Origin of the sequence: Salegentibacter salinarum (genome assembly GCF_900168115.1) — a bacterium.
In the GTDB taxonomy this organism is placed as follows: Bacteria; Bacteroidota; Bacteroidia; order Flavobacteriales; family Flavobacteriaceae; genus Salegentibacter; species Salegentibacter salinarum.
Genome location: NZ_FUZC01000009.1, coordinates 115,343 through 173,013, shown reverse-complemented (window position 1 = coordinate 173,013; position 57,671 = coordinate 115,343). Strand labels below are relative to the sequence as shown.

General features: G+C 37.9%; 47 protein-coding genes and 5 tRNA genes (1 of these 52 cut by a window edge). 11 read left to right on the top strand and 41 right to left on the bottom strand.

All coding sequences use genetic code 11. The annotated features are described in order from the left end of the window. Positions 1 to 472 precede the first annotated feature (472 nt). Complete coding sequence (locus B5X53_RS12430) at positions 473 to 4,084, top strand: SNF2-related protein (protein ID WP_159447905.1); 3,612 nt, start codon at positions 473 to 475, stop codon at positions 4,082 to 4,084. A 213-nt stretch (positions 4,085 to 4,297) separates the two neighbouring features. On the opposite strand, the gene rpoC is transcribed toward B5X53_RS12430, so the two are convergent. The 22 genes from rpoC to B5X53_RS12320 form a co-directional block, all read right to left on the bottom strand. Beyond that, entirely contained in the window at positions 4,298 to 8,599 is a 4,302-nt protein-coding gene (gene rpoC, locus B5X53_RS12425) for a DNA-directed RNA polymerase subunit beta' (protein ID WP_079713542.1), read from the bottom strand. Positions 8,600 to 8,673: 74 nt separating this feature from the next. After that, positions 8,674 to 12,486, bottom strand: a complete 3,813-nt coding sequence (gene rpoB, locus B5X53_RS12420; RefSeq protein ID WP_079713541.1) for a DNA-directed RNA polymerase subunit beta — start codon at positions 12,484 to 12,486, stop codon at positions 8,674 to 8,676. A gap of 130 nt (positions 12,487 to 12,616) precedes the next feature. Continuing rightward, positions 12,617 to 12,994, bottom strand: a complete 378-nt coding sequence (rplL, locus tag B5X53_RS12415; RefSeq protein ID WP_079713540.1) for a 50S ribosomal protein L7/L12 — start codon at positions 12,992 to 12,994, stop codon at positions 12,617 to 12,619. 57 nt (positions 12,995 to 13,051) lie between these two features. Then, positions 13,052 to 13,573 carry a 50S ribosomal protein L10 gene (gene rplJ / locus B5X53_RS12410; protein ID WP_075326000.1) on the bottom strand — a complete coding sequence of 174 codons (522 nt, stop codon included), beginning with the start codon at positions 13,571 to 13,573 and terminating at the stop codon, positions 13,052 to 13,054. An 11-nt stretch (positions 13,574 to 13,584) separates the two neighbouring features. Then, complete coding sequence (gene rplA / locus B5X53_RS12405; protein WP_075325999.1) at positions 13,585 to 14,283, bottom strand: 50S ribosomal protein L1; 699 nt, start codon at positions 14,281 to 14,283, stop codon at positions 13,585 to 13,587. A gap of 18 nt (positions 14,284 to 14,301) precedes the next feature. Next, positions 14,302 to 14,739: a 50S ribosomal protein L11 gene (gene rplK / locus B5X53_RS12400; protein WP_057482053.1), complete on the bottom strand. Its 438-nt coding sequence runs from the start codon at positions 14,737 to 14,739 to the stop codon at positions 14,302 to 14,304. A gap of 76 nt (positions 14,740 to 14,815) precedes the next feature. After that, the gene (gene nusG / locus B5X53_RS12395; RefSeq protein ID WP_079713539.1) at positions 14,816 to 15,367 is read right to left on the bottom strand and encodes a transcription termination/antitermination protein NusG; all 552 of its coding nucleotides are present in this window, start codon (positions 15,365 to 15,367) and stop codon (positions 14,816 to 14,818) included. Positions 15,368 to 15,377: 10 nt separating this feature from the next. Next, positions 15,378 to 15,575 (bottom strand): preprotein translocase subunit SecE, encoded by a 198-nt coding sequence (secE, locus tag B5X53_RS12390; protein WP_075325997.1) that lies wholly within the window; start codon positions 15,573 to 15,575, stop codon positions 15,378 to 15,380. Positions 15,576 to 15,594: 19 nt separating this feature from the next. Continuing rightward, positions 15,595 to 15,667 (bottom strand) — tRNA-Trp (locus B5X53_RS12385). A gap of 62 nt (positions 15,668 to 15,729) precedes the next feature. Continuing rightward, the gene (gene tuf / locus B5X53_RS12380; RefSeq protein ID WP_075325996.1) at positions 15,730 to 16,917 is read right to left on the bottom strand and encodes an elongation factor Tu; all 1,188 of its coding nucleotides are present in this window, start codon (positions 16,915 to 16,917) and stop codon (positions 15,730 to 15,732) included. Between the two features lie 56 nt (positions 16,918 to 16,973). Continuing rightward, positions 16,974 to 17,045, bottom strand: a tRNA-Thr gene (locus tag B5X53_RS12375). Positions 17,046 to 17,190: 145 nt separating this feature from the next. Continuing rightward, positions 17,191 to 17,263 (bottom strand) — tRNA-Gly (locus B5X53_RS12370). Between the two features lie 77 nt (positions 17,264 to 17,340). Continuing rightward, positions 17,341 to 17,422: transfer RNA gene (locus B5X53_RS12365), tRNA-Tyr, on the bottom strand. Positions 17,423 to 17,623: 201 nt separating this feature from the next. Next, positions 17,624 to 17,697, bottom strand: a tRNA-Thr gene (locus B5X53_RS12360). Between the two features lie 101 nt (positions 17,698 to 17,798). Beyond that, complete coding sequence (hpf, locus tag B5X53_RS12355; RefSeq protein WP_075325995.1) at positions 17,799 to 18,101, bottom strand: ribosome hibernation-promoting factor, HPF/YfiA family; 303 nt, start codon at positions 18,099 to 18,101, stop codon at positions 17,799 to 17,801. A gap of 28 nt (positions 18,102 to 18,129) precedes the next feature. Then, positions 18,130 to 19,023 (bottom strand): tyrosine-type recombinase/integrase, encoded by an 894-nt coding sequence (locus B5X53_RS12350; RefSeq protein WP_079713538.1) that lies wholly within the window; start codon positions 19,021 to 19,023, stop codon positions 18,130 to 18,132. Positions 19,024 to 19,120: 97 nt separating this feature from the next. Further along, positions 19,121 to 19,315 carry a 30S ribosomal protein S21 gene (gene rpsU / locus B5X53_RS12345; RefSeq protein WP_070055026.1) on the bottom strand — a complete coding sequence of 65 codons (195 nt, stop codon included), beginning with the start codon at positions 19,313 to 19,315 and terminating at the stop codon, positions 19,121 to 19,123. Positions 19,316 to 19,405: 90 nt separating this feature from the next. Continuing rightward, on the bottom strand, positions 19,406 to 20,575 hold the full coding sequence (locus B5X53_RS12340; RefSeq protein ID WP_079713537.1) for an acyl-CoA dehydrogenase family protein: 1,170 nt from the start codon (positions 20,573 to 20,575) through the stop codon (positions 19,406 to 19,408). Between the two features lie 497 nt (positions 20,576 to 21,072). Beyond that, positions 21,073 to 21,276 (bottom strand): hypothetical protein, encoded by a 204-nt coding sequence (locus tag B5X53_RS12335; RefSeq protein ID WP_079713536.1) that lies wholly within the window; start codon positions 21,274 to 21,276, stop codon positions 21,073 to 21,075. A 280-nt stretch (positions 21,277 to 21,556) separates the two neighbouring features. Further along, positions 21,557 to 23,635, bottom strand: coding sequence for an amino acid carrier protein (locus B5X53_RS12330; RefSeq protein WP_079713535.1), 2,079 nt, complete (start codon positions 23,633 to 23,635; stop codon positions 21,557 to 21,559). A 170-nt stretch (positions 23,636 to 23,805) separates the two neighbouring features. Then, positions 23,806 to 24,036: a PspC family transcriptional regulator gene (locus B5X53_RS12325; RefSeq protein WP_079713534.1), complete on the bottom strand. Its 231-nt coding sequence runs from the start codon at positions 24,034 to 24,036 to the stop codon at positions 23,806 to 23,808. Positions 24,037 to 24,304: 268 nt separating this feature from the next. After that, positions 24,305 to 25,009, bottom strand: coding sequence for an SGNH/GDSL hydrolase family protein (locus B5X53_RS12320; RefSeq protein WP_079713533.1), 705 nt, complete (start codon positions 25,007 to 25,009; stop codon positions 24,305 to 24,307). 68 nt (positions 25,010 to 25,077) lie between these two features. On the opposite strand from B5X53_RS12320, the gene B5X53_RS12315 reads away from it, so the two are divergent. Together B5X53_RS12315 and B5X53_RS12310 are read left to right on the top strand one after the other, a co-directional pair. After that, positions 25,078 to 25,632 carry a hypothetical protein gene (locus B5X53_RS12315; protein WP_079713532.1) on the top strand — a complete coding sequence of 185 codons (555 nt, stop codon included), beginning with the start codon at positions 25,078 to 25,080 and terminating at the stop codon, positions 25,630 to 25,632. 113 nt (positions 25,633 to 25,745) lie between these two features. Next, positions 25,746 to 25,931 (top strand): hypothetical protein, encoded by a 186-nt coding sequence (locus B5X53_RS12310; RefSeq protein ID WP_079713531.1) that lies wholly within the window; start codon positions 25,746 to 25,748, stop codon positions 25,929 to 25,931. 452 nt (positions 25,932 to 26,383) lie between these two features. Here the strand turns inward: B5X53_RS12310 and B5X53_RS12300 are convergent, their stop codons facing one another. From B5X53_RS12300 to B5X53_RS12290, 3 genes are all read right to left on the bottom strand, one after another. After that, a complete protein-coding gene (locus B5X53_RS12300; protein WP_079713529.1) occupies positions 26,384 to 28,486 on the bottom strand; it encodes an amino acid carrier protein in 2,103 nt (700 codons plus the stop codon). A gap of 138 nt (positions 28,487 to 28,624) precedes the next feature. Continuing rightward, on the bottom strand, positions 28,625 to 29,605 hold the full coding sequence (locus B5X53_RS12295) for a PLP-dependent cysteine synthase family protein (RefSeq protein ID WP_079713553.1): 981 nt from the start codon (positions 29,603 to 29,605) through the stop codon (positions 28,625 to 28,627). An 80-nt stretch (positions 29,606 to 29,685) separates the two neighbouring features. Beyond that, positions 29,686 to 30,918, bottom strand: coding sequence for an ABC transporter permease (locus B5X53_RS12290; protein WP_079713528.1), 1,233 nt, complete (start codon positions 30,916 to 30,918; stop codon positions 29,686 to 29,688). 9 nt (positions 30,919 to 30,927) lie between these two features. Between B5X53_RS12290 and B5X53_RS12285 the strand changes: the two genes are divergently transcribed. Then, on the top strand, positions 30,928 to 32,160 hold the full coding sequence (locus B5X53_RS12285) for an exo-beta-N-acetylmuramidase NamZ family protein (protein ID WP_079713527.1): 1,233 nt from the start codon (positions 30,928 to 30,930) through the stop codon (positions 32,158 to 32,160). Between the two features lie 39 nt (positions 32,161 to 32,199). Here the strand turns inward: B5X53_RS12285 and B5X53_RS12280 are convergent, their stop codons facing one another. After that, positions 32,200 to 32,694 (bottom strand): YkgJ family cysteine cluster protein, encoded by a 495-nt coding sequence (locus B5X53_RS12280; RefSeq protein WP_079713526.1) that lies wholly within the window; start codon positions 32,692 to 32,694, stop codon positions 32,200 to 32,202. A gap of 35 nt (positions 32,695 to 32,729) precedes the next feature. Here B5X53_RS12280 and B5X53_RS12275 point away from each other — a divergent pair, with 35 nt between their 5' ends. Beyond that, the gene (locus B5X53_RS12275; RefSeq protein ID WP_079713525.1) at positions 32,730 to 33,464 is read left to right on the top strand and encodes a class I SAM-dependent methyltransferase; all 735 of its coding nucleotides are present in this window, start codon (positions 32,730 to 32,732) and stop codon (positions 33,462 to 33,464) included. Positions 33,465 to 33,493: 29 nt separating this feature from the next. Beyond that, entirely contained in the window at positions 33,494 to 34,276 is a 783-nt protein-coding gene (locus B5X53_RS12270) for a hypothetical protein (RefSeq protein ID WP_079713524.1), read from the top strand. Positions 34,277 to 34,423: 147 nt separating this feature from the next. Here B5X53_RS12270 and recQ read toward each other — a convergent pair whose 3' ends face one another. Continuing rightward, positions 34,424 to 36,622 carry a DNA helicase RecQ gene (gene recQ / locus B5X53_RS12265; protein WP_079713523.1) on the bottom strand — a complete coding sequence of 733 codons (2,199 nt, stop codon included), beginning with the start codon at positions 36,620 to 36,622 and terminating at the stop codon, positions 34,424 to 34,426. A gap of 84 nt (positions 36,623 to 36,706) precedes the next feature. On the opposite strand from recQ, the gene B5X53_RS12260 reads away from it, so the two are divergent. The 4 genes from B5X53_RS12260 to lptB are packed head-to-tail and all read left to right on the top strand — an operon-like array spanning position 36,707 to position 39,638. Then, entirely contained in the window at positions 36,707 to 37,672 is a 966-nt protein-coding gene (locus B5X53_RS12260) for a KpsF/GutQ family sugar-phosphate isomerase (protein WP_079713522.1), read from the top strand. Next, positions 37,672 to 38,499 (top strand): twin-arginine translocase subunit TatC, encoded by an 828-nt coding sequence (tatC, locus tag B5X53_RS12255; RefSeq protein WP_079713521.1) that lies wholly within the window; start codon positions 37,672 to 37,674, stop codon positions 38,497 to 38,499. The genes B5X53_RS12260 and tatC overlap by 1 nt, the downstream gene beginning before the upstream one ends. A gap of 2 nt (positions 38,500 to 38,501) precedes the next feature. Beyond that, positions 38,502 to 38,852: a carboxymuconolactone decarboxylase family protein gene (locus B5X53_RS12250; protein ID WP_079713520.1), complete on the top strand. Its 351-nt coding sequence runs from the start codon at positions 38,502 to 38,504 to the stop codon at positions 38,850 to 38,852. A 45-nt stretch (positions 38,853 to 38,897) separates the two neighbouring features. After that, a complete protein-coding gene (gene lptB, locus B5X53_RS12245; protein WP_079713519.1) occupies positions 38,898 to 39,638 on the top strand; it encodes an LPS export ABC transporter ATP-binding protein in 741 nt (246 codons plus the stop codon). A 266-nt stretch (positions 39,639 to 39,904) separates the two neighbouring features. On the opposite strand, the gene B5X53_RS12240 is transcribed toward lptB, so the two are convergent. Then, positions 39,905 to 40,669: a CDP-alcohol phosphatidyltransferase family protein gene (locus B5X53_RS12240; RefSeq protein ID WP_079713518.1), complete on the bottom strand. Its 765-nt coding sequence runs from the start codon at positions 40,667 to 40,669 to the stop codon at positions 39,905 to 39,907. Between the two features lie 160 nt (positions 40,670 to 40,829). Between B5X53_RS12240 and lnt the strand changes: the two genes are divergently transcribed. After that, entirely contained in the window at positions 40,830 to 42,422 is a 1,593-nt protein-coding gene (gene lnt / locus B5X53_RS12235; RefSeq protein WP_079713517.1) for an apolipoprotein N-acyltransferase, read from the top strand. 47 nt (positions 42,423 to 42,469) lie between these two features. On the opposite strand, the gene B5X53_RS12230 is transcribed toward lnt, so the two are convergent. The 13 genes from B5X53_RS12230 to B5X53_RS12170 all read right to left on the bottom strand — a co-directional run. Further along, positions 42,470 to 43,864 (bottom strand): exopolysaccharide biosynthesis polyprenyl glycosylphosphotransferase, encoded by a 1,395-nt coding sequence (locus B5X53_RS12230; RefSeq protein WP_079713516.1) that lies wholly within the window; start codon positions 43,862 to 43,864, stop codon positions 42,470 to 42,472. 444 nt (positions 43,865 to 44,308) lie between these two features. After that, the gene (locus tag B5X53_RS12225) at positions 44,309 to 45,325 is read right to left on the bottom strand and encodes a glycosyltransferase family 4 protein (RefSeq protein ID WP_079713515.1); all 1,017 of its coding nucleotides are present in this window, start codon (positions 45,323 to 45,325) and stop codon (positions 44,309 to 44,311) included. Positions 45,326 to 45,412: 87 nt separating this feature from the next. Continuing rightward, positions 45,413 to 46,429 carry a glycosyltransferase family 4 protein gene (locus B5X53_RS12220; protein WP_079713514.1) on the bottom strand — a complete coding sequence of 339 codons (1,017 nt, stop codon included), beginning with the start codon at positions 46,427 to 46,429 and terminating at the stop codon, positions 45,413 to 45,415. Next, the gene (locus tag B5X53_RS12215) at positions 46,386 to 47,687 is read right to left on the bottom strand and encodes an O-antigen ligase family protein (RefSeq protein WP_232764042.1); all 1,302 of its coding nucleotides are present in this window, start codon (positions 47,685 to 47,687) and stop codon (positions 46,386 to 46,388) included. Before B5X53_RS12215 ends, B5X53_RS12220 begins: the two co-directional genes overlap by 44 nt. 59 nt (positions 47,688 to 47,746) lie before the next feature. After that, positions 47,747 to 48,814, bottom strand: a complete 1,068-nt coding sequence (locus B5X53_RS12210; RefSeq protein WP_079713512.1) for a glycosyltransferase — start codon at positions 48,812 to 48,814, stop codon at positions 47,747 to 47,749. Between the two features lie 84 nt (positions 48,815 to 48,898). Then, positions 48,899 to 50,143: a glycosyltransferase family 4 protein gene (locus B5X53_RS12205; RefSeq protein ID WP_079713511.1), complete on the bottom strand. Its 1,245-nt coding sequence runs from the start codon at positions 50,141 to 50,143 to the stop codon at positions 48,899 to 48,901. Next, complete coding sequence (locus tag B5X53_RS12200; RefSeq protein WP_079713510.1) at positions 50,143 to 50,952, bottom strand: class I SAM-dependent methyltransferase; 810 nt, start codon at positions 50,950 to 50,952, stop codon at positions 50,143 to 50,145. The genes B5X53_RS12205 and B5X53_RS12200 overlap by 1 nt, the downstream gene beginning before the upstream one ends. Next, positions 50,942 to 51,937: a glycosyltransferase family 2 protein gene (locus B5X53_RS12195; RefSeq protein ID WP_079713509.1), complete on the bottom strand. Its 996-nt coding sequence runs from the start codon at positions 51,935 to 51,937 to the stop codon at positions 50,942 to 50,944. Before B5X53_RS12195 ends, B5X53_RS12200 begins: the two co-directional genes overlap by 11 nt. After that, positions 51,927 to 53,792 (bottom strand): asparagine synthetase B family protein, encoded by a 1,866-nt coding sequence (locus B5X53_RS12190; protein ID WP_101023015.1) that lies wholly within the window; start codon positions 53,790 to 53,792, stop codon positions 51,927 to 51,929. The genes B5X53_RS12195 and B5X53_RS12190 overlap by 11 nt, the downstream gene beginning before the upstream one ends. After that, positions 53,789 to 55,366, bottom strand: a complete 1,578-nt coding sequence (locus B5X53_RS12185) for a glycosyltransferase family 2 protein (RefSeq protein WP_079713507.1) — start codon at positions 55,364 to 55,366, stop codon at positions 53,789 to 53,791. The genes B5X53_RS12190 and B5X53_RS12185 overlap by 4 nt, the downstream gene beginning before the upstream one ends. Positions 55,367 to 55,609: 243 nt before the next feature. Next, positions 55,610 to 56,605, bottom strand: a complete 996-nt coding sequence (locus B5X53_RS12180) for an N-acetylneuraminate synthase family protein (protein WP_079713506.1) — start codon at positions 56,603 to 56,605, stop codon at positions 55,610 to 55,612. 138 nt (positions 56,606 to 56,743) lie between these two features. Beyond that, positions 56,744 to 57,370, bottom strand: a complete 627-nt coding sequence (locus tag B5X53_RS12175) for a class I SAM-dependent methyltransferase (protein WP_079713505.1) — start codon at positions 57,368 to 57,370, stop codon at positions 56,744 to 56,746. Beyond that, a protein-coding gene (locus B5X53_RS12170; RefSeq protein WP_232764040.1) for a glycosyltransferase family 2 protein crosses the window boundary here: on the bottom strand, positions 57,367 to 57,671 show its final stretch. The gene runs 784 nt beyond the window's last position; only the last 305 of its 1,089 coding nucleotides appear in the window; its start codon lies beyond the right edge, outside the window; the stop codon is at positions 57,367 to 57,369. Before B5X53_RS12170 ends, B5X53_RS12175 begins: the two co-directional genes overlap by 4 nt.

The window sequence follows — 57,671 nt, the reverse complement described above, 5'->3', positions numbered from 1 at the left end:
CAAAAAAAACACGATGATAAATAGACAGGATCAGCTACAGAAGATCATAGATATAAGCCTGGACCCAGTCTTTGAAAAAGAATAGGCCGTAGACGATCATAGTTTGATATTTCCATCTGAACCCTAAGGTGTAAATCATAAATACCAATTGTTCCTTAGCTATTACTCAGAGTAGCGCTAAATCAGCGAAAAATATAGCTTCACATCAACTGCTTTTTCGTAGTTAAACAGTATGGTTCTGATTTTTATTATTAAACAGTAACAGGCAATTAAATTGAGAGCTGTTTTAAACAGTTTTCTGAAAGGTTATTAGATCGGTAATTTTACCAACCGGTATAGGTGTTTTTTATTTTTTTCTATGATTCCATTCGTTCCAGTTTATTAAATTTACTTTTAAAATTTCCTGCAAAGACCAGCGAACATGAAGCTATCTCATAAACCCTTTCAAACTTTTATCCAGAATAACACGACAGTGAAAACTCGAAGTCGCTATACTGATTCCTTAATCTCCAGTCTGGAAGTAAGCATTAATGATATACAAGCCGAAGTTTGGGGTTCCACTCACTACAAAGTTGCCATCGCGTTCAATAGGAAAGAAGTAATCGCCGCCCATTGCACCTGTCCTTATGACCAGGGAGGATATTGCAAGCATATTGTAAACGTCTTGGTGGAAGCCGATAGACTGGTACACCAAGAAGTGCTTTCCAGCCAAGCTCATGCAGTTAATTCCGTAGAACTCTCGGGTGTTTCATTTAAGAAAGAAGGCAACACTTTCATCCTAGAGAATCAGAATATCCTAGAATTAAAAATACCGGATCTTCAAAGCATTTCCATTACCCCAGGTAATTCCAGGTGGAACTATTTATTAAATTTAATTGAAGCTAAGATACTTCCCAATTGTCTGGTTGCTAAAATCAGCGAATCCTATACGAATTTTTTCGACCTAAAGATTATTCAGGAGGACAGGAATCTTCTTTTGAAATGTAGTTGTTCAAATAATTCGGATTTACTTTGTCCTCACCTTTACTTTGTTTTATTAAAAATACCTGAATCAGAAGGGCTCATATTATCCTTTGACGAAAAAAGTCGTTTTCAACTCATTAAACAAAAAGCAGACGCACAGGGTCTGGGAGATATAGATAATCCAGATGATTTTTACACAATTTACCAAAGATATGATAGAATCTATATAGAAGCTAAACATAGCTTTTTATCGCTTACTAAACCGGACCTAATAAATCTAAAAAAGGAATTGCTCCCGGATTTCAAACTTCCTCAATCCATTTCCGATGATAATAAAATAGAATTTATCTTAGCGGAAGACCAGCAAGGTACTCGTTTTAAGTTTCAATTAATGGAAGCTGCTTTGACGAAAAGTGGCCGCATCAAATCACCAATTCGACCGTTAAATCTACAAGACAAATTAAAAACGCTTTCGCAACCCGAAGAATTTTTATTCATTACTTCTCTTTTACAACAGGAAAATTATAACCTGGATTTTTCTGTTGACCCTCATATTCTGAAAAACCCTTTCAATTTACAATTCTATTATTTTGAACCTGATTGGCGCAAAAGGAAAATAACACCGGGAAAAATCAGGCCTGTCCGGTTCCTGATAGAAGATTTTGATACCACAGTGCAAGTAGAACAAAAAAATAATTTGTACGTTCTAAAGCTTAATTTTAAAATCAACGGACATAATTATTTATCCCATAACATTTTGCAGGTAGGAAATTATTTCGAGGTTGACCACAACTTCTATTTTATTAAAAATGAACAGGTAAATAGGCTCCTGGCATTTTTCAGGCAAAAAAAGCACGAAATATATTTAACCCAGGCTCAATTCCTAGAACTTAAAAAAGAACTTTTAGACCCGTTGGAGCAAGCTATTAAAGTAGAGTATGATTTTATAAAAAAAGTGCCAGAGAAAGTCAGAAAAGATAAATTTCTGAACCAGGTTACCGAACATATGATTTACTTATCCGAATCAGATGACTATATCATTATTACCCCGGTTATTCGTTACGGAGAAATTGAGGCGCCCATTCTTTCCAGGCGAAATGTCTATGCCGAAGATGAAAAAGGAAAAATGTACGTCGTCGAGCGAAATGAAAGCATGGAACATAGGTTTAAACGCAATATTCAAGTGCAACACCTCGATTTTGAAGATAATCCGCAAAATGAATTTTATTATTTACATAAACAAGAGTTTTTGGATAAGGGTTGGTTTATTGATGCTTTTGAAGCCTGGCGTGAATACGGCTATGCCATCCTGGGATTCAAACAGTTAAAAAACAACAACCTGAACCCGAACAAAATGAAGGTACAGGCTTCGGTAAAATCCGGTATTGACTGGTTTGACATTCATACCAATATCAGTTTTGGGGATCAAAAAGTAGGATTGAAGGAAATACGCAAATCCATAATTAATAAAAACCGCTACGTAAAATTAGGCGACGGCTCTAAAGGAATTTTGCCTGAGGAGTGGGTAGAAAAATTCAGTCGTTATTTCCGTTCCGGAGAAATTAAAGATGATGCGATTCGCACAGATAAATCTCATTTTGGACTTGTGGATGAACTTTTTGAAAAAGAAGTTTTGTCGTCTGAAGTAAAAATGGAATTAGAAAATTATCGTGAGAAATTGGCCAATTTTCATTCCATCCGAAATGTGAAAATACCGAAGAATTTAAAAGCTAGCTTACGGGATTATCAAAAAGAAGGTTTGAACTGGTTAAATTTTTTGGATGAATTTGGGTTCGGCGGTTGCCTGGCAGATGATATGGGGTTAGGTAAGACTATTCAAATTATAGCTTATTTTCTGGTTCAAATTGAGAAAGGGAACAAAAATCCGAACTTAGTGATAGTTCCCACCTCCCTTCTACACAACTGGGAAATTGAAATTAAAAAGTTTGCACCGAAACTCAAATATAAAATTATTTACGGTCTCAACCGTGAGACAAAAAATATCCCATTTGAAAAATATGAGGTACTTATCACTACCTATGGAACTATGATGAACGATGTTAAAATTTTAAAAAACATTAGTTTTAACGTGATTGTTCTTGACGAATCTCAAGCAATAAAAAACCCTGCTTCAAAACGTTATAAAGCGGCACGATTGCTCAAGGCAAGACAACGAATTGTAGCAACAGGAACACCGGTAGAAAACAATACCTTCGACCTATTCTCCCAACTTTCTTTTGCCATGCCCGGACTTTTTGGGAGTTCCAAGCAATTTGCTGCCGACTATTCAACCCCTATTGACAAATTCCAAGATGAATCCAGGGCAAAGGAACTTCAGCAAAAAGTACATCCGTTTATTTTGAGGCGAACTAAAAAAGAAGTCGCCACAGAACTACCGGAGAAAACAGAAATGATAGTTTATTGTGAAATGGGCAGGGAACAACGCCGCGTATATGATATTTATAAAAAAGAATTTCAGCAATATCTCAACAATACCACTGATGAAGAATTAAAAGCATCAAGTATGCACATTTTACAGGGGTTAACAAAAATGCGGCAAATTTGTAATTCACCTGCCCTGCTTTCCGACAAGGAATATTATGGGAACCAGTCGGCCAAATTGGACGAATTGATCACACAGGTCTTAAACCTACAAAGTGAACACAAGGTGCTGATCTTCTCGCAGTTCGTTGGAATGTTGGAGTTAATTAAGGAACGTCTGGACCAGGAAACGATAAAATATGCTTTCCTCAGCGGTAAAACCAGAAAACGTCATGAACAGGTTGAAATATTTCAGGAAGATGAGCAGACGAGGGTTTTTCTCATCAGTTTAAAAGCCGGGGGCACGGGACTCAATTTAACAGCGGCAGAATATGTTTTTATCGTGGACCCTTGGTGGAACCCAGCCGTTGAGAACCAAGCAATAGATCGTGCTTATCGGATTGGGCAAGCCAATAAGGTTGTAGCTGTGCGCATGATTACTCCTAATACCATCGAAGAGAAAATCATAGAGTTGCAAGACCGAAAAAAGAAATTAGTAGAAGAACTCATTCACACCGATTCCGGATTCTTCAAACAATTAACTAAAAATGATTTGTTGAAACTAGTCGAAGAAGATTAAAAATTCAGGATTTCATCGAGATAGTATGTTCTGAAGAAAGGTGTTGAAATAGTCTAGAACCTACTCCTATTAGCCCGGCCTTTTAAAGCCCGTTTTATATATAAAGGATAAAAAATTTTAGCTTGTATTATAAAAACAAAAATCCCGACTTTAGATCGGGATTCCTGGTTTTATAAAAAGAATAGAGCCGCGTTTGCGGCTCTTTTATAGGCATTAGTTATAATTAACTTCTTGCTTGTGTTCCATCATTTCGTCGAATTCTTCTTTAGAACCAACGATAATGCTATCGTACTCACGCATACCTGTACCTGCAGGAATTCTATGTCCTACAATTACATTTTCTTTCAATCCTTCAAGCTTATCGATCTTACCGCTTACAGCAGCCTCGTTCAATACTTTGGTAGTTTCCTGGAAGGAAGCCGCAGAAATAAACGATTTTGTTTGTAGCGATGCTCGAGTAATACCCTGAAGAACCGGTGTAGCGGTTGCAGCGGTTACGTCTCTTGCAGTTGCCAGGTTTTTATCTTCACGTCTTAACAATGAATTCTCATCCCTAAGCTCTCTTGGTGAAACGATTTGTCCTGGTTTTAAATTTTCTGAATCTCCAGCGTCTTCCACCACTTTCATTCCGAAAACTTTATCGTTCTCCTCGATGAAATCTGATTTATGAACAAGTTGGTTTTCAAGGAAAATAGTATCTCCCGGATCCTGAATTCTAACTTTACGCATCATTTGTCTTACAACAACTTCAAAGTGTTTATCATTAATCTTCACACCCTGTAATCGGTAAACTTCCTGAACTTCGTTCACAAGATACTGTTGTACCGCGTTTGGTCCTTTGATATTAAGAATATCTTCAGGAGTAACAGATCCATCAGAAAGTGGCATACCTGCACGAACATAATCGTTTTCCTGAACAAGAATCTGGTTAGATAACTTCACTAAGTATTTCTTAACCTCTCCTAATTTAGATTCTACGATAATTTCGCGGTTACCTCTTTTGATTTTTCCGAAAGAAACAACACCATCAATCTCACTAACAACTGCCGGGTTAGATGGGTTACGAGCTTCAAACAACTCGGTTACCCTTGGTAGACCACCTGTAATATCCCCTGCTTTTGAAGATTTACGTGGAATCTTAACCAAAATCTTACCAACACTTATCTTTTCTTCGTTGTCTACCATAAGGTGGGCACCAACCGGAAGGTTATAAGAACGAATTACTTCATCCTTTTTACCTAAAATATGTAAAGTTGGAATAAGCTTTTTGTTACGAGATTCAGAAATTACTTTTTCCTGGAATCCTGTTTGCTCATCTATCTCTACCTGGTAAGTTACACCCTGCTCAACATTTTCATATTTAATCTTACCGGCAAATTCTGAAATAATAACCCCGTTATAAGGATCCCACTGGCAAACTACATCACCTTTGGAAACTTCAGCACCGTTATCTATAAAGATTTGAGAACCATAAGGAATGTTATTGTTACTCAATACCACTCCGGTTTTCTTATCTTTTACTTTAAGCTCGGCAGTTCGTGAAATAACAATTTCAGACTGGCTACCATCTGGAGCTTCTCCTTTTACAACTTTAAGGTCTTCAATTTCGGCAATACCGTCAAATTTAACCTCGAGTTTGTTATCTTCTGAAATGTTACCTGCAATACCTCCCACGTGGAAAGTACGTAGTGTTAACTGTGTACCCGGCTCTCCAATAGATTGCGCGGCAACAACACCTACAGCTTCACCTCTTTGTACCAGTTTATTGGTAGAAAGGTTTCTTCCGTAACATTTTACACAAATTCCTTTTTTAGCTTCACAGGTTAATGGAGATCTTACTTCTACGCTTTCAATTGGAGCGTTTTCAATTTTTGTAACAATTTCTGAAGTAATTTCTTCGCCTGAGGCCACTAAAAGTTCGTTAGTAGAAGGATTTACAACATCGTGAAGAGAAATACGTCCTAAAATACGCTCTCCCAGAGATTCTACAATTTCTTCGTTCTTTTTAAGTGGTCTAACTTCTACTCCTCTTAAAGTTCCGCAGTCTTCTTCATTTACTATAACATCTTGCGAAACATCTACCAATCTACGGGTTAAGTAACCGGCATCGGCAGTTTTAAGTGCGGTATCGGCAAGTCCTTTACGTGCACCGTGAGTAGAGATAAAGTATTCAAGAATTGAAAGCCCTTCCTTAAAGTTAGAAAGAATTGGGTTTTCAATAATTTCACCTCCACCAGAGTTAGATTTTTTAGGCTTGGCCATAAGGCCACGCATACCGGTTAACTGGCGAATCTGTTCCTTAGATCCACGAGCACCAGAATCAAGCATCATAAACACAGAGTTGAAACCTTGCTTATCTTCACGAATACGTTTCATCGCCAATTCGGTTAAACCGGCATTGGTAGATGTCCAGATATCAATAACCTGGTTGTAACGCTCGTTGTTAGTAATAAGACCCATATTATAGTTTCCTACAATACCTTCAACCTGCTCGTTAGCTTCATCAATCATAGATTGCTTTTCTTCAGGGATAATAATATCACCTAAACTGAAGGAAAGACCCCCACGGAAAGCGTATCCATAACCCATTTCCTTAATAGCATCAAGGAATTCTCCGGTTTCAGGAACACTGGTTTTAGCCAATACATCACCAATAATATCCCTAAGGTTTTTCTTGGTTAATACTGTATTCACATAACCTACTTTTTCTGGTACAGCCTGATTAAACAGGACTCTACCTACCGTAGTTTCTATAATCTGGTAAGTTAACTCACCTACTTCATTGAAATCTTTAGCTCTAATCTTGATTTCCGCATTAAGGTCTACTCTCTTCTGATTGTAAGCGATTACCACTTCTTCATCAGAATAAAAAGTAAGCCCTTCACCTTTCACCTTAACCTCGTCTGTAGATTTTCTAGATTTGGTCATATAATAAAGACCAAGAATCATATCCTGAGACGGTACGGTAATAGGCGAACCATTTGCAGGGTTAAGGATATTATGAGAAGCTAGCATTAATAGTTGCGCTTCTAAAATAGCCTCTGGCCCAAGTGGTAAATGTACCGCCATCTGGTCACCATCAAAATCGGCATTAAATGCCGTACAGGCTAATGGGTGTAATTGTATCGCTTTACCTTCAATAAGTTTTGGCTGAAATGCCTGAATACCCAAACGGTGAAGCGTAGGAGCACGGTTAAGCAATACCGGGTGTCCTTTAAGAACATTTTCCAGGATATCCCAAACTACCGGCTCTTTCTTATCTATTATTTTCTTGGCAGATTTTACTGTTTTTACAATTCCTCTTTCAATTAGTTTTCTAATTACGAAAGGCTTGTAAAGTTCAGCCGCCATATTCTTTGGAAGACCACATTCGTGCATTTTCAACTCAGGTCCTACAACAATTACCGAACGTGCTGAATAATCTACACGTTTACCAAGTAAGTTTTGACGAAAACGCCCCTGCTTACCTTTAAGGGAATCTGAAAGCGATTTTAACGGACGGTTAGAGTCTGTTTTTACCGCTGAAGATTTTCTTGTATTATCGAACAATGAATCTACTGATTCCTGAAGCATACGTTTTTCATTACGTAAAATCACTTCAGGAGCTTTGATCTCCATTAATCTTTTAAGACGGTTGTTACGAATAATAACCCTTCTGTAAAGATCATTTAAATCGGAAGTCGCAAAACGTCCACCATCAAGAGGTACAAGCGGTCGTAATTCTGGTGGAATTACAGGAACCACTTTCATAATCATCCATTCTGGAAGATTTTCGCGATTATTGTTAGCATCACGGAAGGCTTCTACAACCTGAAGACGCTTAAGCGCTTCAGTTTTACGTTGTTTTGAAGTTTCGTTGTTTGCTTTATGTCTTAACTCGTAAGAAAGTTCGTTAAGATCTATTCTTCTTAATATTTCAATAAGACATTCGGCTCCCATTTTAGCGATAAACTTATTTGGGTCGCTGTCTTCTAAATACATATTTTCCTGCGGAAGACTATCTAAAACGTTTAGATATTCTTCTTCAGTAAGGAAATCCATTTTCTTTAATGGTTCACCTTCTTCGTTTTTAGCAATCCCTGCCTGAATTACTACATAACGCTCGTAGTAAATGATCATATCTAATTTCTTAGAGGGAAGACCAAGCAAGTATCCAATTTTGTTAGGTAAAGAACGGAAATACCAGATATGTGCTACAGGAACTACCAAATTAATGTGCCCAACACGGTCTCTACGTACTTGTTTTTCGGTTACTTCTACCCCACAACGGTCACAAACAATTCCTTTGTACCGTATTCTTTTATATTTACCGCAGGCACATTCGTAATCCTTTACAGGACCAAAAATACGCTCACAAAACAAACCGTCACGTTCGGGTTTGTGCGTACGATAATTGATAGTTTCCGGTTTAAGAACTTCACCACGGGATTCTGCGAGGATAGATTCCGGGGAAGCCAAACCGATAGAGATTTTATCAAATCTCTTTACTGTATTCTTATCATTATTTCTAGCCATAATAACTCTGCTGCTATAATTATTGTGAAAAACCTGTTATTGGGGTACCTAAGCACCCCTTTATAAACAGTATTTTATTCTTCTAATTTAATATCCAAACCAAGACCTTTCAATTCGTGCATAAGTACGTTGAAAGATTCCGGCAGGCCGGGTTCTGGCATAGGCTCTCCTTTTACGATAGACTCGTAAGTTTTAGCCCTTCCTATAACGTCATCTGACTTTACTGTTAAGATTTCACGCAATGTGGCTGAAGCTCCATAGGCCTCAAGTGCCCAAACTTCCATCTCACCAAAACGCTGTCCACCAAATTGTGCTTTACCACCAAGAGGTTGCTGTGTAATAAGCGAGTATGGTCCAATAGATCTGGCGTGCATCTTATCTTCAATCATATGTCCTAGTTTCAACATATAGATTACCCCTACTGTTGCAGGTTGGTCAAAACGATCTCCTGTTCCACCATCATATAGATAAGTGTGCCCGTATCTTGGAATTCCGGCTTCATCAGTAAGCTCGTTAATCTGGTCTATGGTAGCCCCGTCAAAAATTGGAGTTGCATATTTATTACCAAGCTTTTGTCCTGCCCATCCAAGTACAGTTTCGTAGATCTGACCAATGTTCATACGTGAAGGTACCCCAAGTGGGTTCAACACGATATCAACAGGTGTACCATCATCAAGGAATGGCATATCTTCCTGACGGACGATTCTTGCAACAATACCCTTGTTACCGTGACGTCCCGCCATTTTATCACCTACTTTTAGTTTACGCTTCTTAGCGATATAAACTTTAGCAAGTTTAAGTATTCCAGAAGGTAGCTCATCTCCAACAGAGACAGTAAACTTCTCTCTTCTTAAGTTACCCTGAAGATCATTTTCCTTAATTTTATAATTATGGATAAGATCTGCGACTAAAGTGTTCAAGTGATCGTCTGTTGTCCAGGTGCCGTGAGTTAAGTGTGTATAATCGTCTACTGCGTTAAGCATTTTCAACGTATACTTCTTACCTTTTGGCATTACTTCTTCTCCAAGATCGTTTTGAACTCCCTGAGCAGTTTTTCCACCTATAATGGTGAATAACTTATCTACAAGTTCAGCTTTTAAATTGGCGAACTTAGCATCGTATTTTTTCTCAAGTGCAGAAATATCTTCCTTGTCCTGAGCTCTCTTACGCTTATCCTTAATAGCACGGGCAAAGAGTTTTTTCTCTATAACCACACCATTTAACGAAGGAGAAGCTTTAAGAGATGCATCCTTAACATCGCCGGCTTTATCTCCAAAGATGGCACGAAGTAATTTTTCTTCAGGTGTTGGATCGCTTTCTCCTTTTGGAGTGATCTTACCAATAAGAATATCGCCAGGTTTTACCTCGGCACCAATTCTAATCATACCGTGTTCATCAAGATCTTTAGTAGCCTCTTCTGAAACGTTAGGAATATCATTGGTTAATTCTTCGTTACCTAATTTTGTGTCACGAACTTCAAGTGAGTATTCATCAATATGGATAGAAGTAAAAATATCTTCTCTAACCACTTTTTCTGAAATTACAATCGCATCCTCAAAGTTGTAACCTTTCCAGGGCATGAAGGCAACCTTCATGTTTCTACCTAAAGCAAGTTCCCCAGCTTCAGTAGCGTAACCCTGACATAAAACCTGACCTTTAGTTACTCTATCTCCCACCCTAACAATTGGCTTAAGGTTAATAGAAGAACCCTGGTTGGTTTTACGGAACTTAATAAGATCGTAGGACTTTGAATCACTATCAAAGCTCACCATACGCTCTTCTTCAGTTCTATCGTATTTTATTATAATTTTCTTAGCGTCTACATACTCTACTTCACCTTCTCCTTCAGCATTAATCAAGACACGAGAGTCTGTAGCTACCTGGCGTTCCAATCCGGTTCCAACAATTGGAGAATCGGCTTGTAACAAAGGTAATGCCTGGCGCATCATGTTAGATCCCATCAAAGCACGGTTCGCATCATCATGTTCCAGGAACGGAATTAACGAAGCAGAAATAGACGAAATCTGGTTTGGTGCAACATCGGTATAGTGAACCTCTTTAGGATCTACAACCGGGAAGTCACCTTCCATACGGGCAATTACCCTTTCTGAATCTATTGTACCATCTTCTTTAAGTGGAATGTTAGCCTGGGCAATTTTCTTGTCCTCTTCCTCTTCAGCACTTAAATAAATAGGTTCTTGTGAAAAATCTAATTTTCCATTTTCAACCTTACGGTATGGCGTTTCAATGAAGCCCATTCCGTTCACTTTAGCATACACTGAAAGTGAAGAAATAAGTCCAATGTTTGGACCCTCAGGAGTTTCAATCGGGCAAAGTCTTCCGTAGTGAGTATAGTGAACATCACGTACCTCGAACCCTGCTCTTTCTCTTGATAAACCACCTGGTCCTAATGCAGAAAGTCTACGCTTATGCGTAATTTCGGCAAGCGGGTTGGTTTGATCCATAAACTGAGACAACTGGTTGGTTCCAAAGAAAGAGTTGATCACAGAAGATAAAGTCTTCGCGTTAATCAAATCTATCGGGGTAAACACCTCGTTATCACGAACGTTCATTCTTTCACGAATGGTACGTGCCATACGAGCAAGACCAACACCAAATTGTTGTGATAATTGTTCACCTACAGTTCTAACACGACGGTTAGATAAGTGATCAATATCATCAATCTCAGCTTTAGAGTTAATTAGCTCGATTAAATATTTAATTATAGTAATGATGTCTTCTTTGGTAAGCACTTGCTTATCCATAGCAACATCAAGACCTAATTTTTTATTCATTCTGTATCGACCAACTTCTCCAAGGCTATAACGCTGATCGGAGAAAAATAATTTATCGATAATACCACGTGCAGTTTCCTCATCTGGCGGTTCTGCATTACGTAATTGACGATAAATATGTTCTACCGCTTCCTTTTCAGAGTTGGTAGGGTCTTTTTGTAATGTATTGTGAATAATAGCATAATCCCCGGTTTGATTATCTTCTTTATGAAGAAGAATAGTTTTACTTCCGGTTTCAAGAATTTCTTCTATATGCTCTTTTTCAAGTTGTGTATCACGATCTAAAACGATCTCATTACGTTCTATTGAAACTACCTCTCCTGTATCTTCATCTACAAAATCTTCATACCAGGTATTCAATACACGGGCCGCAAGTTTACGACCTAATACTTTTTTAAGTCCTGTTTTTGAAACTTTCACCTCTTCTGCAAGGTCAAAGATTTCTAAAATATCTTTATCGCGCTCAAATCCAATGGCACGGAAAAGTGTGGTAACAGGTAATTTTTTCTTTCTATCGATATACGCGTACATAACGCTGTTGATATCGGTAGCAAATTCTATCCAAGAACCTTTAAAAGGAATTACACGGGCAGAATAAAGTTTTGTTCCGTTTGCGTGGAACGATTGTCCAAAGAAAACTCCTGGTGAACGGTGAAGCTGAGAAACTACCACACGTTCTGCCCCGTTGATACAAAAAGTACCACTCGGAGTCATGTAAGGAATAGTTCCTAAGTAAACGTCCTGTACGATGGTTTCAAAATCTTCGTGTTCAGGGTCGGTACAATATAGTTTCAATCTTGCTTTAAGAGGCACACTATATGTTAAACCACGCTCTATACACTCCTGAATGGAATATCTTGGCGGGTCCACAAAATAATCTAAAAATTCTAGTACAAATTGGTTACGGGTGTCCGTAATTGGGAAGTTTTCCAGGAAGGTATTATAGAGACCTTCATTTCCCCGCTCTTCTGATTTGGTTTCTAATTGAAAGAAATCCTGAAAAGACTTGATCTGGATATCCAGGAAGTCCGGGTAATCAGGTCTGTTCTTTACAGAAGAGAAACTCACTCTTTCAGTTTGCTTTGCTAACATCAATGGACGGATTATAATTTATAAAAAAACGGGCGCGCAAGGAGTTAATCCCCTATATACGCAAAAGGGTTTAGACCTTCAGGAACGAATTCCTGAGGTCTAAACCTAAATAATATTGCTGGTGGCAAGCTTATTTAAGCTCAACCTCAGCTCCTGCTTCTTCTAGCTGTGCTTTAAGTGCTTCTGCTTCGTCTTTAGCTACTCCTTCTTTAACTGGAGCTGGTGCGCCATCTACTAATGCTTTAGCATCTTTAAGACCAAGACCTGTAAGTTCTTTTACAAGCTTAACAACTGCTAGTTTAGATCCACCTGGAGCTTTAAGAATTACATCAAACTCAGACTGCTCTTCAACTTCTTCACCACCACCAGCAGCACCGCCACCGGCAACAGCTACTGCAGCAGCAGCAGGCTCTATACCATATTCTTCTTTTAAAATATCAGCTAACTCGTTTACTTCTTTTACGGTTAAGTTAACCAATTGTTCTGCGAATTCTTTTAAATCTGCCATTTTCTATCGTTTTTAAAAAGTTCTTTAATTTATATTTGTTAAAAAGTGCGTACTAATTTATCCTTCCTTTTCAGAAAGTGTTTTAAGGATTCCAGAGATTTTACCGCCACCAGACTTAAGTGCTGAAATAACATTCTTAGCAGGTGATTGTAATAGTCCAACGATATCCCCAATAACCTCTTCTTTAGACTTGATATTTACAAGTGCGTCAAGGTATTCGTCTCCTACATAAACAGCTTCTTCAACAAAAGCTCCTTTAAGAAGTGGTTTTTCGTTTTTCTTTCTGAATTCTTTAATTACTTTGGCCGGTGCATTACCGGTTTCAGAAAACATTATGGAAGTGTTGCCTTTCAATACTGAAGGAAGGTCTCCAAATTCTTTATCTGAAGCTTCCATCGCTTTAGCAAGCAACGTATTCTTAACTACAGCCAGCTTTACGTTAGCCTTAAAACAAGCTCTACGCAAGTTTGAAGTTGTTCCGGCATCAAGGCCAGATATATCTGCTAAATAAACCACAGAATTATCTGTTAACTGGGCAGTTAAATCTTCAATTACTATTGATTTTTCTTCTCTTGTCATAATCTATACTATTATTGCTCAGTGAACCTTTTAGTATCAACCTGAACGCTCGGGCTCATTGTAGAAGACATGTGTATACTCTTAATATACACACCCTTAGATGCCTGAGGTTTCAACTTCACTAAAGTAGTTAATAATTCTCTCGCGTTTCCAGCAATTTTTTCAGCTTCAAAAGATGCTTTTCCAATTCCAGCGTGAACAATACCGGTTTTATCAACTTTAAAGTCAATTTTACCAGCTTTAACATCAGATACTGCTTTGGCAACATCCATAGTTACAGTTCCTGTTTTTGGGTTAGGCATTAATCCTCTTGGTCCAAGTACTCGTCCCAACGGTCCTAATTTTCCCATTACGCTAGGCATAGTGATAATTACATCAACATCTGTCCATCCACCTTTTATTTTGTCTAGATATTCATCAAGACCTACATAATCGGCTCCGGCTTCTTTAGCCTCTTCTTCCTTATCTGGAGTAACTAACGCAAGTACTTTTACATCTTTACCTGTACCGTGTGGAAGGGTTACAACACCTCTTACCATTTGGTTGGCTTTTCTTGGATCTACATTCAAACGAACCGCTAAATCCACAGATGCATCGAAGTTTTCGTTAGCAACTTCTTTAATTAAAGCTGAAGCTTCTGCCACCGAGTAAGCTTTATTGCTCTCGATCTTAGATTGGGCTTCTTTTTGCTTTTTAGTTAATTTTGCCATTTTCAATTTCTTTTTGGATTAAAACGGTGCATCACCTTTTACAGTTATTCCCATTGAACGAGCTGTTCCAGCAACCATTTTCATTGCAGATTCTACGGTGAAGGCATTTAAATCCTGCATCTTATCTTCTGCAATAGTTCTAACCTGATCCCAAGAAACACTTGCTATTTTCTTTCTGTTTGGTTCTCCTGAACCTTTTTTGTTCTTAGATGCTTCCAACAATTGTACTGCAGCTGGAGGGGTTTTAATCACAAAGTCAAAAGACTTATCTGAATAAACCGTAATCGCAACCGGCAATACTTTACCTTGTTTATCCTGGGTTCTACCATTGAATTGCTTACAGAATTCCATGATATTTACCCCGGCAGCACCCAAAGCAGGTCCAACTGGTGGTGATGGGTTAGCAGCACCTCCGCGAACTTGTAGTTTTACAACTTTACTTACTTCTTTTGCCATTTTCTTAATTTTTAAGGTGATAGTTTGTTAGAGTGGAAGCTTTAAAAAACCATCAAAAAATATGTAACTAAAATCTTTATACTTTTTCTACTTGCATATAGCTCAACTCTAATGGTGTTTTTCTTCCGAAAATCTTAACCATTACCTCAAGCTTACGCTTTTCTTCATTTATCTTTTCTACTGTACCATTAAAGCCGTTAAACGGACCGTCTATAACTTTTATGGTTTCTCCAATAGTAAAAGGTATTGCAATATTATCGGTTTTTACTGAAAGCTCATCTACTTTACCAAGCATTCTGTTAACTTCAGATTTTCTAAGCGGAACAGGATCTCCTCCTTTTGTTTCCCCTAAAAACCCAATAACACCATTAATATTTTTAATCACGTGTGGCATTTCACCTTCAAGACTAGCCTGAATCATTACATACCCTGGAAAATAAACACGTTCTTTGTTTACTTTCTTACCATTTCTAATTTGGATAACTTTTTCGGTAGGAACTAAAACCTGATCCAGATAATCTTCCATCCCAAGATGGTTAACCTCTTTCTCAATATAGTCTTTAACCTTGTTCTCCTGACCGCTAACGGCACGAACTACATACCACTTTTTTTCCTTTCCTTCTGCCATCCTACTATCTTTAAGATTTAATCCATTTAAAATATTCTTCGATAGCCGAGCTAAATACGGTATCTACACCCCAAATAGCCAGTGAAAAAATAATAGAAAAAACAGCTACAAGGATGGTTAGCCTCTGTGCTTCGGGCCAGCTTGTCCAGGTAACGTGGTTTTTTAATTCGTTATAAGATTCTGATATATAATTGCCAATTCCTGCCATGTGATTCTAAAGGTATTTGCACGGGTTGAGAGGCTCGAACTCCCGACACCTGGTTTTGGAGACCAGTGCTCTACCAACTGAGCTAAACCCGTAAATATAATATAAATGAAGGTTTCCCGCCCAAGCGGGAAACCTTTTTATATCTAAACTGTAATTAGTCTAAAATTTCAGTAACCTGTCCAGCACCTACAGTTCTACCACCTTCACGGATAGCGAAACGTAGACCAACATTCATTGCAATAGTCTGGATAAGCTCTACAGTAATTGTAAGGTTATCACCAGGCATTACCATCTCAACTCCATCAGGAAGGTTAATTGTTCCTGTTACGTCAGTTGTACGTACGTAGAACTGAGGACGGTAGTTGTTGTGGAATGGAGTGTGACGTCCACCTTCTTCTTTTTTAAGGATATAAACCTCTGCTTTAAACTTAGCGTGAGGAGTTACAGATCCAGGCTTGGTAATTACCATACCTCTTGAGATCTGAGACTTTTCAATACCTCTTAATAAGATACCAACGTTATCTCCAGCTTCACCTCTATCAAGGATCTTACGGAACATCTCAACACCAGTAATAGTAGAAGTAAGTTTTTCAGCTCCCATACCAATAATCTCTACAGGATCTCCAGTGTTTGCAACACCAGTCTCAATACGACCAGTTGCAACAGTACCACGACCTGTAATAGAGAATACATCTTCAATAGGCATCAAGAAAGGCTTATCTACATCACGTTCTGGTAATTCAATCCAGCTATCTACAGCTTCCATCAAATCAAGAACGGTTTTAGACCATTTCTCATCACCTTCAAGAGCTCCAAGTGCAGAACCTGAAATTACAGGACCATTATCACCATCATACTCATAGAAAGAAAGAAGATCTCTAACTTCCATTTCTACTAATTCTAAAAGCTCCTCATCATCAACAAGGTCAACTTTGTTTAAGAATACAACGATTCTTGGGATACCAACCTGGCGTCCAAGAAGGATGTGCTCACGAGTTTGTGGCATAGGCCCATCAGTTGCAGCAACTACAAGAATTGCACCGTCCATTTGAGCAGCACCAGTAACCATGTTCTTTACATAATCGGCGTGACCAGGACAGTCAACGTGAGCGTAGTGACGGTTAGCAGTTTGATACTCTACGTGAGAAGAGTTAATTGTAATACCTCTTTCTTTTTCTTCAGGAGCATTATCAATTTGATCAAAAGCACTAGCTTCTGAATATCCAGCATCAGCCATTACTTTAGTAATCGCTGCTGTTAAAGTCGTTTTTCCGTGATCTACGTGTCCAATTGTACCTATGTTAAGGTGCGGTTTGGAACGATCGTATGTTTCCTTTGCCATAATTAATACTTATTTAATCTTAGTTATATATTAGTGTTCAATTTAATACAATCTAGAGCCAACGACGAGAATTGAACTCGTGACCTCTTCCTTACCAAGGAAACGCTCTACCCCTGAGCTACGTCGGCAAGCCGAAAGTTTCCACTTTCAAGGTTCACCGGTTCAAACAAGAATAACCATAAACCAATACTGGCTTACGGATGTTTAACTTTACTTAAACCGGAAAAATAAATTTAGAAAACAAGAATATAAATTTCCTGTTTTCTAATTAAGAGCGGGAGACCGGGTTCGAACCGGCGACATTCAGCTTGGAAGGCTGACGCTCTACCAACTGAGCTACTCCCGCATTATCGACTCAGGGCTTATAAATTTAAAGTTCCAGGATTTTCACATCCCTGAATCTTGAACTTTAAACATTTGTTGTGGGGAGAGCAGGATTCGAACCTGCGAAGTTGAAAACAGCAGATTTACAGTCTGCCCTCGTTGGCCGCTTGAGTATCTCCCCAAATTTATTTTTCCACTATTTCATAGAACCGTAGCCGGCGCGCCAGCTAAGCTTTATGACGGTTTGTTTTTTAACGGCTGCAAATAAACGTAATTTTACAGCACCGTCCAAAGCATTTTTAAAAATTTTTCTATAAAATTTTTAGCCACTTAATTTTCAATAAATTAAGTTTCAAAAAACACTTTACTTCAAAATTTCAAGAGCCGATGGAGGGACTCGAACCCACGACCTGCTGATTACAAATCAGCTGCTCTAGCCAGCTGAGCTACATCGGCCTTTACGCTACTTTTTTAGCATAAAAAAGTCCGCTATTTCTAACGGACTGCAAATGTATATAAATTATTCCTTTCACAAAACAATTCTGCGAAAAAAATATTTAAACGTGAGCACTTAATTTTTCTTTACGTTTAATTAACTGTCTTTGTAGGGATGAAGCACATTCATCTACGCATTCTTCAAATTTCTTACAGGTTTTCTTTACCATAATATCACCGCCGGGAATACTTAATAAAACTTCGGTAATTTTATTATCCTTTCCACTTGTATTCTGAACTTTTAAAAAGACATCAGCGTAGATAATTTTATCGTAATAATTTTCAAGCCTATCCAATTTGCGTTGGATGAAATCAATTAATTTTTGATCGGCGTTGAAGTTAACAGACTGCACATTTACTTTCATCTTCTGTAGAATTTAATTAAACATTATTTTAATTGGTCTTTTTGTTCCTTGGGTGCGCCATTTGATGAACTTTACTAAGTTCCGAAATACTATTGTGGGTATATACCTGTGTAGCAGCTAGACTGGAATGCCCAAGTAATTCTTTTACCGCGTTCAGGTTGGCGCCCTGGTTCAATAAATGTGTAGCAAATGAGTGCCGCAATATATGCGGACTCCTTTTTATTTTGCCAGACACCTTACTAAAATAATTATTAATAATTCTATAAACAAGGCTTTCGTATAATTTAATACCTTTTTGAGTTACAAATAAATAGGGTGTCTCCCGCCCTTTCACCAAATCTGCTCGTTTACTTATATAATTTTGCAGATTAGAAATCACGCCGGGCAATAACGGAATAATTCTTTCCTTTTGTCTTTTACCAAGTACTTTAACATATTTCCCACTTAAATCTACATTCTGAAGTTTAATTTCAATCAGCTCTATACGTCTCATTCCAGTAGTGTAAAAAAGCTCTACGATTAAACGGTCGCGTAAACCTTCAAAATCTGAAGTATCAATTTGTTCTAGTACCTGGGTTATTTCAGCTTCAGAAAATGGAACCTGAATTTTAGAAGCGGTTTTTAAGGCCTTATGTTTTGCAAGAGGAGAGAATTCTATATCGCCGGTTTTTTGCAAAAAGCGATAGTACGCTTTTAAAGAAGAAATTTTTCGGTTTACACTTCTATTAGACAAACCCTGGTCTACCAAAGCAACAATCCAGTTTCTTATTTGGGAATAATGCACTCTGCTGAGATCCTTTTCCTCAAACTCAAACAAAATAAATTCTGAAAAAGATTTTAAATCTGTTTTATAAGCGGTTAGCGTATTGGGAGAATATTTTTTCTCCAACTGCAGGTAATCTAAAAACTGGGAAAAGGACATAAAAAAACTGTTGACAGACAAAGTTAGCAAACTTTAATCTATCAACAGTTATATTTGTTTTTCCGAATAGCTTCGGAAAAATTCGATTATCCTTTTACTAGATATCTTCCTGATCTCTCAAATGCTGGATGTACTCGGCTTTTTGATGCTGAGCTCTCTTCGCAACAGAAGGTTTCGTGAAATGCTGGCGGCTTCTCAGCTGGCGCATTGTTCCGGTTTTATCGAATTTTCGCTTAAAACGCTTTAGCGCTCTATCTATATTTTCTCCGTCTTTTACTGGTATTATTAACATAGTGTCATCACCCCCTTTCTTTAGAAATAGGCTGCAAAGATAATTTAAATCTAAGAACCCACAATCAATATTTTAATTATTTATTCAAGTTTATTTTGCCGCTGGCTTGTACTCTTTTTTATCGATGACCATTTTAGCTATGATCTCCCTTAAAATCTCTGAAGTTCCACCACCAATTGGTCCTAAACGGCTGTCGCGGAACATTCTTGCCAAGGGATAATCTTCCATATAACCATAACCTCCCAGCATTTGCAAACAATCGTATATAACCTTATCGGCCATTTTTGTAGAAAGTAATTTAGACATACTTGCTTCTTTCACCACGTATTGCCCCTCGTCCAGGCGTTTTGCGATAGAATAATTGAATTCCTTATTCATTTCTATTTCGCTGGCCATATCGGCCACCGAATGTCTTAATGCCTGAAATTTATCTATGGTTCTGCCAAAAGCTTCTCTTTCGGACATATAGCCTAACGTATAATCTAAAGCAAATTCCGCACGGGCGTGGGCGTTAATTCCCATAATTAAACGCTCTAAAGCAAAGTGCTGCATGATATAAGAGAAACCTTTTCCCTCTTCACCCATTAGATTTTCAGCAGGAATTTCCACATCATCAAAAGCAATTTCTGCAGTATCTGAAGCTCTCCACCCCAGTTTATCTAATTTTGAAGCCGAAATCCCCGGGGTTTCCCTGTCTACAATAAAAATACTCATCCCTTTATTTCCCTTATCAGGATTGGTCTTGGCGGCCACCACTAAATAATCTGAATAAACCCCGTTTGTAATAAAAGTCTTGGATCCGTTTAAGATATATTTATCGCCTTTTTTAATTGCCGTGCTCCGCATTCCGGCAACATCAGAGCCACCAAAAGGTTCGGTAATACAAAGACAACCTATTTTATCACCATCAATACTTGGCGTAAGATATTTTTTCTTAATTGCATCGTCACCTTCTTTGTTTACATGCGTCATTGCTAAATAAGCGTGAGCCCACATAGCAGCAGCAAAACCACCGCTATTAATTTTTTGAAGTTCTTCCAGGAAAATTACGGTATAAAAAATATCAAGATTCATCCCGCCATATTCCTCGGGCTGGTTAAGCCCAAAGTAGCCCATTTCACCAAATTTCTTCCAGATAAAGCGTTCTATTGTGCCGGTATTCTCCCATTTATCAATATGAGGCACCACCTCTTTCTGTAAAAAGTCCTGAAAACTTTTTCTAAAAAGTTCGTGTTCCTCTGTAAAATACAATGTATTCATGCTATTTTCTTTTTTCTTTTATTTAGAAAGGAAGCAAACTTCCGGGGTACTAAAATAAAATCAATTTTTATTTTAATAATTATTCCCCGGATAAATATTTAAGAATGCTAAAATTCCGAATATTCAATTTAAGCTCAAATATAATTGAATTCTATCGATTTTATCTGAAGGGAAACTTTCTATTTTTGATAATTCTTCAAAATAACTGATTTCTTCATGATCAATTATCTCCCGCGCAAGCTCATATTTAATATAAGGAACCTCTATCAGGTCTAAAACTTTCGCCCTATTATATTAATTAAGCTGAATTCTTCCTTTTGAAAAACCTGGAATTGCCGTGGCAACTTGTTCCGGGTTTCATAATTTAAACCATAAATATCTTTAACTGAATCTCGCATCTAAAACCACCTATTTTGGTAATTCACAATTCTATTAGCCAGCACCTCACATCTTCCGTTTACCCTTTTCAAATCTTCTGCTTCAGCCGTATTTAAATCTCAAATTTCTACGGATGGGATATTCCTGTTATATTTCTTTTTCTTTTCAGCTTCAATCACCCAATCCGGAAATTTAAAATATGGAGAAATTGTTCCTAAAAAGAAATCTGAAATTCCTATGGTCTTTTGAAAATCTTCAACAGAATTAATCCATGTATCTTCTTCTCTAAATTGATGAAGCTTATCAATTTCTGCGACACTCACTTCTAAAGTATAGTCTTTGAAATCTGTAATGTAAGGGGATTAAAAGGTAAAATCTTAACCGAATCTGCTTCTGCCCTGACTAGTTTTATAGAATTTATTTGAGCCGGGAAAGCTTCAATTTCTTACCGATATGAAGCTTAAAAATCACCTTTCGAAGATAAATAAGCAAAAAAAAGAAATTGGCTGAAGAATAATTATAACCAGCACCAAAAGAAAAATCCCATTATGGCTTTTGGTGAACACAAAATGGGATTTTATCGGTTTTATATTTACTTTAAGATTAGCTGGCTTTTGCCTCCCGTTGCTTCTTGAATAATTCCCCGGCTTTTAGCTTGCGAGAATATTCATTAAGATCTCTTCTAACTTCACTAGACATTATGTAAAGTCCTATAATATTAGGGAAAGACATTGCCAGAATCATCATATCAGAGAAGTCGAGTACGGCTCCTAAACTAATAGAGGCTCCTACTACAACAAAAACAAGGAATAATATTTTATACGCCAATTCGGTCTTTTTACTTTTTCCGAATAAATACGTCCAGGAACGCATACCGTAGTAAGACCAGGATATCATTGTTGAAAACGCAAATAAGAAAACTGCCATTGCCAGTACGTAAGGGAACCAGGAAACTACACTTGCAAAAGCATCTGAAGTTAACTGCACTCCACCTACACCCTGTACTTCATGCATTCCGGTAAAGATCAACACTAGAGCGGTTAACGTACATACAACTACAGTATCAATAAAAGGCTCTAATAAAGCGACAAAACCTTCAGATGGCGGATGGTTTGTTTTAGCGGCCGAGTGGGCAATCGCTGCAGAACCTACACCGGCTTCGTTAGAGAAAGCGGCACGTTGGAAACCAACAATTAACACTCCAATAATTCCCCCTTTCAGTGCGGTTGGGTTAAATGCCCCGTCATAAATAGCTCCAAATGCAGGACCAATATTTTCTATATTTATAAAAATTACGGTTAATGCTCCAAGTACATAGACTATAGCCATAAAAGGAACTACCTTACCCGTTACTTTGGCAATACTTTGAATTCCTCCAATAATCACAATTCCTACCAAAACTGCCACACCTAAGCCAAACCAAAAACCGTTTCCTATTAAGAAAGAAAATTGACCGGAAAGGATTTCAAAAGACTGGTTAGCCTGAAACATATTTCCTCCTCCAAAAGAGGCACCAATACCCAGCACCGCGAAGAAAGCTGCAAGGAATTTACCTAAACCTCGCATATTTCTTTTTTCAAGTCCGTAGCGTAAATAGTTCATCGGACCTCCAAAAATTCTTCCTTCAGAATTGATAAAACGATATTTTACACCAAGGGTACATTCAACAAATTTTGAAGCCATCCCTAGTAAACCGGCAATAATCATCCAAAAAGTGGCTCCTGCACCACCCAGCGAAATTGCTACGGCAACACCGGCAATATTACCAAGTCCAACTGTTGCTGAAACAGCTGTAGCCAATGCCTGAAAATGGGTTATACTACCCGGCGCATTTGGCTCGTCATATTTCCCTCTTGCAAGGTCTATAGAATGCTTAAATCCTTTAAAATTGATGAAGCCCATTTTTACTGTAAAAAAAGCTGCACCAAAAATTAACCAAACAACAATAAAAGGAATATTATGTTTTTGTGGAGTACCGTTGGGATTTGTCAACAATTGTGGCTCATCGTATTCTATTTGAGCCAGCATATGGGCATTGGTTTCTATAAGGTCTGAACTGTTTTCATAATCCCAGATCATCTCACCTTCTTCCGCCAGGTAACTTACAGTCCCGGTAGCATTGGCTAAAACATCTAACTCACCACTACTTTCTGAATCTACAATAGCTATTAAGTCGCCTTCATCTACGTGGGCTCCTTCTTCTACTATCCATTCTTTTAATATAAATTTATCTTCTGCATCGGCAGCCCACTCAGGTGTGGGAACATATCTTTCTTCGGCATATACCTTTGGATCGTAAATCCCTAGAGCGGTAAATGGATCCCAGAAAAGTACTGCAGTCATCCCCTCAACAATAGGAACAAAAGTCCCGTTAAAATGTTCGGTAATAGCTTCGGCCTTTATTTCAAAGCTCTTTGTAACAGAATTACCTTCACTGTCGGTAACTGTAACTTCATAAGGCACGCCTTCGGTAAGCCCCTCTGCCCTGGATGATTCTAATGAGGTTTCGGGGTCAGACCATTGATATTTATAAGGAGGCACTCCTCCTTCAACTTCAAGATCTATAAACCCGTTATTAATTACATTGGAAGGATTGCCAACTTTGGCCTGTACATCCAGTTCTTGTGCATTAATCGCTAAAATTGAAAACAAAAAGAACATTGAAAGCAGATACTTTCTCATATAGTATAAAGGTTGTTTAATTTAGATTGTTAATTTCCGCGAAGCAAGATGCTAAAAAAATGGGCCTTTTCAAATTTTTGGGAGTTAAAATGTAAAGGCTTTGTTAAATTTAATTTGATTTAATTCTGAAGAACCTTAAATTTATTGATAAAAATTCAGTTTAATACCAGTTATAGATCAAAAACTGAAGTTCTTTTAGTGTACACCAAATCCTTAAGTTTTAGCCAAAAAGCCAGTACCAAATAAACCACAAACCACGATCCCAGGGTTACAAAAGAGGCATAAATAAAAAACAAACGCACACTTTTGGCGCGCATTCCCACTTTATCGGCCACTCGGGAGGACACATAAAAACCATGTCGCTCAAAAAAATAACGAATATTGTGAACCATTTTTGTCATCCTTACAAATATAAGATTTTAAGTCTTTCGTTGCATTAATTTTACACCAATAGCACAATCAAGACATTTATTGGTATCACAATGATTCTTTTTCAAGTGTACCATAGCCTGGGAATGTAAAGCGTTTTCCGTACTGCCATTGCTAATTAAAAACTCATTTCCATTAAGATTAAGCCCAAAGTTTTTAGCTAACAACTGAAATAAAACTGCCTCCTAGTTATTCCCCGTTAAAAATTAGAAAAATGCGCTTTAAGGCCAGCCTTTTAAGCTACTGGGGTAACATTTGGGGGATTTCATCTCTAATTTCTTCAACCCAATAACGGTACATCAATCCGCTGGGGTGTAAACCATCTTCGGCTACAAGTTCGCTATCTCTCCCTGCTTCACGCGAGATTGGTGTGATATTATAAAAATCGACTTCAAATTCTGACGCTACCTGTCTAAAAACCGCATTAAATTCATCGATCTCCTCTCCAATAGTTTCCGCATTTTCTTCTCCAAAAGGTGTTACACCATAATCTGGAATACTCAAAGCAAAAACTCCTTTCTCCCTGCGTTTGGAATGGTTAAGTGCCAACTTAAAAATCTCACGCAGCTCTTCCTCATAATCGTCAATACTTTGTCCCTGGTATTGATTATTGACACCGATTAAAATGGAAACCAGATCAAATTCTCGTGTATAATTTAATTCAGACCTCATTGCAGCTAGTAGATTTCCAGAGGTCCAACCGGTTTTGGCAATAATTTTAGGCGGGGCAACTTTATAACCTCTTTCATTTAATTGAGCTACCAATTGTACCGGCCAGCGCTCTTTTTCGGGAACACTTTCACCAATCGTATAAGAATCCCCCAGCGCGAGGTAACTGTAATCCATACCAGAAGTATTATCGGTTTCAGTATTCTGAGTGACCGAATTAGAAGTATTACAACCTATTGCTAAAAATGCTAAAAATATGAAGTAGAAATTTTTCATTCAAAATCTGATTAAGGCTTTAAATAGCGTATTTTGCAGCAATTTAAAACATTTAGCCCATTTGTAATATGAAATTGTACTTCATTTTATTCTTTTTAAGCAGCGCATTATTCGCCCAGGAAACCCCGGCGGAAAGCTTTTGGAAACAACTTCAGCAACATTGCGGAAAAGCTTATGAAGGCACCATACCCCAGGGAATGGGTAATGATGATTTCGATAACAAGAAATTACTGATGCACGTGAGATCCTGTGAAGAAGATGAAATTAAAATCCCATTTTTTGTGGGTGAAAATAAATCCCGAACTTGGATTTTAAGATTAAAGGATGATAAAATTCAGCTGAAACACGATCACCGCCAACCTGATGGAAGTGAAGATAAAATCACGCAATATGGCGGAACATCATCTAATACCGGCTTAGCGAACATCCAGGTTTTTCCTGCTGATGAGGAAACCGCTGAACTTATTCCAGCTGCAGCGACTAATGTTTGGTGGATTAGCTTGGATGATAAAATTTTTAGTTACAACCTTAAAAGAATTGGTTCTAAAACAAATTTCACTGTAGAATTTGATCTTTCCAAACCGGAAAAAACTCCCACTGCACCCTGGGGTTGGAAAGAATAATATTTTAAGATTTTTTTATAGCCAACACCTAAATTCCGGTTAAAGCCTCCTGAAACAATTCCTTTTTGAAAATTTTGTTTATCTTTTTTAGCAAAGTGAACCAGAATTCAATTATGGAATCCAACCAAGAAAATCATACCAATACTACTTCAAATATTGCTTCAAAAGCAAGACAGGAAAAAGAGGAACCTAAAACTGGCATTGGACGTTTCTTTTCTAAACTAGGATATTCAATTTGGATAGCGGTTATGGTAGTTGGCGGTATAATTGCCTTCCTGGTTTCCCTCCTGGTATTATGAAAAGTCTAAAAACGGTATTTGTAATATTCTGTCTAACTTTTGTAATTCTACAAACTCTCCTTCTTTTAGAAACCCCACTACCCGATTTAATTAATTTCTACCTGGCAGATTTTCTTTGTATGCCAATTGTTTTAAGCATCTGTCTCTTTACTGTACAGTTTTTAAAAAAGGACAAATCTTTACGTTTAAATCTTATAACTGTACTATCCGTATTCGTGATGTATGCAATTTACTTTGAAGTTATCCTCCCACCCTTACACTGGAGATATACCGCAGACATTCTTGATGTACTTCTTTATTTAATTGGGAGTTTTGTCTTTTATTTTCTTCAGAAATTACCTTGAGAAAACCAACCCGGAGCGCGCTTACGAGACATTCAAAGAGATTAAAAATTTTAATTTCGAAACAAGCATCTTAGCATACAATCTCCATCATTGAGTCAATTATCTTACTTAAGCTGCTTTCCTAAATTTTTCACTTATGTAAATTTCTCCCGCTTTAAGTCTTTTTAGGTAATTTATCATATCCTCCCGCACTTCAGAAGACATTATATATAAACCTATAATATTTGGAAAAGACATGGCTAAAATCATCATATCAGAGAAACTAAGTACGGCACCGAGACTTGTAGAAGCGCCAAGAACAACAAATAGAAGGAACATAACTTTATAAACGGTTTCAGATTTTACACTTTTCCCAAAAAGATAAGTCCAGGATCTCATCCCATAGTAAGACCAGGAAACCATAGTTGAAAATGCAAATAGGAAAACTGCAAAAGCGAGAACAGCCGGGAACCAGGAGATTACACTACCAAATGCATCTGAGGTTAACTCTACTCCTCCCAGCCCATTCACTTCATGCATACCGGTAAAAATAAGCACAAGGGCCGTCATAGTACAAACAACCATAGTATCTATGAAAGGTTCTACCAAAGAAGTAAAACCATCGGCTATAGGATTATTAGTTTTTGAAGCACTATGTGCAATTGCAGCCGAACCAACCCCAGCTTCACTGGAAAAAGCAGCCCGTTGCAAACCAATAATTAAAACTCCAATAAATCCGCCTTTAAGGGCATCAGCAGAGAGTGCTCCGTTAAAAATTGCAGAAAAAGCCCCACCTATATTTTCTATGTGAGTACCAATTACAATAGCACATCCAAGAATATATACTATCGCCATAAAAGGAACCACTTTTCCAGTAACTTTAGCAATACTATTAATACCCCCAATTATTACCACCCCCACTAATATAGCGAAGCCTATACCAAACCAAAAGCCGTGACCCTGTAGAAATGGTAATTGCTCAGATACAATTTTAAACGCCTGGTTAGATTGTAGCATATTGCCGCCACCAAATGATGCCCCCACGCCAAGAACAGCAAAAAGGCCAGCAAGAAATTTTCCCAAACCTCTCATATTTCTTTTTTCCAGACCATATCGCAAGTAATTCATTGGTCCGCCAAAAATTCGGCCTTCACTATTTATAAACCGGTATTTTACTCCCAAAGTACACTCAACAAATTTTAAAGACATAGCAAAAAAACCTGCTAAAAACATCCAAAAAGTAGCACCGGCACCACCAAGGGAAATAGCTACTGCAACCCCCGCGATATTTCCTAACCCAACCGTTGCAGAAACAGCAGTTGCCATAGCCTGGAAGTGAGTAATAGTACCCGGTGCATTTGGGTCGTCATACTTCCCCCTGGCCAGGTCTATGGAATGTCTGAATCCTCGGATATTTATAAAACCAAGCCTAATTGTAAAAAAGACACTTCCAATAATTAACCATATTACGATAAAAGGAATTGCATTCATCTTCACATCTCCATTAGGATGCAATAGGGGTTGTGGTTCAGCATAAATGACTTCGGCAAAAACATGCGCGTCCTGTTTTACAACATCACTGGTGCGATTAGGGTCAAAAATTACGTGGCCTTCTTTAATAAGGTAATTGAGCCTCCCTTTTACGGGCGCAAAAACTTCAATTTCTTCACCTGTATTCGTTTCGATTATGGCAATTTTATCGCCTTCGCTAACCTCTGCATTTTTCGTGATTAACCATTCTTTTAAGGTATAAGAATTATTGCTTAAAGCATCCCATTCAGGAATGGGAATTTGTTTATTGGAGGTATATACCACAGGATCAAAAAGACCTAAAGAAGCAAAAGGATCCCAAAATAAAATCCCGCCAAGAAAATCTACGGCGGGCTGCACATTACTGTTAAAAGTTTCGGTAATAGATTCGGCAGGAATTGTAAAGGATTTGGAAACAGAATTATTATTCGCATCTGTTACTTTAATGGTATATTCCATTCCTTCAATTAAACCAGTAGATCTTCTGGCATCTAAGGCAGTAGATTGATTGCTCCATTTATACTGGTATGGCTTTTTTCCCCCCGTTACGATAACTTCGGCGGTCCCGTCGTTAATCTCGCGTGAAGGGTTTGAAAGGTTTACTTCTACCTGTAAATTAGAATTATTTTGTGTATTTTTCTGTGCCGCGGTAACGGCCGTTAACATTAAAAATATACTGGTAAAAAGCCATAAGTTCCTCATAACTAAATTGCTTTTCTATTTATCTGTTAATTATTATCTGAATAAAAAAATGAAAGTATTAAAAATTTATAATAACATATATCTTTAATACTCTCAGCTAAAAATCATTCTGAAATTAAATTCAGAATTTATATAAAATTAATCGATGAAGCCTTGTTTTTTCATCCACTCATCGTTGAAAATTTTACCAACATAACGGCTACCGTGGTCGTGGAACAATACTACAACTACATCATCTTTAGTGAAATGTTCCTTGAGTTGAAGTAAGCCTTTTGCCGCAGCTCCCGCTGAATTTCCTAAGAAAAAACCTTCTTCTTCTGCAAGTTTGCGGGTATAAATTGCAGCGTCTTTATCGGTTACCTTCGTGAATCCGTCAATTACACTAAAATCTACATTTTTCGGTAAAATATCTTCTCCAATACCTTCAGTGATATAAGGATAGATTTCTTTTTCATCAAATTCCCCGGTCTCGTGGTATTTTTTAAATACAGATCCGTAGGTATCAATTCCCCAAACTTTAATATAGGGATTCTTTTCTTTCAAATATTTACCAACCCCGGAGATTGTTCCGCCGGTACCAACGCCCACCACAAAATGGGTTACTTTTCCATCGGTTTGCTCCCAAATTTCAGGACCAGTACTTTCATAATGCGCTTTGGTATTGGCCAGATTATCATATTGATTTACATACCAGGAATTTGGTGTTTCCTCGGCCATTCTTTTAGAAGTCGAATAATAAGACTGCGGATCGTCTGGTGCCACATCGGTTGGGCAAACTACCACTTCACAACCTACCGCTTTTAAAATATCTATTTTTTCCTTACTCTGCTTATCAGAAAGCACGCAAACCATTTTATACCCTTTCACAATAGCAGCAAGCGCAAGGCCCATTCCTGTATTTCCTGATGTTCCTTCAATAATAGTTCCGCCGGGTTTTAAAAGTCCGTTGGCTTCTGCTTCCTCTACCATTTTCACTGCCATACGATCTTTAACCGAATTTCCCGGATTAAAAGTTTCGTATTTAGCCAGCACCAAGGCGTCAATTTCACTTGTAATTTTATTCATTTTCACCATTGGCGTATTCCCAATCGTGCCCAATATATTTTCTACGTAATCCATAGTTTTCATTTTGAAGTTGCAAAGGTAGAAAATTGAAACTATTTCAACAGAAATACCCCAAACTCCCTGTTTTTTATAATTTATTCAAATTTAATAGCCCGGGAAGGAGAAATCTTTGAAATTATTACCGAAGGAATTATCAGCATCAGCATACATAAAATAAGGGTTCCAAGGTTCACCGCTAGAATATAATCCCAATTTAAATAAACTGGCACTTCGGTCACATAATAAGTTTCAGGATTCAGCGGAATCAATTTAAAATACTTTTGAAGTAGTAAAATTCCGATTCCTATTAAATTCCCCCAGAAAAGTCCTTTAATAATAAGGTAACCGGCATTGTATAGAAAAATCTTTCTAATGCTCCAGTCGTTTCCGCCCAGGGCTTTCAAAATCCCAATCATTGGGGTGCGTTCTAAAATTAAAACCAACAAAGCGGTAATCATATTTATTCCGGCGACAAGAATCATAATTCCAATAATAAGGGCAATATTAAAATCGAAAAGCGCCAGCCACTCAAAAATAGAATAATACTTCTGGTTTATGGTTTGTGTATCTAAAAATGAGCCGGTGTTTTCATAAACTTCCTGGCCCTTTTTATCAATTTCATTAAAATCGTTTAGAAATACTTCAAAGTTCCCAACTTCGTTTTCATCCCAGCGATTAAGGCGTTGAATATGCCGAATATCGGCCAGCACGTAGAGCTTATCAAACTCCATAAACCCTGAATCATAAATTCCAGTAACCACAAAACCCCTGGTAAGCGGCCTATCGCTCCCATCCCGTAGGAAATAAGTCGGTACTTTATCTCCTACATTTAACTGAAGCCTGTTAGCCAAATAGGCTGAAATTAAAACCTCATCGTTCAGTGTTTTATCAAAATCGGGGAGATTGCCTTCAACCAGGAAATCTTCAAAATAGCTCCAATTATAATCGGTTCCAACACCTTTTACCACAACACCTTCGAAATCTGTTTCGGTCCTGATAATCCCAAATTTTGTCGCTACCGCCTGCACGTGCGAAATCCCTTCAACCGAAGTGAATCCTGGATAAAATTTCTGGTCTTTATCAACCGGTGTAAGGGTAACCTGGGAACTATTATTATCGTAGTTAGAGATATTAATATGCCCGTTAAAAGCGGCGATTTTATCTCTAATTTTTTCCTGTAGACCAAGTCCGGTAGCAAAAGAAACCAACATCATAACCACCCCAATCGCAATTGCTGCAATTGCTATTTTTATAATAGGTGCAGAAATACTACTTTTATGGCTTTTACCTCCAATGAGGCGCTTAACAACAAAAAATTCGAAATTCAAATTATCACGATGCTTAAAAGGTTATTCAAAAGTACATTTTTATTCGCTTTTATAGGTATTCTTTCCTGCGCAAACCAAAATAAGAAAGAGCAATCTTCTGAAGAAATTGCAATAAATAATCAAAATGAAACTGTTACAGAAGACATTATTCTGGCCGCCAATCGCACTGAAGCTTATCTTCCAATGCTTGAGGGGAAAAAAGTCGGGATTGTTGGAAACCAGACTTCTATTATGAAAAATAAAGCGGGTGAATTTACCCACGTAGTAGATTCATTATTAGCTTTAGATGTAAACCTGGTGAAAGGTTTTGCCCCAGAACACGGGTTTCGAGGTACCGCTGATGCTGGAGAAGCCGTAGAAGATGGTAAAGATACTCAAACTGGGTTGCCGGTAATTTCCCTTTACGGCGATAATAAAAAACCAAAAGCAGCACAGTTGGAAGATCTTGATGTCTTGATTTTTGATTTACAAGATGTAGGAACACGATTTTACACCTATATTTCTTCGTTGCATTATGTGATGGAAGCCTGCGCCGAAAATGACGTACAACTTATCGTTTTTGACCGGCCAAACCCCAACGGACATTACATAGATGGCCCAATTTTGGAAACTGAATTTAAAAGTTTTGTTGGGATGCACCCAATTCCTACGGTACACGGATTAACAATGGGTGAGTACGCGAAAATGATTAATGGCGAAAAATGGTTAAAAGACGGTATTCAATGTGATCTTGAAGTGATAGAAATGGAAAATTACGATCATTCCAAAACATATAATCTTCCGGTAAAACCCTCACCGAATCTGCCCAATGCCCAGGCTATAAATTTATACCCAAGTCTGTGTTTTTTTGAAGGAACCAATGTAAATGCAGGACGTGGAACCGATAAACAATTCCAGGTATTTGGATCCCCGTTTTTAGATAAAGAATATTTCGATTTCACGTATACTCCAGAATCAAAAGCCGGAGCAAAAAATCCGAAACATTTAGGAAAGGAATGCTATGGACGCGATCTTAGCGAAATAGACCCTGTAGATCAAATAAATTTAGAATGGCTGATTGAGACCTATCAAAACACCGATAAGAAGGATGAATTCTTCAACGCTTTTTTCACAAAACTTGCAGGCACCGAAGAATTACAATCTCAAATAGAAAAAGGTTTGTCAGCTGAAGAAATTAGGAAAAGCTGGCAGCAAGGTTTGGAAGAGTTTGAAGGGAAGAGGGATACTTACTTGATTTATTAGCTGTTCTGAGTTTCGGATTGCGATTTCAACATAACCATTCTACCCTTTCACCCTCCTCTTCATTTCCTCCACGATATTAAATGCCGCCGGGCAGATAGCGGTATTCTTAATCGTAAGATTAGAAATTTTATGAAAATCCTTTCGGTCGGTATGCGGAAATTCGCGACAGGCTTTTGGGCGAACGTCGTAAATTAAGCAGTAATTATCTTCAGCCAGGAAAGTGCAGGGTACTTGTTGTAGCACATAATCATTATCCTCATCTATTCGCAAATACTGTTCAATAAACTGCTGTGGTTTTTGCTTTAAATGTTTACTGATGCGCTCTATATCTTTATTGGTAAAAAGTGGGCCGGTTGTTTTACAGCAATTTGCACAGTCCAGGCAGTTGGTGCGGGAAAATTCCTCTTCGTGCATATCCTGCATTTGCCGGTCCAGATCTTTTGGCGGCTTTTTTCTAAGTTTCGCAAAAAACTTTTTATTTTCCTTATGCTTATCTTTGGCCTTTTCAGGGAGATTTTTCAGAATTTCTTCCATTCAGCAAAGATATAAAACCAACCTACACCGCATCAATGAATCAGGAAACTTCAGCAAAAGACATTTTTGGAAAAGCGATTTCAGCTTACTATCACGAAAAGGACACTACCGATATCCAGGTACATTCTCCCGATTTTGATGATGATGTAATTCCTGTTACTTATTTATTCCGAAATTATTCAGAAATGCCTCCTTTAGAGCAAAAAGCTTTGCAACTTGCTACGGGAAAGGTTTTAGATGTTGGTTGTGGTGCCGGCAGCCATTCGCTTTATCTTCAACAAGAAAAAAAATTAAATGTGACTTCCATTGATACTTCTCAAGGGGCTATAGAAATTTCCCGCCTGCGCGGAATTAAAGATGCTCGAAACATCGATTTTTTCAACCTAAAAGCTGAAAAATTTGATACTATTTTAATGCTTATGAATGGGAGCGGAATAATTGGCAAGCTTAACAACCTGGATAAATTCTTCAAAAAAACCAGAGAATTGCTGAAGACCGGGGGTAAGCTTCTTTTAGATTCTTCAGATTTAAGCTATTTATTTGACCGGGATGAAGATGGCGGAATTTGGGTAGATTCTGAAGCTGCATATTACGGAGAACTGGAATTTAAGGTAAGTTACAAAGGTGAAAATTCCGATTATTTTAATTGGCTTTATATAGATTTTCAAACCTTAAAATTTGCCGCTGAAACCAATAACTTTAGCTGTAAACGCATAAAAGAAGGAGAGCACTACGATTATTTAGCTGAATTACAAGCTTTAAAACAATAAATTTATATTTTTACCAAAATTGCTTTTCAATGTCTAAATACAAATACAGCCTTCTTCTTTTAATTTTAATGTTCAGTTTTTCCTGTACTTCAGATTCAGATGAAAATGGTGATGACGGGATTTCAGGAATAGATAAAACTGCCAATTTACAGGGTTTGGGCGATTCGGCTTCACATCTTTTAAGCGATTCTGAATTCACTTCTATGAATATAGAAATTGTTTATGTAAACGGGTTTGCTCCTACCGAAGCAGCCCTGGCAAACTTCAAAAGTTTCCTTGAAGAACGCACTTTTAAACCCGATGGTATTAATATTAGTTTAAGAGCGGTTTCTTCTTCTGGCAAGGCGCCATTTTCTATAGAAGAAATTGTAGAAATAGAAAAAGACACCCGCACCGTTTACAACGCTGGAGATGAAATTGCGGTATATATTTATTTTGCTGACGGAAAAAGCGAAAAAGACGAAGAGAATAAATTCACCTTAGGTTCTGCATTTAGAAATACATCTATGGTTATTTTTGGCGGGACTATAGAAGATTTTGCTTCTCGCCCAAATGCGCCTACCGAAAGTGATATTGAAGCCGCAGTATTAAACCACGAATTCGGGCATTTATTTGGCCTGGTAGATATTGGCACCGAACCGCAATCTGATCATAAAGATGATGATAACGAAGGCCACTGCAATGTTCCCGATTGCCTAATGCGAGCTTCTATAGAATTTGGAAGCGGAATAATCGATGAAATTGAAGGCGGCCGGGTTCCACAATTAGGAATGCACTGCATTAGAGACCTGCAAGCTGCTGGGGGGCGATAGTTATGAATCGTCGGGTTAACTATTTTCCGACTTTATCCCGAATTTTGCTTCGGGATTCTAACATTTTTGGAACTAGAAACGGCTTAGATCCTGAAATAAATTTAGGATGACGAGTATAAAATTTGACAGACTAAGCCTTCACCCTGTTTAATTCGCTACGTCACTAATAAATTTAATTCGGTACAACCTCAACTCTTCATCGTCGTAATCACCGTCAAATTCCTGGATGGCTTCATCAATTTTATCGGTTTCAGCTTCCAGAAAATATTCGTGAATTTCTTCCTGTTGGTCTTCATCTAAAATATCGTCTATCCAGTAATTTATATTCAACTTGGTGCCGCTGTAAACAATAGCCTCCATTTCCTTTATAAACTCCTTCATCTCCATTCCCTTTGCAGAAGCAATATCATCTAAAGGTAATTTCCTGTCTACATTCTGAATTATATATAATTTTAAAGCCGAATTTGCGCCGGTAGATTTTACTACCAGGTCGTCTGGACGTACAATCTCATTTTCATCTACATAACGCTGAATAAGTTCTACAAATTCTTTCCCGAACTTCTTGGCTTTGTTTTCACCAACTCCAAAAATATTGCTGAGTTCTTCAATACTCACCGGGTATTTTATAGCCATATCTTCCAGCGAAGGATCCTGAAACACCACGAAAGGCGGCACTTCATTTTTTACAGCTACTTTTTTCCGAAGATCTTTTAGCATTTTAACCAGGGTTTTATCTATCCCTGCCCCTCCAGACTGACTTGCAGTTGGAACAGCTTCCGTAGTACTGTCAAAAATATGATCATCGGTCATCATAAATGATGTTGGATTCTGCAAGAATTCTTCACCTTTAGAAGTAAGTTTTATTACACCGTAGGTTTCAATATCTTTTTTCAATAAACCGGCAACCAAAACCTGCCTGATTAAAGCCATCCAGTATTTTCCATCCCTGTCTTTTCCTTTTCCAAAGAGTGGATGAGTATCGGTTTTATGTGATAGGATAACCGCATTAGATTTACCAATAAGTGTTTTTACAACCTCTTTAGACTTATACAACTGCTTGGTTTCCTTAACCGTTTTTAAAAGTAACTGCACCTCTTCCCCGGCCTCGTGTTGTTTTTTAGGGTATCGTACATTATCGTCCATAGAGGCTCCTTCGCCGGTTTCGCTGTCAAATTCTTCCCCGAAATAATGTAGAATAAACTTTCTACGGGAAACCGAAGTTTCTGCATACGCAACTACTTCTTGCAATAAAGCGTGACCAATTTCCTGCTCGGCCACAGGTTTTCCACTCATAAACTTTTCGAGCTTTTCAATATCTTTATAGGAATAAAAAGCAAGGCAATGCCCTTCGCCCCCATCTCTTCCAGCTCGGCCGGTTTCCTGGTAATAACTTTCTATACTTTTCGGAATATCGTGGTGAATAACAAACCGAACATCGGGTTTGTCTATTCCCATTCCAAAAGCAATAGTTGCGACCACCACATCAATTTCTTCCATAAGAAACTGGTCCTGGTGTCTGCTTCGAGTTTTGGCGTCCAGCCCTGCGTGGTAGGGCACGGCATTAATTCCGTTAACCTGCAGTGTTTGTGCGAGCTCTTCAACTTTTTTCCTGCTTAAACAATAAATAATCCCAGATTTACCGCGGTGTTGTTTGATAAAACGGATAATATCGGCATTTACATTTTTGGTTTTTGGCCGTACCTCGTAATATAAATTCGGTCGGTTAAAACTTGCTTTAAAGGTATTCGCGTCGGGAATTCCTAGATTCTTAAGAATATCTTCCTGCACTTTTGGAGTCGCTGTAGCCGTAAGTGCAATAATTGGAATATTATCGCCTATACGCTTTATGATACTTCGTAAATTTCGATATTCTGGTCTAAAATCGTGACCCCATTCACTAATACAGTGCGCCTCATCTATAGCCAGAAAAGAAATCTTTTGATGTTTTAAAAACTCAACATGATCTTCTTTAGTAAGCGATTCAGGGGCTACATAAAGCAACTTGGTGACACCGTTAGCGATATCTTCTTTTACCTGCTTTACTTCAGTCTTATTTAATGAAGAATTTAGCACATGCGCAACGCCGTGCTCTGCAGAAATACTACGTATAGCGTCTACCTGGTTTTTCATTAAAGCAATAAGGGGCGAAACTACAATTGCCGTTCCTTCTTCAATCAACGCAGGGAGTTGGTAACATAGGGATTTCCCTCCTCCGGTAGGCATTACCACAAAAGAATTATTCTTATTCACTATACTGGTAATCACCTCTTCCTGAAGGCCTTTGAATTGACTAAACCCAAAGTACTTCTTTAGCTGTTGGTGTAAATCAATTTCCGTCAAACTCATTCAATTGTGTTACAATTTTACATACATTTGCATAACTAAAGATACATATTTCTTTAAACTCACAATCCTTAATTTTATCTAAATTTGAAACTGAAGGAAAAAATCCTTATTGCTGCAAAAGAAACTATTTCCATTGAGGCCAAAGCGATTGCAAACCTTGAAAATTTTATTGATAGTGAGTTTGCTGAAGCCGTAGAAAAAATTTACGATGCAAAAGGAAGGGTAATTGTTACCGGCATTGGAAAAAGTGCCGTAATTGCCACAAAAATAGTAGCTACGCTTAATTCTACAGGCACCCCTGCAATTTTTATGCACGCTGCAGACGCCATTCACGGCGATCTTGGGACTATTCAAAAAGACGATGTTGTAATTTGTATTTCCAAAAGCGGAAATAGCCCTGAAATAAAGGTTTTAGTACCTTATATTAAGGATTTCAATAATTTACTTATTGGAATTACGGCCGATAAAGAATCTTTCCTGGGAAGGGAATCTGACTATGTGTTGAACTCTTATGTAGAAAAAGAAGCCTGCCCCAATAATCTTGCGCCTACTACCAGTACAACGGCACAGATGGTAATGGGAGATGCTTTGGCAATTTGTCTATTAAAACTGAAAGGTTTTTCACGTAAAGATTTTGCAAAATATCATCCCGGTGGTTCGCTTGGTAAAAAACTTTACCTGAGAGTGAGTGATATTACCGCACAAAATATGAAACCCCAGGTTGCGCCAGAAACTTCAGTTACCGATGCGATTATAGAGATCTCAGAAAAAATGCTTGGAGTTACTGCAGTAATTGAAAACAATAAAATTATAGGTATTATCACAGATGGGGATATCAGACGAATGCTTAAAAATAATACCGAATTCAAAAACCTTACAGCCAGGGATATTATGAGTCCTAATCCAAAAACCATAGACCAGGATTCCCTGGCGGTAGACGCTTTAGAAATGCTGGAAGAAAATAAAATTTCCCAGTTACTGGCCCTTGATAACCAAACCTACGCGGGTGTAGTACATATACATAACTTAATTCGAGAAGGAATTTTATAATGAAGCAAATTGGCACCCCTGAACCTGAGATGTCCTTTTTGGACCATTTAGAAGATTTAAGATGGCATTTAATAAGATCTGTTGTCGCAATTGTTGTGGCCGGTTCTATAGCTTTTCTTTTAAAGGGATTCATCTTTGATGTATTACTTTTTGGACCCAGTAGAGGCGATTTCTTTTCGTACGATATTCTCTGCCGAATTACCACTTCGCTGGGAGTAGATGCCGGTTTCTGTTTTGACGAGATGCCATTTAGGATTCAAAGTAGAACAATGGGCGGGCAATTTTCGGCACATGTCTGGACCTCTATAACCGCCGGGTTTATTATTGCATTTCCTTACGTTATCTACCAGTTTTGGCTGTTCGTTGCGCCTGCAATGCACGATAATGAACGTAAACACGCTAAAGGATTTATATTTATCACTTCCTTGTTGTTTTTTATAGGGGTAGTTTTTGGATACTACGTGGTAACACCGTTATCTATAAATTTCCTGGGGAAATATCAGGTAAGTGAAACCGTTTTTAACGATTTCGACCTGGGTAGTTATATTGGCCTGGTTAGGGCTTCAGTGCTTGCCAGTGGACTTATTTTTGAATTACCAATTGTTATTTATTTTCTTACCAGGGTTGGAGTGGTAACGCCGCAATTCCTTCAAAAATACCGAAAATACGCATTAGTTATTGTACTGATACTTTCAGCCATAATTACCCCTCCCGATATTGTTAGCCAGATAATTGTGGCTATTCCGGTACTGATACTTTATGAAGTAAGTATTATTATTTCAAAAGTAATCTACAAACAAGAACAAAGAAAACTTAATAAAAATTAGCTATGATTAATAAAGTTGACGAATTCAATGCTTACCGTCAGCAGATGAATGATAAAATCCTTGGAGAAAACAATAAAGTGCTCAAAAGGATTTTTAATTTAGATACCAATGCTTTTACTGAAGGTGCAGTAGATAAAAAAACAAAAGAATTATTAGGTCTTGTTGCCTCCCTGGTTTTGCGTTGCGACGATTGTGTGAAATACCATTTAGAATCCAGTTATAAAGAAGGCTTAACCCGTGAACAGGTTATGGAAACCTTGAGTATTGGCACTCTAATTGGAGGAACTATTGTAATTCCTCACCTTCGCCGCGCCCATGAATACTGGGAAGCTCTGGAAAATGCTAAAGAATAACAGGCTGGCATAAAAAATGTAACTTAGCTCTAAAATGCTTTTTGAATGAAATTACGTGCCGAGAATTTAGTTAAAGCCTATAAAGGAAAAGAAGTTGTAAAAGGAATCTCTCTCGAAGTAAATCAGGGCGAGATCGTAGGATTGCTGGGACCAAACGGCGCCGGGAAAACCACTTCTTTTTATATGATTGTGGGCCTTATAAAACCAAATTCCGGTAAAATTGTTTTAGACAAGGTTAATATCACCAAATACCCGATGTACAAACGGGCGCAGCATGGAATTGGATATTTGGCACAGGAAGCTTCCGTTTTCAGGAAACTTAGTATTGAAGACAATATTATGAGCGTGCTTGAACTCACCGATCTTTCTAAAAAAGAGCGCCACGATAAGATGGAAACACTTATTGAAGAATTTGGCTTAGGCCATATTCGGAAAAACCGGGGCGATCTTTTAAGTGGTGGAGAGCGCCGTCGTACCGAAATTGCCCGTGCCCTCGCCACCGACCCAAATTTCATACTTCTCGATGAACCTTTTGCCGGCGTAGATCCCGTTGCGGTTGAAGATATCCAGCGAATTGTAGCGCAATTAAAAGATAAGAATATCGGAATTCTTATTACCGATCACAATGTGCAGGAAACCCTGGCCATTACAGATAGAACCTATCTAATGTTTGAAGGAAGCATCTTAAAGCACGGTCAACCGCAAGAACTCGCTGAAGACGAAATGGTAAGAAAAGTTTACCTGGGCCAAAATTTTGAGTTGAGAAAGAAGAAGTTGTTTAAATAGAAATTAGAATTTACTCTAAATACTCGCACTACTTAAATCCTGCAATATATCAATCGTAACTTTCGAAAGGAAAGCATGAAATTACGTCATGCTGAACTCGTTTCAGCATCTAGTATGAAAAGTATTTTAGCTCGAGACCCCCGATGAAAAATCGGGAAGGGCTCTGAAACAATCCCGAAGCTTCGGGACAGGATGACGATTCAACTTAAATAGATAACCTGAAAATTCTTAAACCTCACAGGTTTTAAAAACCTGTGAGGTTTGTTTTAATGTACTTCCTCTTCTTTCTTCGGAAAAACAACCGATAAAATCACATAGCTCAAAATAATAAGCGGCACGGCTACAAACTGAAATACCAGTATCAACACCAAACATAAGAGCAAAAAGAAGTAGCGTACTTTATTATCGGCAAAACCCCAATTCTTAAATTTTAAGGCAAAAAGTTTTATTTCGGCATTTAATAGATAACAACTTAGGAGAGTAACGGCGATTAAAAACCATTCATTCAAAATTAAACCGGTTAAAAAACTATCTGGTTGATAAGTTAAAATAAGCGGAAAACTCAGGATTAAAAGTGCATTTGCAGGGGTGGGAACGCCAATAAATGAATCGGTTTGACGATCGTCTACATTGAATTTCGCCAGTCTATAAGCAGAAGCTAAACAAATTAACAAACCAATTAAAGCAATTGTATTGAAATTCCAATCCCACCAACCGGGATTCACCTCCCAGCCGGTATTTTCTACTCCCGAATTTCCCGGCAACGCGTTATCAAGCAATTGATACATCACAATTCCCGGTACTACTCCACTGGTAACAACGTCGGCCAAAGAATCAAGTTGCAATCCAATATCACTCGAGACATTTAGGCTTCTGGCAGCTAGCCCGTCAAAAAAATCGAAGAAAATTCCGCCGGCTACAAAAATTGCCGCCATAATGAGACTTCCCTGTACAGCGAAGATTACCGCGATGGTCCCGCAGAGAAGGTTTAAAAGAGTAATTAAATTCGGAATATGCCTTTTTATACTCATAGATTGGTTTTCTAGAATACTAAACTAATCAATTACCGCCTGTTTCTACAAGTTTTTTCACTTTCTGAAGGAACAATTACAAAAGCTTTAACTTCAAAGAAGTTACCGAAATCTCTTTAAAAAAGAATAGTTTGTTATTTTTGAACAGAATTTCCTGAGTATGAAAAACTTTCTTTACGCAATTTCAAGCGGACTTTTGCTGGCACTTGCCTGGCCAACTTATGGATTTCCGCTACTTTTATTTTTTGCCTTTGTACCACTGCTCTATGCCGAATTTAAAGTAAGAAATTCAAAAAAGAAATATGTTAAATGGAAGGTACTTGGGCTGGCTTATTTAAGCTTTTTCCTTTGGAACCTTATCACAACCTACTGGCTCTATTTTTCTACCGCTTTCGGTGGTGCCTTCGCCGTCCTGGTAAATTCCCTCCTTATGGCCTTGGTATTTTTGCTATATCATATTGTAGCAAAACGTACCGGGTTTAGCGCGGCTTCAGCTTTTTTGATCAGTATCTGGATGGTTTTTGAAAAACTACACCTTGCCTGGGAATTTTCCTGGCCCTGGTTAAATTTAGGAAACGCATTTTCTGAATTTCAAAATTGGGTGCAGTGGTATGAATATACAGGTACTTTTGGTGGTACCCTTTGGGTTTGGCTTGCTAATATCGCTTGTTTTAAAGCGGTATTACTTTATAAAGAATTCAAGGATAAAGATTTTATCTACCGCGGAATCTTTAAAGTGGGGTTACTGATTTTAATCCCGATTGGGAGTTCCTATTTATTATTAAGCCAGGTTGAAGAAAAAGGAGAAACTATGGAAGTGGTGATCCTGCAGCCAAATATTAATCCCTATACCGAAAAATACAATACCAACGATACCCGGATTGGGGAATTACTACTTAAACTAAGCGAAGAGAAAGTCAGCGATAATACTAAACTTATTTTAGCTCCTGAAACCGTTTTTGCCGATGGAACTGTACTCCCAAATTTTGAACAATCTGAAGCTGCTTTTTTCTCAAGACAACTTATAAATAAATACCCTCAAACTAATTTTCTCAGTGGGATTTCTTTTTATGAAAGATTCAGTGATCCGGCAAAAGTTAGAGAACAAAGCAACCAATTAGGCCCGTACGATTGGTACGATGATTATAATTCGGCATTTTTAATGAATGCGGAAGATATTCCTCAGCTATATCATAAATCTAAACTTGTGGTGGGCGTGGAGAATTTTCCATACCAGGAAATCCTAAAACCTATTTTAGGTGATGTGATGATAGATCTGGGGGGTACGGTAGCAATGAAAACCACACAAGAAGACCGGGAAGTTTTTGCTCTTAATAATAATGCGACTACAGGACCAATAATTTGCTATGAATCCGTCTACGGAGAATATGTGACCGGTTACGTAGAAAACGGAGCCGATTTTCTTAGTATTATCACCAATGATGCCTGGTGGGGAAACTCGCAGGGCCATAAACAGCATCTTAGTTATGCTAAATTGCGAGCCATAGAAACCCGCCGCGATGTAGTGCGAAGTGCCAACACCGGGATTTCAGCATTTATCAATCAAAAGGGAGAAATTACTAAAAGCCTTGGTTATGAAAAACAAGGCAGCATTAAGGCTGATATTCACTTAAACTCAGAAATAACTTTTTACGTAGAATATGGAGATTATTTAGCGAGAGTAGCCCAATTCCTGGCTTTATTTATTTTCCTGTTCGCAATAGTGAAGTATAAAAGAAACAGGCCTTCATAAAGCTTTTTCTACTTACTACTACCGCGCACTGCCAACTGAGAACTGAACTATTGTCCTCGGAAGAAAATAACGGTGCTAAGGGTTTTTAGAATAATATTCAAGTCCAGGAAAATTCCGCGATGTTTAATATAGTAAAGATCATATTGAAGTTTTACCAGGCTATCGGTATGGCAATTTCCGTAATCGGCTTTCACCTGCGCCCAACCGGTTAAACCGGGTTTTACGACGTGACGCGTTTCGTAAAAGGGAATTACTTCAGATAATTCATGAACAAAAACGGGTCTTTCGGGTCTTGGTCCTATCAGGCTCATTTCTCCTTTTAAAACATTATAAAACTGCGGAATTTCATCCAGCCTGGACCTCCTTAAAAATTTTCCGAATTTGGTAGTTCGTAAATCGTTCTTTTCAGCATATTGAGGTCCGTTAGGCTCGGCATCTTTTACCATAGTCCTTAACTTTAAAATCCTAAAAATCTCTCCATACTTCCCAATTCTTTCCTGCCGGTAAAACAGTGAACCCCGGTTGCCCAGGAAGTTTGCTATTAAAATAATAGGAAGCATCAGTATCAAAAAAGTCAATCCCACTAACGCAATAATAATATCGAAAATTCTAAAAAAAAATTGATAAAATTTATTCTGATTACTTCGGCTAAAAGGAAAATAGCGGTAAAAATCCTTATCAACGTGCTGTACGGGAATACGCTGGGTAATTTCTTCGTAAACCTGTGTATAATCTTTAATAGGAAATCCTGCTTTTAGCAAAACACTTAACTGATTGTACAATGGCAGCATCAGGCCTTTTTTGTATCCACTGGCCACTACAATTTCGTTTATATGATGCTCTTTAATAGCTTCGGTAAGATCTTTAATCTCAAACCTAATCAGTTTATCCTCATCTATTTCTGAAGAAAGCCGGTCTTCAGTTTTAATATAACCTACCACCACATAATTAGGATCAGATTTCTGAAGATCAGAACTGATGAGATTAATATCAAAAGAATTGCCTACCACCAGAACCCGTTTATAAAAGCGCGGAGAAGAAATTAAAGTGATATACACAAGACGCCATAATAATAGGGGAATCAAAATTGCGAGGAAGAAAAAGAGAATTTGCAAGCGATTTTCCGGAAGACTGGGTGTTAAAAAAGGCGTAAGCATATAGAATAAAACAGTAGCCCCGGAGCTTAACAATGAATTTTGTAATACGCTATCGAAATTGGAAGCTTTTTGAAGATCGTAAAGTTCAAAAATACTGGCAAAAAGGTTAAAATAAAGGAGTAAAACCAGGGTCCAGTACCAGTTTTGGGAATCTATTCTAAAATAATCGAATTCAAAGATAATTCCTATCAGGCTGAGGCAGGTTAAAATACAAAGCGAGTCTAACAAACGCAGTAATACCTTACGCTCAGAGATTTCAAAATGTACAAGTGGCCGTTGGGACATAGCTTACCTACTTACGGGTTAAAGATAGAATTTTTTTGATTTCTACTACTTTTAATAGAGGAAAATAAGGATGGATTCAGGGTTAATATTGCATCGGACCAGATGTCTTATCTCCACCCTTTTAAAGCCACGAATACACTAATATTTTTCAAATGAAATAATGAAAGTAACGTCATTGCTATGAAGGAACGACTGAATCAATCTGTCGAAACGTATTCGGGGCGCTCGTAGTAACGAGTTGAGAGGAAAGGCAGGAACCATTCGACTCTTAAGGTGATATTAACTTAGATCATGTTAGATCCTGAAATAAATTCAGGATGACGCCTTGATTTTCTTTTCCAATAGTCTTTTTTTTGAAATTAAGAGCGAAACTAATATATGTAAAGTACAAATGGGTGTCAGAAAGAGCTCCAGCAGAACGGCATAATTTTAAGTAATAAAATCTCATTCAGAAAGCAAAATTTCTTTCCAATTCTCTTTTATAATTTCCCAATCGAATTTTTCCGACTGTCGTCGGGCATTTCTGCTAAGTTTCTCGGTTAAATCCTCGTCTATTAGTAATTTTTTAATAGCGCTTAACATAGCGGATTCCTCGTCGGGAGGAACCAGTATCCCGGTTTCTTCATGTTGAAGCAAATAAGGAATGCCGCCAACATTAGTAGAAACAATGGGTAATCCAAGCGCCATTGCCTCTATTAAACTTACCGGTGTGTTATCAATGTTCGTGGTATTAAGAAAAATGTCATATTCTTCTGAAAGGGCGGTCCATTCCGGTTTAGTAAGTTTGCCGGTGAATTTTACTTGTAACTTATTTTTTTCAGCATAATTCACGCATTCTTTAAAAGAACCATCTTTTTCAGGCCCAACCATACAGAGTTCGGCTTCGGGGTATTCGATTAATAATTCTTCCAAAACCTTTAAGGCTAGCATGGGATTATAAATTTCAGCAAAAGCGCGCACCCAAAGCAGCTTTGGTTTTAAAACTTTTCTGGATTTAAATGGGTAATATTTCAGAAAAATAGAATTCGGAATGTATTTTAGATTGGTAAATCCTGCTTTTTGAAATACGTCAAAAAGATACCGTGAAGGAGCGATATTCAGTTTTGCATTCTTAAATAAAGAATCAGATAATTGTGGATTCTTTTTTAATCTCAGGGGAAGTTCACCACCGTGGAGAAGCACAATATAATCAAGCTGTAAATTTCTACAGAGTTGGGCTGTGAGCACGGCATACCAGAAATTTCGCGTACTGTAGGTATCAATTAAAACATAATCTGCCCAAGATTTATTCTTAATTATAGAATTTAGCATTTCAGATAACCTCAGCACTTGGTTTTTATGAGAAGAGGAGGTTTTTACCTCAAAACCTTCATTTCTTAATAATGGTGATAATTTATCTATAGAAGTTGGCGCCCCGCCCCGGTCTTCAAGTTCATTGCCAATATAAAGCAGGTTCTTCATTTCCGATTCTTTTACCCCCTATGTCGAAATTAGGCACAAATTCCTAGTTGCAATTCTATTTGATGTCAATTCCGGGGTAGGTCGGCTTTAAGAATTGAGCACCCTATTCCAATCGGCTTTTACTTTCTCCCAGGCAAAATTTTCAACTTTTTTTCGGGCATTTTCGGTAAGGGATTGTGCTTTTTCGGGATGTTTTATCAGCTTATCAATTTCGGCAGCCATATCTTGGGCATTATTAACCGGCACCAGAATACCATCATCATTATTTTTAATTAGCACAGGCATCCCTCCAACGTTGGTAGAAACCACTGCAAGTCCCAAACTCATCGCTTCAATAACGCTTATTGGTGTATTATCTATATTTGTGGTATTGATAAAGAAATCGTAGTCTTTTGAAAGTTTTGCCCAGGTTTTTTTCTTCAATTTCCCTGGAAATTCAATGTCAAGCTGGTGCTTGGCAGCAAACTTCTTACAGGTTTTCATCGTCCCGTCTTTATCTGGCCCCACCATACAAAGTTTGGCGTTCGGATAATCTTTTTTCAGCAATAAAAGCACTTCCAGGGCCATTACCGGATTATAACGCTTCTGAAATCGTCTAACCCATAATAATTTAGGCTGAAAATCTTCCCGTTTTTTAAATGGATAATTTTCCATTTGAATTGCATTGGGAATAATCTTGGTATTATGAAAACCTTCTGCCTTAAAAATATTATATAAAAATTCGGAAGGAGCTATATTTATTTTTGCTTTTCCGAAGAGGCTTTGGCTGTATTTCTTGTTTGCGCTTAAACGTTCCGGCAGGTTTCCACCGTGAAGAATGGGAATATAATCTACCTTATAAGCCTGGCAGGTTTTTGCCACCAGGTAGGCATAGTAGAAATTCATAGCTCCATAGGTATCTATAAGTACAATATCGGTGGTTTTATGGTAGCGAACAATTAGCCCAAGCATTTCGATTAAGCGTAGGGCTTTATTGCTTCGGGTAGAAGCTGTCTTCACCTTATAACCTTCCTTGCGCAACATTTTACTGAAGAAAGAAATGTAGGTAGCCGTAAAGCTGTTAATCTGTAAGTCGTTTCCTATGTACAGGAGGCTTTTTGTCATCTACTATATATAATAAGGCCAATCCATAAACGAAAGCCGGCAGGGCAATTCGCATAGCCGAATGATTAATGGTTAAGAACCAAAATGCTAAGAACGCCAAAAAATAATAATTGTTCTTAAACTTTGTCCAGAAAATTATGGGAACTAAGATAAGAATGAATAATGAAACCAACCCCAGAAGGCCATGTTCTGAAAGTAAACGGCTAATTTCATTATGTGTATTAATTTCAATACCCAGATTTTCTTCCCGGTATTCGCGCCCTTTCCCAACACCTATCCCCGTTACAGGGTAATTTACAAAAGCATGTAATTCGGTAGTTACCAGTTCCACCCTCCCGGTTGTAATATCATCCTTCAGACGACCGGCAGCATCCTGATTGCTATAACGGTTCCCTAACAAGCCACCAGTTTGAACCATAGAGAATAACCATATCAATATGGTTGCCCCTCCTAAAAGAATAACCTTGAAATTAAGGTTCATTTGTTCCCGAGCGCCCTTCTTATAATAAAGGAAAATAAGAAAAGCCAAAATACAGGCAATGGCGGTAAAAACTCCACCTCTTGAAAAGGTGATAAGTGCCCGGTAGCCCATCATCCCCAATAATACTAAATCGATAATATTGATTAGTTTATGCTTAATTGTAAAAACACGGGTGGCAATCAAAAAAGCACCAAAACCAAATACGGTGGATATCTGGTTCGGACCAAAACCGCCGGTGGCGGCATAGTTACCAGAAAGACTTATACTTACCTCTCGCATACTCGGAGTGTATAAGTAAAGATAAAACATTTGAGAGATAATAGGTAATAATAACATTAAGATTACCCTTTGAAAATCCTCCTGTTTTATTTTTTTATAATAACAATAAAGCGCGGCTATCCCCAAGGCCACAGGCCCACTTAAGTTAAATGCAATTAGCTTTCTAAATTCAGCCTGATAACTTATCGTCATTGAAGCAACTACAATTCCAGGAATAAGGATAAGAAGATAAGTCCAAAATGGGACGGTGCGATTAGATGTACCTTTAAAAAACATACCAATCACAAGAAAAATGATCACCATATATTTACCGGTTTCATAGAAGACCATTCCCCCTGTCTGACGAAAGAATACCTCTGCTCCCGCAATATATGCAGCGGCTAAAAGCGCTTCATTATTTTTATTTTCTCTCGTGAGAATAAGAAAACTAAAATAGGCAAGAATTCCAAAAAGTAATAATGGAGCAATTGGTTCATAGACATATAGAAGTATGGCCATTCCCAAATGAATAAGGAGTAACTCAATATAATTGTATTTATATCTACCCTTAGCAGCCATTAAGTCACGCTTATATTATTATAAAAATTAAAAAGCATAGGCAATACGGTCTCTTTCGAGTAATTCTTATTAAGCTTTTGATGTAACCTATAAGCATCGTTTTCTCTTGTTTCCGGATTTTGAAAATAAAACCTTAATGCCCTTTCAAGAGCTTGCGCATTTGATGGGGGTACAAGGAGCGCTTCGTCTCCTACCAATTCTCTGCATTGTCCCACTTCCGTACAAACAACCGGAAGTCCTACTAAACCATATTCCAGTAAAGTTAAAGGAAGACCTTCTGATCGAGAACTTAAAACTCCGAGATCGGCCTGTTCTAATAAACCAAATACACTGCTGCTACTGCCATAATAAAATATTTTTTTATCTGACTTAGTTATCTCCATCTTTAGTGTTTGAGAGTAGGTTGTACCCGGATCAGAACCAATCAAATGTAGGCTTATTTCCTCTATCTTTAGCATATCAAATGCGGCTAATAAGTTCAGATGATCTTTCTGTGGTCTTAGGTTAGCCACACAAATTATTTTAAAATCTTTAGGATCGCCTTTTAAACGCAATTGTGAATCCCCGATCTTAGAAGGCACAATAAAATTATTCAGCTGTATAATTTTATCGCATTTCAATTTCTCTTTTGCCCAGTCCTTAAGGTCCCCATTTACAGCAATTATTCCATCAAAATACCGGGACAGGGGTTTTAAATATTTCACATCTCGCTCTTCCAATTGTTCCGACTCCCCGTAATGATCGTGCCAAACCAATTTTATTTTTAAACCTGATATCTTTAACAATACGCCCCAATACCAGGAAGTCCCGTGTGCATGTACTAAATCTATCTGCTCACTTTTAACAAATTCTCTCAGCTTTCCAAATGCCTGCAAGTCCAAACTGTAATTTTTATTCAGAAAGACATATCCTACATTTTCATCCAGCTCTTCCTTCAACATGCCTTCCTCACGAGTACAACATAAATACGACGCCTCTAACTCTCCCTCCAGTGAATTTGCCAGATTAATGGCCATCCGTTCGGCTCCGCCGGGGTTTAGACTATCTATTAATTGCAGTACTTTCACTTTTTGATTTTATATTCTTTCACCGTCACCCTGTCCCGAAATTTCGGAATATTTCAGAGCCTCCTCCGACATTTATTCGGAGGCCTAAGGTTTTTTAAGAACCAACAGTTTCTTAATTTCTGCCTCAAGTTTTTCCAAAGTATATTGCTGGCTCCATTCCTGTGCAGCGCTGGACATTTCTTTTAATTTTTCGGGATTTTCCAAAAGTCTCAGAATTTTTTCCACATCTGTTTCATAAAAACTGTCAGGTCTCGATACATCCCGACTCCCATCCAGACCCTCGAACTGAGGGTTCTTCAGAGATTCATCATTTACCAAAACACTTCTCTTCTTTTTATTCTCTTCTCTTTTTTCTAAATCCGGAATTAATACGCCACGACTCCCTTCCCCCAACATCCAAGGTACACAACTTACCGAAGTAGCGATGGGAACACAGCCATACCACATTCCTTCTGCAAGTGTTTTTGGCCAGCCTTCGCTTTTTGATAGCAGAATTACAAAATGAGCTTTTTTATAAGCTTCTTTTAATTCTTCAAGGCTTCGCCGTCCTTTTAACTTCATTAAATTTTGCAATGATTCTTTTTGAATAAAATTTTCAAGTTGATTTTTTAAAATACCACCTCCGTAGATCTCAAGTTCAGACATTACTCCTTTTTTATTAAGAGCATCTATCAGTGTAATTGCTTCAAAAATTCCTTTTCCCTCTACCAGGTTTCCGGTATAAATAAATTTATATGGTGGAGTAAGATCCTTTTCAATTATTCCCTTCTCCAGTTCAGTGAAACTTGCGGTAAAAAAAGAAACTATATTTTTACTTTTTCCCTCCCAGTCACCATACACCAGCACTTTAATATTTCTGCTCAACAAAGTATTACTCAATATCCATTTCTGCAACTTGTAGGTCCAGGGTAGTTTGGCCCCCGGATCCCAGTTTCCGGCGTATTTTACGGTTTTAGGTTTCCTTGGAAAAAATATTTGGGCCACCACTGCCAGTAGACCTATATTCCCCGGACACCTTATATGCAAATGATCTGCCCTTTTCATCGCACTCAGTATTCTAAAAAAATTAACCGGAATTCTTACTACAGATTTCAAAATTGCAGAAATTGATAAAAGATTAAAAGCAGAAATTGAAGTAAAAATGATATTATTGTGTTCATAAGCCTTTTCGATAATCAATTCTTCCTTTTTTGGGGATAGGGGTGCAATAATTTCTACCTCCCCTACATTTTTAAACCACAAATTCATCTCCCGTATATAAGGGCTATACGCATGCAATCTGCCTTTTTGTTCCTCATGGATCACGTGGGTAAATACTGAGAAGCGCATCACTGAGATTTTTTCATCATTAAGAGACTTAAATGCATGCAGTCGAACATTTCCTTATCTGATTTTAACGAGTTCTTCCAGTCTTCCCGATGCCAGGCTTTAGCCTTATTCACTCTTTTCCCTTCAGGTATTGGTAAAAAATTCATAACAGCACTCCATTTTGCCTTTCCCAATACTGCTCTACGTTCTTTTATCTCAAAAGCTTTTTCAAACTTATAATAGGTTTTTTTCGAAAAAGGCCATTCCCAGGCTTTGTCACTTTGGAAAGGCCGATAGATACTTCGAATAAATTTTATAGGCAGACTGGTTTCCAGGGGATCGTGACTTACAATAATTCCCTCTTTGCTAAGTTTTTCCTGAAGCTTTGCAATCAGTTCATCCACATCCTTAAAATGGTGCAATACTCCATAGGCATAGATCAAATCAAATGTTTCCTCCCTGAATTCTTCGGAAAGAAAATCCATTACCTCAGCCCTGGCGCCCGGAATTTTTTCCAGTCGACGGCTCAGGTTATTAATTCCTTTCGGGCTAAGATCTATTGCCAGGTATTCTTTAGAATTTTGAGCCAAGTAAAAACTCAGTGAGTTTCCGGCATAACATCCCAGGTCCAGTACTTTCTTTTGAGAAAGGTCTCCAAACCAGTTTTTATGGAGTTCGTAGATATCACGTTCTACTCCTATGTCTTTTTTTATTCGGTTTAAAGCACCATTTCTAAAATAAGACCAAAGTCGGGTAACAGCATTTTTTTGCTTGGTATCATAAAATTCCTTCTGCCTCGCGTTTACAAGTTTACGTTCCTCAGACTTCATGTGTGGGCTTATTTAGCAACAGGCTCCACCATCCGAAGATCCTGCCCAGACTTTCGGTGAATGCCTCTTTTCGTTTTGCGGTGGTGATCACATTTCCCATTCGCACTAAAGTTAATAAAAATGCCGTGCCGTGCCACTTCAATCTCGCCTTTAAGTCGGGATCAGGAAATTTAAGCCGCCAAACATACCAGCCGTTCCTAATTACCATTTTACCATATATAAATTTGTCGGGGCGGCCAGACTGCTCATGATGATGTTCAACCTGTGCGGCAGTATTCACATAAAGCTGACCTATTTTTGAAGCTCTTAAACAAAAATCCATATCCTCATAAAGGCCGTAACCAGCAAAATATTCAGAAAATTGTATATTTTTAAATAAGCTTTTGCGATAAGATGCCACTCCTCCCATAAAGAATTCTACCGGGTATGTTTTCCCTGAAGGAGGTAAAAAGCCAATTGAAAGTCCGTTAGAAAATTCAGGCATTACTCCCGGAGGCTGGTCACTTAATAGGCCAAGTTTCTTCCGAAGAAGATTCCTACTGCCCAAATTTCGAATATATCCGTCCATTTTAAATTCATCGAAATCCGGGGTATCAGGGCTTTTTTTCCAGGTAACTTCATTACAGATATAGCCTCCAACCCCAATAGCATTAGGATAAGTCTTATATGTATTGATTAGTTTCTCAAAATAACCCGGCTCCAAGATAATATCATCATCCAAAAAACTTATAACGTCTATTTCTTTACCGGTCTTTCTAATGCCAAAATTGCGCTGCCGGGTAAGGCCGCGATCTTCTTCCCCTATCTTAAAATATTTTAACCCTGGAAATTTCCTGTATTCAATTAAGTCCCGACTCTTATCATTAGGGGAGGCATCTACCACCAGAATCTCATCGGGAAGCCGGCTTTGTAAAGCCACTGACTTCAATAGTCTTTTTATAGCCTGGCTTCTTTTAAAAGTACAAATAATAAGATTAAACTTCATGTTGTTTTCTAAAAGAGGATATCAACTCCAGTTCAACATTTAAAGCTGCGGCATTAATGATATTCATATTGGCAAAAGGCCATTGTTTCAAATCCCTTCTGTTCTTAGCCTGAGTTTTTATACTTTCAACATATTGCTTTCCCAAATGATCATTTTTAAAATATTCATTCAGGTTTTTTTCCATATTAGGGTTTTGGTAAACTTTTACCCAGTTAATCGACTTAAATAGTCGGTAGCGTTTGCTAGGATCACCAGCTTTCATTAGGCGTTTTATCAAAAATTGATCGATCTTGGAGCGCAGACCCCAGCTGGCAAATTTAAACAGATCTGATGCATTTTGAGGTATCCATGGAGCCTGATTAGTAGGCACCCTGTAAAATCTCCTTAATTCTTTATTATCAGAAAAAAGCTTTTTTATAAAGCGATAATTTAGACGAATATTAGGATGCAAGCTACTTGTCCTTTTCAACATTTGCAACGACATCGCCGGAGAATACGCATCAAACTTAGTACTGGCTACCAGGAGTTGTTTTGAGAGACGCATTCGGGTATAAGTGTACCAGGAGAAAAGTTCATCATATAATTCAGTATAGGCCAAATTATGCGCTTCAATCCTTTTAAAGATCTCTTCGAGATCACTGATAAGTTCTTCCCTCACCTGATTATAATCAAAATCCAGGTCAAACTTTGCCAGGTTTTTCTCGTGAAAGAAAATCAGGTATGTTTTGAGTTTTTTCTGTTTCCATTTTTCAAATTTAGAAGGAGAGGAAGCCTCAAAATTATAATCCTCATTTCTAATATAGTACTTTATAAAATTATTTTGACGGAATTCTCGAGAAGAAAACTTAGCGATTTTTCTTGCGGGAAGAGCTTCACAAAGCTCTCCCAGTAATAAAGGTTCTTTTTCTCGGTTATCTGCCTTTTCAGTTATTTCCAGCCAGGAGCAGAGTTCCACACCTTCAGAGTGCCAGGTATACTCCTTAAGTTGTTCTGGAGTCGGAAAATATAGGTCTGGTTGATAACACGGTTTAAATTTGGCAGGTTTTAATTTTGCCAACCGTGAGGCAATTTTTGACTCATAATTATCGCTGCTACCAAACGTATAACAAGTAATTTCTTTAGCCTCAGGAATAGCGCCAAGAGCTACCCTACTATCTATTCCCCCACTAAGGGCTATATTTACTTTTTCAGAATCATTCAGGCAATACAGAACTTCCTTTTTATAGGCCTTCCAGTACTCCTTTGTAAGATCATGATCCTGGTTAGGTTTGCTTAAATTCTCGTATAACCGGTTATCAAAATCAACGGAGATCAAACTCCCTTTGAAATCATATCTTCGGCATTCTCCCGGCAATAATCGCTTACAATTTTTTAAAATAGTCCGGGAGCCCTGATTCGAAAAATCGGGTCCCAAACTACGCTGCAGAACTCCTGTAGGATCAATCTTAGCACCGGAAATCATACCGGTTAAAATAATAGAATTGGAAAAAAAGAAATCATTATTTCCTGTAAGATAATAAAGTGGATAAAGTCCTATTTGATCTGTGCACAGGCTTATTGTTTCTTCTTGTTCTGCGATCATCACTGCTGAAAAAGAACCTGTAATATTTTCAGTTAGGGGCCATCCTTTGGAAATAGCCTCTGTTACACCTTTTATCTGAGAAGTAACCTCTGAGACATCCTTATCCAAGACTCTCAAGTACCCATCATTAAAAAGATATTTCTGATCAATATTCTCCGGAGCAATTTCTTTTTCTGAAATAAAAGATAACTTTCCTATCTGATAAAGGTAACAACCCCTGGGTAAATCCAAAGTGTTTAGATCCTGTCTATTTGTAATCAAGAATTTCATCATCCAACGGGAAGTTTGCAATTTATTTCAGAGCTGTTCTTCTGTAAATTTTCCGCCCACTGAGCACTTTTCCCCCAGCGTTCCCTCATCATTTTTAGATATTTAAAAGGATTCTTTATTTCCTGTTTAGAATAAAACCTTAGAAACAGTTCAGTTTTAAAACCCTTTAGTTGTTCCGGAGTGTAATATTTCTTTGCATATATCATTAAGGTAGGAGAAGGTTTTGGCTTATCCTTTTCCCAGGGAGGCAAATCGATTTCCCTGAACCCACCCCGGGAAGCCTTTAAATGAAGTATCTCCAGATTAGGATGATAAATTATATCACAGCCGGCACGGCGAAGCTGCATTCCATAATCCTGATCTTCTCCAAAACCATATTCAAAGATCTCATCGAAGTCAATATTTTTACTAAAATCTGAATTTACGATACTGGTTCCCGACCCAAAACTTCCCCATTGTTTGATTTTAGGAAATATGGTTTTTTCTCCTTCCTGCTTACAATTAATATTCAGGCAGTCAGCGCCCAGTCTCTTCAATTCATCCAGACTTTTTTGTAACAGATCTGCGCCAAATCTAATATCGTCATCGGCGAAAAACACCCATTCAGAATCCACTTCTCCCAAAGCCATATTCCGGGCGTGACAGGCTCCAGTTTGGTGCGTAAAATGATGTACTATTTCAAAAGGCCAGGTTCGGGTTTTTAGCTCAGGTAAATCACTTTGAGACGCGGTATCAGAGTTCTGTTCTACCACAATTATCTTTTTTGGTAATTGTGTTTGACTTTTCAGATCTTCCAGCACCTGTAGCAAATAATTTTTTCTACCCAAAGTGGGAATGATTACATCTATAGAATCACCATGGTTTCTTACTCTATTTGATTGTAATCCTATTCCGAACAGGTCTATATTCTTTTTAAAATATTTTTTCTGAAAAAAGGCTATGATCAGGGCTCCTATAGGAAATGACTTCTCATATCTTAAAAAACACAAGAAGAGAAGCCAAAGTCTAATATTTTTATAATGGGCCTGTACAAAGGAAAAAAGTTCCTGGTTTCCTGCCCTGGCTTTTAATTTCCTTTTAAGGATATCTTGTTGCAATTCTGGACATATCAACCCGGGCACCGAATAACAAAAAAGTCCGTTTTGCTGACCTAATTTTGCAATGGAATTAAGCAGAAGTCCGAAATTCCTGATTTGACCGAACATTTCTTCAAATTGAAGCAAGACCATTCCTCTTATGCCACCTACATCTGTACTCATCTGCCATGTAGCATATTGCACCTCCCGGTTTACATTTATAAATGGCAGCTGATCGATATAGCCAATTTTTTCCGACAGAAAAGCTGTTCTAATCCCGTAGGAGGCCATAACTAGATCGTGATGGAAAATATTTTTCCAGGAATCCAGATTTGAATTATTTTCAAATTCTTCTTCGCACCAGGCAATCATTTCTTCAGGATATTCTTCAGCAAGTTTCCAGAAAACTCGACAAAGATCAGTTTCTTCCACCTCCAGTTCTTCCCCTTTATAACGGACACGGACAAGCTTTTTAGCATGTTGATGAATAACGAGAATCATGGAAGCATTCAGGGTTTAAACAAATGTAAATAATTTAGACATTAGTCGGTAGTTTTTAGTCGGTAGTCTGGAGTTTAGTTTTTGGTTGAGCTTCCTTGAAGGACACCAAAAAACCTAACTAAACGTCATAGCGAATGAGGAACGACTGAAACTAGCTGCCGATATTAGACTTGACTTCCTCCCTTGATTTCTTTCCAACCACAGATTGCTTCACCCTAAAAGGCTTCGCAATGACGAGTAAAATCACAATATATCTTCTTCATTTAAAAATTCCCACTGCTTCATATCCTTTTTCAATTCTTTCCCAAGTATTTCTTCAAATCGTAAAGCATTAATCCCATAGCCTTTGGGTTTCTTAGCTTCCAGGTCTTCAAAAGAAAGTTTATGTCCTGTAAGCAGATCTTTATTTATCGCCAGGGATTTTTCAAAGATATTTTTTAGATCACTAAAACGTGAATTATCAGATTTATCAACTGGGTGCCCCAAAGATGTCTTAATGTTTTTTACAGCCTCTACCAGTTTTTTTATTTCATTTATCTCCAAAGAAGAAGTAGCATCTGGGCCGAAGTTGCGGCGGTCAAAAACCACGTGAAATTCCAGAATCTCAGCGCCCAGGGCCGTCGCGGCTAGAGAGGTCTCAGTTCTCGCCGAATGATCAGAATAACCCACCGGCACCAGGTATCGCTCTCTAAGCTGCTGAATTACATTTAAGCCATAATCTTCCGGTTTAGTAGGATAGGCGGTGGTACATTGAAGAATGGAAAACTCCACTTTTCGCTCTTTCAGGAATTCTACTGTTTTATCCAGTTCTTCAAAAGAACTCATCCCGGATGAAATGATCACCGGCTTCCCGGTCTTTACTATTTTTTGCAGCAATAAAAAGTTATTCACTTCCCCTGAACCTATTTTATAGCGCTTGACTCCTACTATCTCCAGCAGGTCAACAGCTGCATTGCTAAAAGGAGAAGCCAGGAATTCCACTCCTTTTTTATCGCATCTTTGCTTTAGCAGCTTCCATTGATCTAAACTGAATTCCATGCGCTTCCAGTAATCGAAACGGGTTTTATCCTGCTCGCTAAACTTCACCCGGAAAGTTTCATGTTCACTACTCTCCGCTTCTGCTATATGCACCTGGAATTTTACAGCATCCACCCCGGTTTCGGCCAGGGTATCAATATAAGACAGTGCCATTCCAAGGCTTCCATCATGGGCTTGCCCGACCTCAGCTATTATAAACATATACTATAAATTAAACATTATTAATTTCGACTTGTCATAAGAACAAGGTTTAGGCGGGCTTCTCCTATTTCCGCTATTATGAACATAGATTAATTATTAAAACGCTTTCCTTTAACTCCCTCTTGGAGAGCTGGGGTATTAATTTTTATTTCGATAAAGATATTTAAATTTAGTACTTAGCTTTTCTTTTATCCACCAGCATTTTTGCTCAAAATTCGGGTTCACAAAAATAACCTTCAATCCTCCCTGCCAGTGAGCTGGTGGAAAAGGACTATAAGTAGCATTTTTTTTATTACTTATAGAATGCACATATTTATGTTTGGGAAAATACTTTCTCAGCCTTTCCTGCTGTGGCATCCTGTCGCCTTCTATGGCAATAACCCCATTCCTTGTCAAAAGCTTTTGAATTTTCTTGAGCTCAGGGTCTTTTCCATCGATTATAATCAGGTCAAATTTTCTTTGAGGTACTTCACAAAGTTTTGAAAAAACCTCTAATTTTCTATAGTTTTCACCAAGATTCTTCTTTAAGGCATCCAGACAGAATTCATTATTCTCGGTTCCCGAATACTCTATATGTGTATTAGCTGAAAGCAGGCTGCCTGCAATGGCTCCAATTCCCAGGCCTATTTCGAGAACATTTTCAATCCCGAATCTTTCTATTATTTTCTGTAGCTTCAGAATGGCATATTCACTGGCTATATGTTGATTGCCATCTGCATTACAGAAATTTTTATAAGTATTCAAAACTAACTCCTCTCTGCTCATACTTCAAGACAAAATACAATGCTTTTCAGATCTTTTCCCAACATAAAGGAATAATTATGATCCCTGTAATTATAAAGAATCTCTTTTAGAACAATATCATTTACCTCTTTCATAGAAATATATGGTTGGGTTTGTTTGCCCAGGCTTTTTTTTAGCCTGTATTTTAAGGAAGTATAATAATCGTCTTCAGAAAACTTAACCTGAACCACTTCTCCTTTATGTGACTGTAATTCTTCTCTTAATACATGCTCCACCCGGGCCAGGATATTAGGAATCTCAAGTTTTATATCCGGTTTTTTTA

Excerpts from the sequence above, each read along its gene's own strand:
- B5X53_RS12230 (WP_079713516.1), bottom strand. The coding sequence starts at position 43,864 with ATGTCCCAACGGCCACTTGTACATTTTGAAATCTCTGAGCGTAAGGTA.
- B5X53_RS12175 (WP_079713505.1), bottom strand. The coding sequence starts at position 57,370 with ATGAGCAGAGAGGAGTTAGTTTTGAATACTTATAAAAATTTCTGTAAT.
- B5X53_RS12220 (WP_079713514.1), bottom strand. The coding sequence starts at position 46,429 with ATGACAAAAAGCCTCCTGTACATAGGAAACGACTTACAGATTAACAGC.
- B5X53_RS12320 (WP_079713533.1), bottom strand. The coding sequence starts at position 25,009 with ATGAAAAATTTCTACTTCATATTTTTAGCATTTTTAGCAATAGGTTGT.
- B5X53_RS12180 (WP_079713506.1), bottom strand. The coding sequence starts at position 56,605 with ATGTTTATAATAGCTGAGGTCGGGCAAGCCCATGATGGAAGCCTTGGA.
- B5X53_RS12275 (WP_079713525.1), top strand. The coding sequence starts at position 32,730 with ATGAATCAGGAAACTTCAGCAAAAGACATTTTTGGAAAAGCGATTTCA.
- recQ (WP_079713523.1), bottom strand. The coding sequence starts at position 36,622 with ATGAGTTTGACGGAAATTGATTTACACCAACAGCTAAAGAAGTACTTT.
- B5X53_RS12225 (WP_079713515.1), bottom strand. The coding sequence starts at position 45,325 with ATGAAGAACCTGCTTTATATTGGCAATGAACTTGAAGACCGGGGCGGG.
- B5X53_RS12340 (WP_079713537.1), bottom strand. The coding sequence starts at position 20,575 with ATGAATACATTGTATTTTACAGAGGAACACGAACTTTTTAGAAAAAGT.
- tuf (WP_075325996.1), bottom strand. The coding sequence starts at position 16,917 with ATGGCAAAGGAAACATACGATCGTTCCAAACCGCACCTTAACATAGGT.
- B5X53_RS12325 (WP_079713534.1), bottom strand. The coding sequence starts at position 24,036 with ATGACAAAAATGGTTCACAATATTCGTTATTTTTTTGAGCGACATGGT.
- rpsU (WP_070055026.1), bottom strand. The coding sequence starts at position 19,315 with ATGTTAATAATACCAGTAAAAGACGGAGAAAATATAGATAGAGCGCTA.
- B5X53_RS12295 (WP_079713553.1), bottom strand. The coding sequence starts at position 29,605 with ATGGATTACGTAGAAAATATATTGGGCACGATTGGGAATACGCCAATG.
- B5X53_RS12280 (WP_079713526.1), bottom strand. The coding sequence starts at position 32,694 with ATGGAAGAAATTCTGAAAAATCTCCCTGAAAAGGCCAAAGATAAGCAT.
- B5X53_RS12195 (WP_079713509.1), bottom strand. The coding sequence starts at position 51,937 with ATGAAGTTTAATCTTATTATTTGTACTTTTAAAAGAAGCCAGGCTATA.
- rpoB (WP_079713541.1), bottom strand. The coding sequence starts at position 12,486 with ATGTTAGCAAAGCAAACTGAAAGAGTGAGTTTCTCTTCTGTAAAGAAC.
- lnt (WP_079713517.1), top strand. The coding sequence starts at position 40,830 with ATGAAAAACTTTCTTTACGCAATTTCAAGCGGACTTTTGCTGGCACTT.
- nusG (WP_079713539.1), bottom strand. The coding sequence starts at position 15,367 with ATGGCAGAAGGAAAGGAAAAAAAGTGGTATGTAGTTCGTGCCGTTAGC.
- lptB (WP_079713519.1), top strand. The coding sequence starts at position 38,898 with ATGAAATTACGTGCCGAGAATTTAGTTAAAGCCTATAAAGGAAAAGAA.
- rplJ (WP_075326000.1), bottom strand. The coding sequence starts at position 13,573 with ATGACAAGAGAAGAAAAATCAATAGTAATTGAAGATTTAACTGCCCAG.
- B5X53_RS12185 (WP_079713507.1), bottom strand. The coding sequence starts at position 55,366 with ATGATTCTCGTTATTCATCAACATGCTAAAAAGCTTGTCCGTGTCCGT.
- rplK (WP_057482053.1), bottom strand. The coding sequence starts at position 14,739 with ATGGCAAAAGAAGTAAGTAAAGTTGTAAAACTACAAGTTCGCGGAGGT.
- B5X53_RS12300 (WP_079713529.1), bottom strand. The coding sequence starts at position 28,486 with ATGAGGAACTTATGGCTTTTTACCAGTATATTTTTAATGTTAACGGCC.
- secE (WP_075325997.1), bottom strand. The coding sequence starts at position 15,575 with ATGGCAGGAATTGGCAATTATATATCAGAATCTTATAACGAATTAAAA.
- B5X53_RS12215 (WP_232764042.1), bottom strand. The coding sequence starts at position 47,687 with ATGGCCATACTTCTATATGTCTATGAACCAATTGCTCCATTATTACTT.
- tatC (WP_079713521.1), top strand. The coding sequence starts at position 37,672 with ATGAAGCAAATTGGCACCCCTGAACCTGAGATGTCCTTTTTGGACCAT.
- rpoC (WP_079713542.1), bottom strand. The coding sequence starts at position 8,599 with ATGGCTAGAAATAATGATAAGAATACAGTAAAGAGATTTGATAAAATC.
- B5X53_RS12350 (WP_079713538.1), bottom strand. The coding sequence starts at position 19,023 with ATGTCCTTTTCCCAGTTTTTAGATTACCTGCAGTTGGAGAAAAAATAT.
- B5X53_RS12200 (WP_079713510.1), bottom strand. The coding sequence starts at position 50,952 with ATGAAGTCTGAGGAACGTAAACTTGTAAACGCGAGGCAGAAGGAATTT.
- B5X53_RS12315 (WP_079713532.1), top strand. The coding sequence starts at position 25,078 with ATGAAATTGTACTTCATTTTATTCTTTTTAAGCAGCGCATTATTCGCC.
- B5X53_RS12310 (WP_079713531.1), top strand. The coding sequence starts at position 25,746 with ATGGAATCCAACCAAGAAAATCATACCAATACTACTTCAAATATTGCT.
- B5X53_RS12285 (WP_079713527.1), top strand. The coding sequence starts at position 30,928 with ATGCTTAAAAGGTTATTCAAAAGTACATTTTTATTCGCTTTTATAGGT.
- rplL (WP_079713540.1), bottom strand. The coding sequence starts at position 12,994 with ATGGCAGATTTAAAAGAATTCGCAGAACAATTGGTTAACTTAACCGTA.
- B5X53_RS12330 (WP_079713535.1), bottom strand. The coding sequence starts at position 23,635 with ATGAGAAAGTATCTGCTTTCAATGTTCTTTTTGTTTTCAATTTTAGCG.
- B5X53_RS12270 (WP_079713524.1), top strand. The coding sequence starts at position 33,494 with ATGTCTAAATACAAATACAGCCTTCTTCTTTTAATTTTAATGTTCAGT.
- B5X53_RS12205 (WP_079713511.1), bottom strand. The coding sequence starts at position 50,143 with ATGCGCTTCTCAGTATTTACCCACGTGATCCATGAGGAACAAAAAGGC.
- hpf (WP_075325995.1), bottom strand. The coding sequence starts at position 18,101 with ATGAAAGTAAATGTGCAGTCTGTTAACTTCAACGCCGATCAAAAATTA.
- B5X53_RS12240 (WP_079713518.1), bottom strand. The coding sequence starts at position 40,669 with ATGAGTATAAAAAGGCATATTCCGAATTTAATTACTCTTTTAAACCTT.
- B5X53_RS12250 (WP_079713520.1), top strand. The coding sequence starts at position 38,502 with ATGATTAATAAAGTTGACGAATTCAATGCTTACCGTCAGCAGATGAAT.
- B5X53_RS12190 (WP_101023015.1), bottom strand. The coding sequence starts at position 53,792 with ATGATGAAATTCTTGATTACAAATAGACAGGATCTAAACACTTTGGAT.
- rplA (WP_075325999.1), bottom strand. The coding sequence starts at position 14,283 with ATGGCAAAATTAACTAAAAAGCAAAAAGAAGCCCAATCTAAGATCGAG.